At 65.6% G+C, this 56,400-nt stretch carries 55 protein-coding genes, 2 tRNA genes and 2 pseudogenes (2 of these 59 running past the window's edge); 31 read left to right on the top strand and 28 right to left on the bottom strand.

The features are described from left to right. Together ilvD and M2428_RS02465 are read right to left on the bottom strand one after the other, a co-directional pair. Nucleotides 1-573, bottom strand: the 5' portion of a protein-coding gene (ilvD, locus tag M2428_RS02470; protein ID WP_277523321.1) for a dihydroxy-acid dehydratase. The gene continues 1,149 nt to the left of window position 1, outside the view; the window shows 573 of its 1,722 coding nt (coding positions 1-573); the start codon lies at nt 571-573; its stop codon lies beyond the left edge, outside the window. Between the two features lie 104 nt (nt 574-677). Further along, nucleotides 678-1,640, bottom strand: coding sequence for a LysR family transcriptional regulator (locus tag M2428_RS02465; protein ID WP_277523320.1), 963 nt, complete (start codon nt 1,638-1,640; stop codon nt 678-680). A gap of 184 nt (nt 1,641-1,824) precedes the next feature. On the opposite strand from M2428_RS02465, the gene M2428_RS02460 reads away from it, so the two are divergent. The 12 genes from M2428_RS02460 to M2428_RS02405 all read left to right on the top strand — a co-directional run bounded on the left by M2428_RS02460 (nt 1,825) and on the right by M2428_RS02405 (nt 8,912). Continuing rightward, nucleotides 1,825-2,838, top strand: coding sequence for a hypothetical protein (locus tag M2428_RS02460; RefSeq protein WP_277523319.1), 1,014 nt, complete (start codon nt 1,825-1,827; stop codon nt 2,836-2,838). Between the two features lie 41 nt (nt 2,839-2,879). Continuing rightward, nucleotides 2,880-4,031, top strand: a complete 1,152-nt coding sequence (locus M2428_RS02455; RefSeq protein ID WP_277523318.1) for a PQQ-dependent sugar dehydrogenase — start codon at nt 2,880-2,882, stop codon at nt 4,029-4,031. A gap of 116 nt (nt 4,032-4,147) precedes the next feature. Then, nucleotides 4,148-4,223: transfer RNA gene (locus tag M2428_RS02450), tRNA-Lys, on the top strand. 565 nt (nt 4,224-4,788) lie between these two features. Beyond that, nucleotides 4,789-5,301 carry an HNH endonuclease signature motif containing protein gene (locus M2428_RS02445; RefSeq protein WP_277523317.1) on the top strand — a complete coding sequence of 171 codons (513 nt, stop codon included), beginning with the start codon at nt 4,789-4,791 and terminating at the stop codon, nt 5,299-5,301. 139 nt (nt 5,302-5,440) lie between these two features. Continuing rightward, nucleotides 5,441-5,611 (top strand): hypothetical protein, encoded by a 171-nt coding sequence (locus M2428_RS02440; protein WP_277523316.1) that lies wholly within the window; start codon nt 5,441-5,443, stop codon nt 5,609-5,611. Beyond that, on the top strand, nt 5,595-6,818 hold the full coding sequence (locus M2428_RS02435) for a hypothetical protein (RefSeq protein ID WP_277523315.1): 1,224 nt from the start codon (nt 5,595-5,597) through the stop codon (nt 6,816-6,818). The genes M2428_RS02440 and M2428_RS02435 overlap by 17 nt, the downstream gene beginning before the upstream one ends. 26 nt (nt 6,819-6,844) lie before the next feature. Then, on the top strand, nt 6,845-7,120 hold the full coding sequence (locus M2428_RS02430) for a hypothetical protein (protein ID WP_277523313.1): 276 nt from the start codon (nt 6,845-6,847) through the stop codon (nt 7,118-7,120). 39 nt (nt 7,121-7,159) lie between these two features. Beyond that, entirely contained in the window at nt 7,160-7,405 is a 246-nt protein-coding gene (locus tag M2428_RS02425; protein WP_277523311.1) for a hypothetical protein, read from the top strand. A gap of 27 nt (nt 7,406-7,432) precedes the next feature. After that, on the top strand, nt 7,433-7,672 hold the full coding sequence (locus M2428_RS02420; RefSeq protein WP_277523309.1) for a hypothetical protein: 240 nt from the start codon (nt 7,433-7,435) through the stop codon (nt 7,670-7,672). Beyond that, a complete protein-coding gene (locus M2428_RS02415; protein ID WP_277523307.1) occupies nt 7,669-8,232 on the top strand; it encodes a hypothetical protein in 564 nt (187 codons plus the stop codon). Before M2428_RS02420 ends, M2428_RS02415 begins: the two co-directional genes overlap by 4 nt. A gap of 14 nt (nt 8,233-8,246) precedes the next feature. Next, the gene (locus M2428_RS02410) at nt 8,247-8,498 is read left to right on the top strand and encodes a hypothetical protein (RefSeq protein WP_277523306.1); all 252 of its coding nucleotides are present in this window, start codon (nt 8,247-8,249) and stop codon (nt 8,496-8,498) included. A gap of 81 nt (nt 8,499-8,579) precedes the next feature. After that, nucleotides 8,580-8,912: a hypothetical protein gene (locus tag M2428_RS02405; protein WP_277523303.1), complete on the top strand. Its 333-nt coding sequence runs from the start codon at nt 8,580-8,582 to the stop codon at nt 8,910-8,912. A gap of 15 nt (nt 8,913-8,927) precedes the next feature. On the opposite strand, the gene M2428_RS02400 is transcribed toward M2428_RS02405, so the two are convergent. The 8 genes and pseudogenes from M2428_RS02400 to M2428_RS02365 all read right to left on the bottom strand — a co-directional run bounded on the left by M2428_RS02400 (nt 8,928) and on the right by M2428_RS02365 (nt 13,722). Further along, nucleotides 8,928-9,143 (bottom strand): hypothetical protein, encoded by a 216-nt coding sequence (locus M2428_RS02400; protein WP_277523301.1) that lies wholly within the window; start codon nt 9,141-9,143, stop codon nt 8,928-8,930. A gap of 331 nt (nt 9,144-9,474) precedes the next feature. Beyond that, nucleotides 9,475-10,195: pseudogene (locus M2428_RS02395) on the bottom strand (AAA family ATPase). 634 nt (nt 10,196-10,829) lie between these two features. Continuing rightward, on the bottom strand, nt 10,830-11,255 hold the full coding sequence (locus M2428_RS02390; protein ID WP_277523299.1) for a thioesterase family protein: 426 nt from the start codon (nt 11,253-11,255) through the stop codon (nt 10,830-10,832). A gap of 118 nt (nt 11,256-11,373) precedes the next feature. Continuing rightward, the gene (locus M2428_RS02385; RefSeq protein ID WP_277523297.1) at nt 11,374-11,739 is read right to left on the bottom strand and encodes a hypothetical protein; all 366 of its coding nucleotides are present in this window, start codon (nt 11,737-11,739) and stop codon (nt 11,374-11,376) included. Nucleotides 11,740-11,790: 51 nt separating this feature from the next. Beyond that, nucleotides 11,791-12,315, bottom strand: a complete 525-nt coding sequence (locus M2428_RS02380; protein WP_277523295.1) for a hypothetical protein — start codon at nt 12,313-12,315, stop codon at nt 11,791-11,793. Between the two features lie 75 nt (nt 12,316-12,390). Next, nucleotides 12,391-12,645, bottom strand: coding sequence for a hypothetical protein (locus M2428_RS02375; protein WP_277523293.1), 255 nt, complete (start codon nt 12,643-12,645; stop codon nt 12,391-12,393). A 391-nt stretch (nt 12,646-13,036) separates the two neighbouring features. Beyond that, nucleotides 13,037-13,594, bottom strand: coding sequence for a hypothetical protein (locus tag M2428_RS02370; RefSeq protein WP_277523291.1), 558 nt, complete (start codon nt 13,592-13,594; stop codon nt 13,037-13,039). After that, entirely contained in the window at nt 13,594-13,722 is a 129-nt protein-coding gene (locus M2428_RS02365) for an LPXTG cell wall anchor domain-containing protein (protein ID WP_277523290.1), read from the bottom strand. The genes M2428_RS02370 and M2428_RS02365 overlap by 1 nt, the downstream gene beginning before the upstream one ends. A gap of 766 nt (nt 13,723-14,488) precedes the next feature. On the opposite strand from M2428_RS02365, the gene M2428_RS02360 reads away from it, so the two are divergent. From M2428_RS02360 to M2428_RS02335, 6 genes are all read left to right on the top strand, one after another. After that, entirely contained in the window at nt 14,489-15,148 is a 660-nt protein-coding gene (locus tag M2428_RS02360; RefSeq protein ID WP_277523288.1) for a hypothetical protein, read from the top strand. A gap of 36 nt (nt 15,149-15,184) precedes the next feature. Beyond that, nucleotides 15,185-15,364: a hypothetical protein gene (locus tag M2428_RS02355; RefSeq protein WP_277523286.1), complete on the top strand. Its 180-nt coding sequence runs from the start codon at nt 15,185-15,187 to the stop codon at nt 15,362-15,364. 143 nt (nt 15,365-15,507) lie between these two features. Next, nucleotides 15,508-15,939: a hypothetical protein gene (locus M2428_RS02350; RefSeq protein WP_277523284.1), complete on the top strand. Its 432-nt coding sequence runs from the start codon at nt 15,508-15,510 to the stop codon at nt 15,937-15,939. Nucleotides 15,940-16,028: 89 nt separating this feature from the next. Then, nucleotides 16,029-16,205 (top strand): CsbD family protein, encoded by a 177-nt coding sequence (locus tag M2428_RS02345; RefSeq protein ID WP_277523282.1) that lies wholly within the window; start codon nt 16,029-16,031, stop codon nt 16,203-16,205. A gap of 299 nt (nt 16,206-16,504) precedes the next feature. Further along, the gene (locus tag M2428_RS02340; protein WP_277523280.1) at nt 16,505-17,050 is read left to right on the top strand and encodes a hypothetical protein; all 546 of its coding nucleotides are present in this window, start codon (nt 16,505-16,507) and stop codon (nt 17,048-17,050) included. Nucleotides 17,051-17,403: 353 nt separating this feature from the next. After that, nucleotides 17,404-17,685, top strand: a complete 282-nt coding sequence (locus M2428_RS02335) for a hypothetical protein (RefSeq protein ID WP_277523277.1) — start codon at nt 17,404-17,406, stop codon at nt 17,683-17,685. A gap of 292 nt (nt 17,686-17,977) precedes the next feature. On the opposite strand, the gene M2428_RS02330 is transcribed toward M2428_RS02335, so the two are convergent. Beyond that, nucleotides 17,978-18,820 (bottom strand): hypothetical protein, encoded by an 843-nt coding sequence (locus tag M2428_RS02330; RefSeq protein ID WP_277523275.1) that lies wholly within the window; start codon nt 18,818-18,820, stop codon nt 17,978-17,980. Between the two features lie 828 nt (nt 18,821-19,648). Continuing rightward, on the bottom strand, nt 19,649-19,837 hold the full coding sequence (locus M2428_RS02325; protein WP_277523593.1) for a hypothetical protein: 189 nt from the start codon (nt 19,835-19,837) through the stop codon (nt 19,649-19,651). Nucleotides 19,838-20,028: 191 nt separating this feature from the next. Here M2428_RS02325 and M2428_RS02320 point away from each other — a divergent pair, with 191 nt between their 5' ends. Next, nucleotides 20,029-20,658: a DUF2510 domain-containing protein gene (locus M2428_RS02320; protein WP_277523273.1), complete on the top strand. Its 630-nt coding sequence runs from the start codon at nt 20,029-20,031 to the stop codon at nt 20,656-20,658. Nucleotides 20,659-20,720: 62 nt separating this feature from the next. On the opposite strand, the gene M2428_RS02315 is transcribed toward M2428_RS02320, so the two are convergent. Continuing rightward, nucleotides 20,721-21,233, bottom strand: coding sequence for a MarR family transcriptional regulator (locus M2428_RS02315; RefSeq protein ID WP_277523591.1), 513 nt, complete (start codon nt 21,231-21,233; stop codon nt 20,721-20,723). Nucleotides 21,234-21,342: 109 nt separating this feature from the next. Between M2428_RS02315 and bcp the strand changes: the two genes are divergently transcribed. The 6 genes from bcp to M2428_RS02285 all read left to right on the top strand — a co-directional run bounded on the left by bcp (nt 21,343) and on the right by M2428_RS02285 (nt 29,681). Then, nucleotides 21,343-21,816, top strand: a complete 474-nt coding sequence (gene bcp, locus M2428_RS02310; protein WP_277523271.1) for a thioredoxin-dependent thiol peroxidase — start codon at nt 21,343-21,345, stop codon at nt 21,814-21,816. Nucleotides 21,817-21,879: 63 nt separating this feature from the next. Continuing rightward, a tRNA-Leu gene (locus tag M2428_RS02305) sits at nt 21,880-21,961 on the top strand. Between the two features lie 225 nt (nt 21,962-22,186). Beyond that, nucleotides 22,187-22,861, top strand: coding sequence for a fasciclin domain-containing protein (locus M2428_RS02300; protein WP_277523269.1), 675 nt, complete (start codon nt 22,187-22,189; stop codon nt 22,859-22,861). A gap of 235 nt (nt 22,862-23,096) precedes the next feature. Next, on the top strand, nt 23,097-24,767 hold the full coding sequence (locus M2428_RS02295; RefSeq protein WP_277523590.1) for an ABC transporter substrate-binding protein: 1,671 nt from the start codon (nt 23,097-23,099) through the stop codon (nt 24,765-24,767). A gap of 78 nt (nt 24,768-24,845) precedes the next feature. Continuing rightward, nucleotides 24,846-26,348, top strand: coding sequence for a malate:quinone oxidoreductase (locus M2428_RS02290; RefSeq protein ID WP_277523267.1), 1,503 nt, complete (start codon nt 24,846-24,848; stop codon nt 26,346-26,348). Between the two features lie 105 nt (nt 26,349-26,453). After that, nucleotides 26,454-29,681 (top strand): efflux RND transporter permease subunit, encoded by a 3,228-nt coding sequence (locus M2428_RS02285; RefSeq protein ID WP_277523265.1) that lies wholly within the window; start codon nt 26,454-26,456, stop codon nt 29,679-29,681. Here M2428_RS02285 and M2428_RS02280 read toward each other — a convergent pair. The 5 genes from M2428_RS02280 to M2428_RS02260 all read right to left on the bottom strand — a co-directional run bounded on the left by M2428_RS02280 (nt 29,678) and on the right by M2428_RS02260 (nt 39,769). After that, a complete protein-coding gene (locus tag M2428_RS02280) occupies nt 29,678-33,952 on the bottom strand; it encodes a Pls/PosA family non-ribosomal peptide synthetase (protein ID WP_277523263.1) in 4,275 nt (1,424 codons plus the stop codon). The genes M2428_RS02285 and M2428_RS02280 overlap by 4 nt on opposite strands. A 15-nt stretch (nt 33,953-33,967) precedes the next feature. After that, on the bottom strand, nt 33,968-35,419 hold the full coding sequence (locus M2428_RS02275) for an aspartate kinase (protein WP_277523261.1): 1,452 nt from the start codon (nt 35,417-35,419) through the stop codon (nt 33,968-33,970). Between the two features lie 78 nt (nt 35,420-35,497). Further along, nucleotides 35,498-36,769: a diaminobutyrate--2-oxoglutarate transaminase gene (gene ectB, locus M2428_RS02270; RefSeq protein ID WP_277523588.1), complete on the bottom strand. Its 1,272-nt coding sequence runs from the start codon at nt 36,767-36,769 to the stop codon at nt 35,498-35,500. Between the two features lie 476 nt (nt 36,770-37,245). After that, entirely contained in the window at nt 37,246-38,169 is a 924-nt protein-coding gene (locus tag M2428_RS02265) for a M20/M25/M40 family metallo-hydrolase (protein WP_277523259.1), read from the bottom strand. Nucleotides 38,170-38,317: 148 nt separating this feature from the next. Continuing rightward, nucleotides 38,318-39,769 carry an MFS transporter gene (locus M2428_RS02260; RefSeq protein ID WP_277523258.1) on the bottom strand — a complete coding sequence of 484 codons (1,452 nt, stop codon included), beginning with the start codon at nt 39,767-39,769 and terminating at the stop codon, nt 38,318-38,320. A gap of 209 nt (nt 39,770-39,978) precedes the next feature. On the opposite strand from M2428_RS02260, the gene M2428_RS02255 reads away from it, so the two are divergent. Beyond that, a complete protein-coding gene (locus tag M2428_RS02255) occupies nt 39,979-41,097 on the top strand; it encodes an LLM class flavin-dependent oxidoreductase (RefSeq protein ID WP_277523255.1) in 1,119 nt (372 codons plus the stop codon). After that, a complete protein-coding gene (locus M2428_RS02250) occupies nt 41,097-41,558 on the top strand; it encodes a MarR family transcriptional regulator (protein WP_277523253.1) in 462 nt (153 codons plus the stop codon). Before M2428_RS02255 ends, M2428_RS02250 begins: the two co-directional genes overlap by 1 nt. A gap of 6 nt (nt 41,559-41,564) precedes the next feature. Here M2428_RS02250 and M2428_RS02245 read toward each other — a convergent pair whose 3' ends face one another. The 3 genes from M2428_RS02245 to M2428_RS02235 form a co-directional block, all read right to left on the bottom strand. Continuing rightward, nucleotides 41,565-42,368 carry a transglutaminase family protein gene (locus tag M2428_RS02245; protein WP_277523251.1) on the bottom strand — a complete coding sequence of 268 codons (804 nt, stop codon included), beginning with the start codon at nt 42,366-42,368 and terminating at the stop codon, nt 41,565-41,567. A 71-nt stretch (nt 42,369-42,439) separates the two neighbouring features. Next, a complete protein-coding gene (locus tag M2428_RS02240; protein ID WP_346780700.1) occupies nt 42,440-43,249 on the bottom strand; it encodes a hypothetical protein in 810 nt (269 codons plus the stop codon). Nucleotides 43,250-43,279: 30 nt separating this feature from the next. Beyond that, nucleotides 43,280-44,764 (bottom strand): M20/M25/M40 family metallo-hydrolase, encoded by a 1,485-nt coding sequence (locus M2428_RS02235; RefSeq protein ID WP_277523249.1) that lies wholly within the window; start codon nt 44,762-44,764, stop codon nt 43,280-43,282. Nucleotides 44,765-44,890: 126 nt separating this feature from the next. Here M2428_RS02235 and M2428_RS02230 point away from each other — a divergent pair, with 126 nt between their 5' ends. Together M2428_RS02230 and M2428_RS02225 are read left to right on the top strand one after the other, a co-directional pair. Then, nucleotides 44,891-45,565, top strand: a complete 675-nt coding sequence (locus tag M2428_RS02230) for a DUF1684 domain-containing protein (protein WP_277523246.1) — start codon at nt 44,891-44,893, stop codon at nt 45,563-45,565. 4 nt (nt 45,566-45,569) lie between these two features. After that, nucleotides 45,570-46,055, top strand: coding sequence for a GtrA family protein (locus tag M2428_RS02225; RefSeq protein WP_277523245.1), 486 nt, complete (start codon nt 45,570-45,572; stop codon nt 46,053-46,055). Between the two features lie 98 nt (nt 46,056-46,153). Here the strand turns inward: M2428_RS02225 and M2428_RS02220 are convergent. The 6 genes and pseudogenes from M2428_RS02220 to M2428_RS02195 all read right to left on the bottom strand — a co-directional run bounded on the left by M2428_RS02220 (nt 46,154) and on the right by M2428_RS02195 (nt 53,488). Beyond that, a pseudogene (locus M2428_RS02220) lies at nt 46,154-47,347 on the bottom strand (IS481 family transposase). A 175-nt stretch (nt 47,348-47,522) separates the two neighbouring features. Further along, nucleotides 47,523-48,677 carry a cysteine desulfurase family protein gene (locus tag M2428_RS02215; protein ID WP_277523243.1) on the bottom strand — a complete coding sequence of 385 codons (1,155 nt, stop codon included), beginning with the start codon at nt 48,675-48,677 and terminating at the stop codon, nt 47,523-47,525. Between the two features lie 8 nt (nt 48,678-48,685). Then, entirely contained in the window at nt 48,686-49,660 is a 975-nt protein-coding gene (gene nadC, locus M2428_RS02210; protein ID WP_277523242.1) for a carboxylating nicotinate-nucleotide diphosphorylase, read from the bottom strand. Further along, nucleotides 49,657-51,528 carry an L-aspartate oxidase gene (gene nadB, locus M2428_RS02205; RefSeq protein ID WP_277523241.1) on the bottom strand — a complete coding sequence of 624 codons (1,872 nt, stop codon included), beginning with the start codon at nt 51,526-51,528 and terminating at the stop codon, nt 49,657-49,659. Before nadB ends, nadC begins: the two co-directional genes overlap by 4 nt. Beyond that, complete coding sequence (nadA, locus tag M2428_RS02200) at nt 51,525-52,832, bottom strand: quinolinate synthase NadA (RefSeq protein ID WP_277523239.1); 1,308 nt, start codon at nt 52,830-52,832, stop codon at nt 51,525-51,527. The genes nadB and nadA overlap by 4 nt, the downstream gene beginning before the upstream one ends. Continuing rightward, complete coding sequence (locus M2428_RS02195) at nt 52,829-53,488, bottom strand: NUDIX domain-containing protein (protein WP_277523237.1); 660 nt, start codon at nt 53,486-53,488, stop codon at nt 52,829-52,831. Before M2428_RS02195 ends, nadA begins: the two co-directional genes overlap by 4 nt. 297 nt (nt 53,489-53,785) lie before the next feature. Between M2428_RS02195 and M2428_RS02190 the strand changes: the two genes are divergently transcribed. After that, complete coding sequence (locus tag M2428_RS02190) at nt 53,786-54,445, top strand: maleylpyruvate isomerase N-terminal domain-containing protein (RefSeq protein WP_277523235.1); 660 nt, start codon at nt 53,786-53,788, stop codon at nt 54,443-54,445. 49 nt (nt 54,446-54,494) lie between these two features. Here M2428_RS02190 and M2428_RS02185 read toward each other — a convergent pair whose 3' ends face one another. Continuing rightward, nucleotides 54,495-54,968 (bottom strand): Lrp/AsnC family transcriptional regulator, encoded by a 474-nt coding sequence (locus M2428_RS02185; protein WP_277523234.1) that lies wholly within the window; start codon nt 54,966-54,968, stop codon nt 54,495-54,497. Nucleotides 54,969-55,151: 183 nt separating this feature from the next. Between M2428_RS02185 and M2428_RS02180 the strand changes: the two genes are divergently transcribed. Then, nucleotides 55,152-56,400 carry the 5' portion of an amino acid permease gene (locus M2428_RS02180; RefSeq protein ID WP_277523232.1) on the top strand. Its footprint extends 164 nt past the window's final position, so 1,249 of the gene's 1,413 nt are visible here — the first part of the coding sequence; it begins with the start codon at nt 55,152-55,154; its stop codon lies off the right edge, out of view.

Here is a 56,400-nt window from a genome sequence, read left to right as displayed (position 1 = left end):
GCCGGCGGCGCAGGCGCCGACTGCTTCGAAGGCGTCGATGAGGGTGACTTCCTTTTCGGAGCCGTCCTCAAGCTTGACCCAGCCGGGCATGATGGAGCCGGCGTAGAGGAACACGGAAGCCAGGTCCAGGCGGGCCGCGGCCATCAGCATGCCGGGCAGCGACTTGTCGCAGCCGGCCAAGAGCACCGAGCCGTCGATCCGTTCGGCCTGCATGACCGTCTCGACCGAGTCGGCAATGACTTCACGGGACACCAGGGAGAAGTGCATGCCCTCGTGGCCCATGGAGATGCCGTCGGAGACGGAGATGGTGCCGAACTGCATGGGGAACCCGCCGCCGGCGTGGACGCCTTCCTTGGCGCCCTGGGCCAGCCGGTTCAAGGAAAGGTTGCAGGGGGTGATCTCGTTCCACGAGCTCGCCACGCCGATCTGCGGCTTGGCGAAGTCGTCGTCGCCCATGCCGACCGCCCGGAACATGCCGCGCGCGGGGGCGGCGTGGATTCCATCGGTAACGACCCGGCTGCGGGGCTTGATGTCCGGCTTGGTGTCTGCTGCTGTTTGGGTGTCCTGACTCATGGCTCAAAGTCTAGGGCTCCGCCGCAGACGCCAACGACCCCACAACGGAGCGTTAAGCGGAAAACCGGGAATATTTCGATCAAATAGTGGACTCTCGTCTCACATCATGAACTGGGGGGCTGTTTTCCGCAGGCCCGGTGAGCCGGGTCACGTAGTTTCGGGGCTTCGGCGACCCCCTGGGCTTCGGCCTTGAGCATGGCCAGGACCTGCTGGATGGTTGTCCGGGCAGCGACGTCCGGACGGGCCAGCGCAACGATGCTCCGGCTAGCCTTCACCCCTTCGAGCGGGCGCAGGACGAACCCCCGGCCCTGGTTGCTGACTGCCGTGTACCGCGGCAGCAGGCTCAGCCCATGGCCGGCGCTGACCAGGGCTTCCAGCACCCGCAGATCCGGGAACTGCTGGGCGCGGACGGCCTGCGAGTCGGCCCGCACCTCGATCTGGCGCAGCACGGTGTCGAAGGGAAAGCCCTCGGGAACTCCCATCCACGGGAAGCCGACGACGTCCTCGGCGCACAGCGTGGCCTTGCCGGCCAAAGCGTGCCCTGCCGGCAGGGCCACATCCAGCGGTTCGTCCAGCAGCGGCACCACCGTCAGGCCCTGGCCGCCGAAGACTTCCGGACCGTCCACACTGTGCGCCAGGACGATGTCGTAGTCCGCGGTCAGTCCGGCGAACCCGGCGACGCCCGGGTCCTCGAAATGCGCTTCGAACCGCAGTCCTTCGACGGCCTTGACCCGGTGGAGCATGCCCGGCAGGAACATCTCCGCGGCGCTGGGAAAGAAGGCCGCCACCACCCGCGTCTGCCAGCCCCGCCGGTACGTGTCGATCGTTGCTTCTGCCCGCGCCATGGCCGTCGACACGTCCGCTGCGGCCCCGGCCATTGCCAGCCCTGCCTCGGTAAGCCGCACTCCCCTGCCGGACTTCTCCACCAGCACTACGCCCAGTTCCTCCTGCAGCGTCTTCAGCTGCTGCGACACAGCCGACGGTGTGACCTTCATGGCCTCGGCAGTGGCGCCAACAGTCCCCCGGCCGGCGAGTTCGCGCAGAATCTGCAGTCGCTTGAAATCCATGAGGCGAGGCTACACGCCGGGCCGGGTTTGATTTCGGTTCGGGCCGGATCACCGGGCCGTCTCTGGGTTCGAGGGATGCCCGGTCTTGGCCGCCATGAGGCTGGACAGCCGGCTTCGCCCGGACGTACGGTCAAGCATCGGCAACCATGCCTCATGGGCTGAATACGGACTGAAAGGCTCTGCTATGGACTGGATCGTCTGGCTCGTCGTCATCATCGTGGTGGTTGCTGTGGTCTGGTGGCTGCTGAACCGCAACAAGAGCCGCCCGGGCGCAGATTCCGCCGCAGGCACCAGCAAGGACACCTCTGCCGGCACTTCGGCCGGTCCGACGGCGGCGGCAGGTTCTGCGGCGGCCGCCGGTTCGGCAGCGGCCATGGCCGCGCCGGGCGCAGCGCAGACGTCTGAGCAGACCGCGCCTGAGCCGACCGCGCCTGCCCAGGAGTCGGCGGCCGCCCCCGAGTCGCCCGAGCCCGCGGCCGCCACAGCCCCGACCATCGAGCCGGCCGCCGCAGCCACCTCTACTTCGCCCGAACCCCAAGCCGCCGCGGCTGGTCCGGAAGCAGCAGGTACACCGGGCAGTGCTGAATGGGAGACCCAGTGGTCCGAGACCGCCCCGCCGGCGGATACGCATATTCCAGGGGCCCATCCTGATGCGGCCCACGGCGCACACGCTGCGACTGCGGAACCTGGTGCGGCAGCAGAACCGGCAGCCGCGGCGGGCCATCCGGTCCACCACCCCGAATACACCGAGCCCCACGCGCCGACCCTGCCCGGAGCGGAATCGGCAGCTGCCGAAGCCGTCGAAGACACAGGCACTGGCACGAAGACCGGCACCGGCATGGGCACTGGCACTGGCACGGGCACTGCGATGCCTGCCGCGGCCGGCCCCGGGTCGCTCGCTGACGCAGAAACGACGCAGACGGCAACCTCGTCCGCGTCGGCCGAGGCCTTCGCAAGCCACACGGCCGAGCCCAGCGGCCATCTCGCCACTGACCAGCCTTATGGCGAGGGGTCAGCGGCGCCGGAAGCCGACGGAAGCGGCCCTGCCGGTTTCACCGTCAAGGGCAACGCCTCGTCCATGATCTACCACGACGAGACCAGCCCGGCGTATGAAGAAACCCGGGCAGAGGTCTGGTTTGCCTCCGCAGCCCACGCCGAAGCAGCCGGGTTCCGCCCGCCGCGCCGGACGCGGCAGTAGCTGGCGGCCCAGGCCGGCGTCCCATCTCATCCGGTCCTTTGATGCTCCCCCGTTTGGTTGGCAGGCGCTTCTTTCGCAGGCGCCCTTTCAGCAGGGCGGTGGCCCGGGCCACTGCCCTGGCCGTTACGCTGTTGTTTTTGGTTGCCTGTACCGGCGGCGGACCAACCTCACCCGTGGTCCAGTCAGGAGAGGGCACCGCGACCGGCTCCGGCCCAGCAAGCCCAGCGGCCACACCGCGTGAGCCCACCGTTGCCAGCCGCATAGACGGGTTGCACCTGCCATGGTCCACCGTCTACTTGCCCGACGGCACCGCCATCATTTCCGAGCGCGACACCGCACTGCTCAGGACCATCAAGGGCGGGCAACTGGGTACGCTCGGCAAGGTGCCCGGCGTCGTACCCGGCGGAGAAGGTGGCCTCCTGGGTCTTGCCCTTTCCCCCAACTTTGCCGAAGACCGGTACCTCTATGCCTACTTCACCGCGGCGGCGGACAACAGAATCGCCCGCGTGCGGCTGGAGGAGCGCGGCGGCCGGCTGGAGCTCGGCGCCCTGCAGCCCGTTTTCACAGGGATACCAAAGGCCGGCACGCACAACGGCGGACGGATCCGCTTTGGGCCCGACGGATTCCTCTATGTGGGAACGGGCGACTCGCAGCGCCGCGACCAGCCGCAAAACAAAGCGGCACTGGGCGGAAAGATCCTCCGGCTCACCGCCGACGGCCGGCCGGCGCCGGGAAACCCGTTCGGCGAGAACCCGGTCTACAGCCTCGGCCACAGGAACGTCCAGGGGTTGGCCTGGGACAGCGCGGGCCGGCTGTGGGCCAGCGAATTCGGCCCCACCGTCGACGACGAGCTCAACCTGATCGTGCCCGGCGGCAACTACGGCTGGCCGGAAGTAACAGGCGCCCCGCACCGCTCCGGCTTTCTGGATGCCAAAGTGGTGTGGCCGTCCACAGCGGAATCGTCCCCCAGCGGACTGGAAATTGTCGGCAGTACCGCCTATCTGGGCGCCCTGCGCGGCCAGAGACTCTGGGTTGTTCCCCTCCAGGGCGAATTCGCCGAAGAACCTGTGAGCTATTTCACGGGAAAGTACGGCCGGGTGCGCAACGTTTCTCTGGCTCCTGACGGCCGGCTATGGCTCCTCAGCAACGGCCAAAACCCTGATTTCGCGCTGATTTTGGACCTTCATGGCTAGCCGCAACCGCCCCGCACCGCCCGATTTCACACGACAGCCAATCTCGTGTAGAGTTTCATGTCGTTGCGGAGAACAACGAGGGAAATAAAAAGCCCGCGGGGAACGAAACAACAGCTGCACCTCTAGCTCAACTGGCAGAGCAATTGACTCTTAATCAATGGGTTCCGGGTTCGAGTCCCGGGGGGTGCACCACAGAGAAACCTCGTCCTGCAGGCCTAGCGGCCAGCGGGACGGGGTTTCTTTTTGCCACAATTCCTCCGAGGGGATATTTATGGGCTATTTATTCTGGCCCGACCCCCGGCAGCGGAAGCCCAAGGCCGCCCATACAGCTTCGATCCCGTCCCAGAAAAGTCGGCAAATCACATCGGTGGCGCGAAGCACATCAGACGTGAATGCCCTGTCGGGTTTGGCTAAAATCGCCTGCGCCCGACGCATCATCGTCGCGTTGAGTCTCTGTAAGCGGCATCGATGAACTCGGCTTCCAACGCCTTGGCAGACCCCTTGCCCTTACTTCGGCCAGGACTGGCTGCGCTAAATGTTGACGGCACGAGAAGGCACTCAAGAACTCGTCTCGGATCAACAGTGGCAAGGACGGGAAGCGCCTCAAAGACGGGGTACACGGCGACATGCCTTTTCGCTGCAGATCCCGCGGCTCATGTCAGTGAAACATGGGCACCGTGAAGGCGCCTCGCGTCCGTGGATGTCGGAGGTCAATTCTACTATCCGGTGAGGAGGACATCGCCTCATATACTTCTGGGTGAGTTTCGGAGAAGCGATGACGACGGCTGACGATTTCTACGGGCATTACTCGCTGACGGGAAAGGCTGGCTGGTACGAGCGGCTGGGACCTCTGCGTCAAGCAATCATCCGGTGCGACGGTCCCGCCGTCATCCAGATACTGAAAGCGCGATGTTCGATTGATCCTGAGGACCCGGGCGCCTGCTGGCTCTGGAAGGGGGCCGTCCGCGCCGGCTATGGCTACATTGGCCGCAAGGAAACGAACCGTTTGGCGCATCGTGTGGTTTTGGAGGCCGCGCGTTCCTTTATCCAGGAAATCGGGGGGCTGAGTGTCCATCACAAGTGTGGCATCCGGCTCTGCGGAATCCCCGAGCACCTCGTACTGGCGACACACGCCGAGAACACAGCAGAAATGCTGGGGCGACGCGCCTACCTGCAACGCATTGCTGACTTGGAAGGCGCCCTGCGCGTGCTCGCACCTGGGCATCTGCTGCTTGCCAAGGCACCCAGACCTTTGCTCAATGACATGTAGGCCTTCCGAGATGACGGCGATCCCAAGAGCCGAATGCCTCCACATTGGCCGAAGATCCTGAAGTCAATGTGGCTGCTACGGTAATTGTGGTGGGTCCGGAATTGCTCTCCGGAAGCCGAGGGATGCAGGAACATTACCGATGCTGCGCTGGCATACCGCGCCGTCCGGGAACAGTGCACCCGGCGCTGACAGCACCAACGCCGCCCGCGAACGCCCCGGCCTGATCCCGAAGCCCTGGCCTAACGCGGTCCTGTGCGCCGTCAGCATCCCGGTCATCGACCTGAAGACCGGAGATGTGGTCAAGCCATGAGCAGCGAATCGTTCGGTTAGGATCAAGAAAGTTGGCCGCCGATCCGCGGCCCGTCATTGGGGGAACAGTGAACATTTCACGCACCGCTGCGGCGGTCCTGCTGGCCGCTGCCAGCCTGCTGGCACCCGTCCCGGCTCACGCCGCCCCGACGCTAGCGCCTTCGCCTGTTGTCACGCCGACGCCGTCTCCGATCCCAACCCCCTCGCCCATCGAGGTCAAGTGGACTTCCATCGGAGCTTCGCTGGGTCGACTCGGAAGCAAAGTCGGCACCGAAGTCAGTGGGCTCACCAATGGTGGCTCCATGCAGAGGTACGACCACGGTTCGATCTACTACACGAAGGCAACCGGCGCTCACGTGATTGAGGGCAGCATCGGTGCCAAGTGGATCGCCGCCGGAGCGCAGAAGAGCTTCCTCGGCTACCCAACTAATGACATCCGGTCCGGCCTGAAGAACGGCGGCTCGGCGCAGAGTTTTGTCACCGGCACGATCGCCGCTTCCCCCGCAACCGGCGTGCACACCGCCAGGGGAGGAATCGGCCAAAAGTGGATTGCGGCCGGGTCCCAGAATGGGGTGCTCGGGTACCCGATCACCGATGAAATCCCCGAAGTCAACGGCGGCGAGTTCCGCAGGGGCGATGTCTACCAGAAGTATCAGGGTGGTTCCATCTACTGGGACCCCGTACGTCAGGCCCGGATCATACGCGGCGCTATCGGCAGCTTGTGGGCATCACAAGGTGCAGGGCTCGGCAAGCTGGGTTACCCAATCGGCGATGAGATCGGCGGACAACCACGTGGCGGCGTTGTCCAGCAGTTTCAGAAGGGCAGCCAAACTCCAGAAATATACTGGTCCCCCGCAACCGGTGCCCACTACGTCCTGGGAGGCATCCAGCACGCGTGGGGAATACCCTACATCTTCGACAAGATCGGCTACCCGATCACCAATGAGATCGGCGGACTAAAAAACGGCGGCGTCTACCAGCTGTTCCAGTTCAAGAACGGTGCCATCTACTACTCCCCCGGAAGCGGTGGCTGGCCCGTTCTCGGAGCGATCCGGGGCGCATGGGCAGCGACCGGTGCAGAACGCGGTCGCCTCGGCTACCCGACGTCCGTCGAATTCCTCTCCTTCGGCGTTACTGTTCAGAACTTCCAAAACGGCTCCATCAGCTACACCCCGACGCATGGCACCTCCGTGAACATCTGGCTGTAGAGGTGTCGTACTTGCGGGACCCGGCCGTGGAAACCAGCACCGGGTTCGCCAACACCCCGGCAGGCAGGGAGGACCCGGACCACCAGGTCGAGCGTCACTTCCTCCTGGAAGTTACGGTCGGTGAATCCACGGCCCGGGTCGAGGAGTTCCATAGCCGCATGGAAGGAGAGGAGGGCGCCGGCCTCATTGAGAAAGTCGGGCCGTTCGTGAGCTTCTCCCCTGACGATCTGACCCCGGAGATGGCCCGCGACACCCTGACCGCATTGACGCAGCTGCTGGAAAAGTACCGCGCCACAGCCTGACCGGAGAGCTTTCCTGTCCCTGCCCCACACATGGGGTGCATGGAACCCTTCCGCACCATCACGACTCCCGAAGAACTCGCCGCCCTGCGCATCGACTCGATCGTCTGCCCGCCGCGCTTCCCTGGCTCCGCCTACCGGAAAGCCTGGGCCGGCCTGACCCCCAACGAGGGACGCAGCGACATCTTTGTCGGGTTCGGATCGCCCCGCGAATGGGACATCAACGAGGTGTGGACCATCCTGACCATGCACTGCCCTGTGGGCGCCCCTGAAGCGTGGGTCCTGTAGGATCCTGCAGCGGCCGCGCCGGCGCCGTTGAAACCGAGTGCGTGGACGTCCGTCATCAAGTACCGCCGTCCGGCGACGAAGGCACACACGTCCCTGGGCTACGCCAAAGCGGCGGTCACCCACCGGGTGCACGATTCCAGGGGCGTGGCCGAAGACATGTCGATCCAGGAGCTGAACCCTGCCTCCGGAAACTTCGAGCCCCTGTTCATTATCCCCAAGGGGACGCTCAAATCCCAGCTGCCCTGGTATCGGAAAGAAACGCCATGAACCCGTACCGTGTTGTCCGCTCAGAGGCGGAGCTCGAAGCCGTCGCCACCGATTCCCTCGTGTCCGATTCCCTCGTGTCCGGCGCCTTCTGCCTCCGGTCCATCCACGAGAAGGCCGGACCCAACGCGTGGGTCGAGCCTGGATCGGAAGAGACGATCCCGACCTCGGCCGTCTGGGAAATGCTCACCGGCGCCTACGAAACGATCATCTTGGATGAGGACCGGGAAGTCTGGGTCCTCATCGACGCCGCGGCGCCGCAGCCGGTCCGGCCGCCCCGCGGTGAAGACTCCCCTGACTTCGTCACGCGTGCCCGGCTCGGTGACCGCAACACCGAATGGGTCATCCACGCGAGCCTGGCTGAAGCCCGGGCTGAGATCGAATCCCTGATCGGCGCCGGGATCGCCGCCGACAACATGCTCATCTACGCCCGCACGGACAAGAACCGCATCGACTTCTACCCCGTCGAGCACATCAAGGCCGGCACCTCAGCCGGTGCCTTGCCTTGCCTTGGTAGACAGGATCGCTATCATGTAGCCACAGCATCTGCGCTGTGCCCGTGACCGGAGGTTCAGCGATGCCTCAGTACCCCGACGACGTTATCCGCCACACCCGCGAGGACCTGATCCAGGCGCTAGCCGACGAACTCGGCTCCACGCCTGATGACGCCAGGATCCATGACGCCTTCGAACAGATCATCGACGAGTTGGCCTTCGCCTCCTTTGACCCTGACGCGGTGTACGCACGGTACTTCCGCGACGGGCCGGTCGCCTCGGATCTGGACCTGCTCGCCGTGAGGGGCTGGGCCAAAGGCCGGCTACTGCTCTAGCTGGCTCCGGTTCCGCCGGGCGGTGAGGGCTGCGGGGTTCTCCGCACACATGAGGGGCTGAACAGCCCCGATTGGAGATCCATGACTGACATCAAGCTGAAGCCCGTGACCCCTGGCAAGCTGAACAGGCCCGCCTGGTTCCGCACCCGCACAGCCGAACTCGGCCCGGACCACAAGGTCGGCGAGGGTGCCGCGTCGCTGCTGACCGCCGACGTCTACCTGGACGGCGAACGCATCGGTTCCGTCACGGGCGCGCTCAAACCCAACAGCGCCGTCCGCGAATGGACCCCGGACCGGATCGGGGCCACCATCAAGCAGCACGGCACCACCCGGTTCCACGCCATCGACGCCCTCGTCCGGACCCAGCTGACCGACCTCCAGCAGCACCCGATCGCACACCTGGCTGCCGCCTGATGAGTCTCAGGGCAGCTAATTCGTCAGCCGCTCTCCCTGGGACATCCAAACACGCGCAGTAACGTCCATGTAGTCCGACTGGCATCGATGCGCCGCATCATCAATGAGCGCCCCGGCCTTCTCGTCCGGCGCGGTGATGGCGAACCCGAAACCAAGTTGGTGGTCGTCAATTTGCGTCACCGGATCGGGAACAGCCCCGCTCGCCTCCACACAGCGGTGTGCGTCGGACACTGCCGTGCGGTATTCCTACTCCGAGACCCGGAGGTCCGCAAGCAAGTCTTGCGGGTACGGGCTGGTTCCGGCCCTCAGCTGCACTTTCTGATCGTCAGAAAGGTGCTCGGCGCATCCGGCCAGTGCCAGCAGAAGAACAGAAACGGCGAGTAGTCCCCCAACTTTCCTCATAGTTCAGAATCCTACCTTGGCCCCTCGAGCGTGGCTTCCGCCTTGGCGATGAGCCGAAGCCCCGGCTCTGCACACATGGTCTGCAGATGATGGCCTTTGAGCGCGTGCTGCGGGCGGCGGATAACGCGCCCCTAGAGCGGCAATTCGTGAGGCGTCGGCATTAGAGGTGGCGAAGGTAGCGCTCGGGTGCTTCAAGAAACGATCGCATGTTCGTGACCATTTCCAAGTCTGACCATGCCCGAGGCCGTAGACCCCAAGGTCCGGCTTCCAGGATCTGCGCCCCAGGCAGGGCTGCCAGTACGGGCGAGTGCGTAGACATGATGACCTGCGAGTTGCCCGCGGCCAACAAGTCCTTCAAGACGGCGAGGAGGGTAAGGCATCCGTTGAAGGACAACGCGGATTCGGGTTCATCGAGCACCCACAATCCGTGCCCCCGAAAGCGGTCCACGGCCAGCTCCAAGAAAGACTCGCCATGTGACATGTCATGGAATGGGATGTCCCCGGTCCTGCTCGGATTTTTCTCGAGGTAGGTGAAAAAGCCGTGCATGGTTTCGGCGCGCAGGAAGTAGCCCCGTCTGGCGGTGCCGGCGTTCCGGAGCAGGTGGAGATGATTAGGAAAGCTCAGATTCCGTGGACCTGGTGGTGTGCCGCGCTCCAGTTGATCCCCCTTCCGGTGACAAGCCGTAGGCCAAGGCGATGGCCTCCACAAGCGTGGATTTACCTGACCCGTTTTCGCCGACCAGGATGGTGGCGGATGTCAGATCGAGTCCTTGGTCGAGGACCTGGGCGACGGGGGCCAGGGAGGCTGGCCAGATCCGGCGGTCCAGAACGTTGCTCGGATCCTCTGTTAGTCGTCGGATTGGATAGTCGTGCAGGGACATGCGCCTATTCTTGCAGGCCCCAAACATGGCCCCTGCGGCCAGCGTCCTCAGCCACCGTCGCGCTTCCCTCCTAAACTCAAGGCATGACGCGTGCTCCTGAGCTCGTCGTCGCTCTGAAGGCCGCCATTACCGAGGGCCTCAACGCTCACGACCTGCTCGGCGTCATGGACCACGGGGCGCCCGAGGACGAGCACGACTTCGGAGATGGCCGCCTTGCCTGCGGACCTGCAGGCAATCAGCCAGCACAGCCGTGCAGTCCTCGTGAGAGCAGGACGCCCAGACGGAACTGCCTACAGTTCGACAGGTGCTGAACGCCGCATCTCAGCGGCCTTGTTCGCCGGCTTGCGGCGCGGAAAGCCTCCCGCAACAGCGAAGATTACGACGCAGGCGACCGGGATGGCCAGAGCGTCGGGCGCCACCGGGCTGAAGTTTCTGACGACCCAGGTGACGGCCAAGCCCACCGGAATTGCCGCGGCAATTCTCGGCCAAAACTTCCAGCCATTCAGGGCCTGTCGGTGCCTTGCGGTCCCCATGCCCAGAGCATAGCTGCGCATGCGTGCCGCCAGGTAGAGGCATTGCTGCGACCCCGGCGTCGATCCGCCCGGCAGTCGGCTGAGTTCATGACCCGAAGCGCTCAGGGGGCTTCTTTTTCGAAGAACAGAGCCATGACGTCGGCCGGCCAGTCCGTCGCGCGACTCGTTTCCTTGTCGACGTGGGCAACGGTCATGACGCAGCGCGACACGTTCGTTCCGCCGGAATCGACCATGGCGCACTCGATAAGCGCATCGGGCCCGCGGAACTCGCGCACGAACGACGTGATGGTGATCTCCTGATCGCCCCGAGCAGGCCGCAGAAAGTCGATCTCCATCCTCCGGACCCAGACCATGAACGGCAATGTGCCCAGGGTCTCCAGATCCCAACCGACATAGTCCCGCAGGCCCTCCATCCGGTGATCTGCGTAATAGGTCGCGTATTCCCCTGTGCTCACGTGGTTGTAGGGGTCGAGCTCGGAGAACTTGACCCGGTGCGTGCTCTTGTAAACGATCGGTACCTTCGCCATTCAGCCCACCTTCGCTTGCCATAATATTGCTCGGCGAACCCGCAAGCGAGCCGATCCGACCCAGCGGTCAGGAGCCCGCATCCCCGTCTGAGGAGCCGCCCTGTGACCGGTCCTCGCCTCAGGCCAGCAGGAATTCGCACCAGAAGCGGTAGTGGTCCGAGATCCGCCAGGACACCTCGCTGCGGCTCAGGCCCCGGAACACTTGCGGGACGAAGTCAAAGGTGCCGGCCTGCTGCCCGTAGGTCCGACCCTGCAGCTGGGAGGTGCCGTCAGGTTTGGAGAACCAGGCCAGCTGGTCGTAGAAGTGCTTGGTCTTGTCGTCGTCGAAGATCGTCCGCGGGACCGCGTTCAGTTCGGTCGGCGGCCACAGGCCCGTGGAGATGAACGCTTCGTAGAGCGGGTCGCCGATCCGGTCCAGGTTGAAGTCACCGAGCACGATGAGGTTGGAGTTCTTGTCGTTGGGCCGGACCGCCCAGTCATGCATCCACTGGGCGAACTCGGTGATCTCCGGCAGGCGCTCCGTTGGGTTCTTGCCCTAGAGGATGTGGACGGACGCGAGGGTGAACTCCACCCCGGCCCTGGAGAAGCTGGCGGTGTACGGGGTGCGGGCGAACTGGCGCTGCGGGTCATCCCCGCGATCGGCGGCAGCACGATCTCCCCGACCAGGCCCGCGGGCTGGACCCGGGTGCTGTCGTACAGGAAGGCGAGGCGTTGGCCGTTGCCGGATGCCCCTTCGGTCGCATCCGAGATGATGACCTGCCAGTGGGGGCCAAGGCTGGCCAGGAGCCGTTTTGAGGGCCGCGGGGTTGCGGCGGGATTCCTGGACGGCGACGACGTCGAAGCGGGAGATCACCTCGGCCAGGCAGGCGATGGCGTGCCAGTCCCGCTTGGGCGAGTCCTTGGGCCCGGCCAGCCATTTGGCGGTCAGGTCACCCAGGGCCCGGATGTTCCAGGTCCCGACCAGAAGGTTGGACGCGGTCCTGGCGGGGATGGCGGCGGCCAGGGCTGCCCGCAGCCGGTCCAGGTCTTCGGTTACCGCTGCCGGCAGCTGCTCAGTCATGGCTCCATGCAAGCAGACAGGCGGAGGGAAGCAAGCAGGCGCACCGGGGCCTGTCCCCCGAAGCCGCGGCCGGGGCTACAGCTGCCGGCCCCGCCGATCCCAGTCGGACCGGCGGGCTTCGTCCTCATCCCAGAAGGGTGCGTCGTTCCTCCGGACCCGGAGCAGATGCGCGAATTGGATCACGCTGATTGTGAACCAGACCGTGTAGATCCAGAAAGACAGGACGTCCAATCCATCGTCCGGCCACAGCTTGTTGAGGGTGAGCAATGCACTGATCACAATCTGCCCACCGGCGGACCAGGCTCCGAACTTCCACGAGCCGCGAGTCATCCGCGGCTCCATTCGCTTGCCCTCAGTGGTCGGCATGAGTCAGACCTCCGGGTGTTTCGGGTCTTTGCCTCGTTCTCGCCAATAGTCATTCTGCTGCTCCCGTAGAAACCTCACGAAGTACACCATCGCGGTCACCAATACGATGACCTGAAAGGCTAAGAGCATCCACGTGAGCCACTCCCATTGTTCGGTGCGCAACGCCGGGATTAGCCCCCGTATCAGGGAAACGGCAGCCCCACGACCAAGACGACTAAAACCGGTGGAGGGAGCGGGGTTCGCTGTCGCTGCGGAGTGCTCATGGCTCACCCTCCGGGTTCCAAATGAGAAGTGAACCGCCGACGGCTAGCCGCAGCCTCGGGCTCCTGCGGCCCCTGATCCCAAAGTCCACGCCCTAGAGCCGATCTTCGATGAGCGTCAAGCCAGGCTCCCCGGTAGAAAACTGCAGCCGGCCCTTATCTGTCCCAAGGGCCACGATCTTCCAGTTCTTCTTCAGCTCGGGAGGCCGCTTCGGGGGCGGCTCGATCTGGCCTTGGCTCACGGCCTCGGAGAACACAGTGATCTTGCCTTCGGGCTCACCCTTGTCGATGTAGTCCGGCTGGAACTTGAAGGTGCCGGTGCCGATTTCGGCGAAGCCCGGCAACCAGCGGCCGCGAAGGGAATCGGGATGCGAGTCCGCGTACCGGAGTGCGCATTCGATGACGCCGCGCTCGGCGTCGCGAGCCAGCCGCTCCTTCCGTTCAGGGGCTGCCTTGCGGACCAGCACGACCGATCCAAGGCCCATGAGTACAACAACTAACGCCGTGGAGCCCCAGAAGCCCAAGTCATCGCGAAAGACGTTCGAGGCCAAGGTTGCTACGAAGAGCAACCAGAACTGCGAGGATACAGCCGCCTTTTCCCACCTGCCCCGGGGTGAGGGCTTTAGCATCTCGACGGCCATGTCCTTGGCCATTACCCTTTTCGGCGCCGCAGCCAGAGGACGATCCCGGCACCGGCAATGATCACGAAGAAAATACCTGTCACGACAAACACCCAGGTGGGGTCCCCTCCGCCCGGATTTGGCAAAGCTCCCTCAACCATGATGACTCCTCTACGTTGATCGTTGCCGCACCGCTCACACGAGCCGTGGGCGGTGCGGCAACGAATACATCTGTTCCGTACCTTGCATGCCCGCACTTCTATGGGCGCGTCGGCCGCTCATGGGCGGTAGGTTGTACGGCGATGCGGCCCCACTTGTACGCGCTGTAAACGGCTAGTATTGCTGCGCCGGCGCCGATCCACTGCGACTGACCGTCGAATAGGCATACGAGCACAGCCGCGAGAAGAATCACCGTGCCTGCCATAAATGCTTTCCGTCGACTCGAGGGTTCCATTTGATGCCCTACCTTCCGCCGTAGAACGAACTGGTGTCTCTCGTGTCAACCCCCGCCAGGCAGGCGTCATAGAAATTCATCGACGATGCTCCCCCCAACAAACATCGTGCCTCCAGACTTGGAAGTGAGTGATGACGCTCACTTTAGGCACGGGTTTTGTCCAATGACTAGAGAAGTATGCTTGTCATTTTCATGACAAATAATCAGGCTGCCACGGCCGTGTCTTATTCCGCATTGCCGCTAGCCGCTCCCTGAGCTGTATTAGTGGTTTCGCGAGGGCGGCTCGTCATGCGGGCCCGAAAGGGTCCCGGTGGAGCTTTTTGGTCCCGATTCATTATTCCCAAACACGTGAGTTGAAAGTAGTGTCCACCCTGGGGGAACAATCAGGCGGGGGAACTGTCTCAGCCGGCGCGTCAAGCCCGACATCACCGGTCCGAGGCAGCGCCAAGCGCTGCGGAAAAATGAGGTCTGCAGTGTTCAAGAAACGCCCGCTCACGCTCGCCATGGCCTTCCTGGCCCTCGCAGGCAGCGCCGTCGCCGTTTCCGCGCCCGTTGAAGCGGCCGGATACACCACCGGCGGGGCCATCGGCTCCCTTTACAACTCCCAGGGACGCACCCTCGGGGCACCGACTTCCAACGAGTACAGCGGCCACGCGGACCGGGTCCAGAACTTCCGGTATGGGCTCATCTACTGGTCGCGGGCAACCGGCGCCCATTCGGTCCGTGGCGGGATCCTCGGTGAATACAGGAGCCAGGGCTCCGACGCCGGCAAGCTCGGGCTGCCGATCACCGAGGAAAAGCGGACGGTCGGAGGTGGCGTCTATCAGCAGTTCAAGGGCGGGATCATCTACTGGACGCCGGCAACCGGCGCCCATGCCACGTTGGGGGCGATCCGCTCCGCGTATGCCCAGTACGGTGCAGAACGGTACGTCATGGGGTTCCCCACCTCAAGTGAGATCAGCGTCAAGAACGCGGGTGCAAGCTTCGTCTACCAAAACTTCGAGCACGGCATGATCTCCTGGAACGGCGTGCGGGTGCCTGTTTTCAACGAAGACCCGAGCCATGCCCACGCCGTGTTCGGCGACTTCTACAAGGAGTATCTCGCAGCGGGAGGGGTCAAGGTTGTCGGCTAGATCTCCGAGGACCAGGTCATCGGACAGCCCGACGGAATGTCCGGAGCCACAGTCGTTGCCGGCCAGTGGTTCCAGAACGGCGGCATCGTCTACAAGACCGGCGCAGGAGTCCACTACCTCCCCAACGCCTGGCTGGACGCAATCACCCCGAGGTGGAGGCGACCCTCGGATACCCCACGAGCGGTGTCCACGACGTGGTCGGCGGGACGGCGGTGACCTTCGAGAACGGGTTTATCGCGCTTAGCCCGGACGGAAAGTTCACGGTCTTCCCGAAGACTGCGCCGACAGCACAGAGCGGAACGCAGAAAGGCTCTCTGATTCCAGGCCTGACCGGGCGAGCCGGCCTTATCCCCTGATAGATGAGGGAAACCGCCGGTCCGGGCATCTCTCGGGCCGGCGGCCGCACATTCGTTTCACATCAACCACAAGAGGAAATGGTTCCAGTGTCAGCGTTACGCGACCCGCGTTTCTGGGGGCCCGATGGTCGTGTCGGCGTTATTACACAAGGGGAGTCGACCAATCGTCTGATTCTGGTTTATCCGGACGCGCTCGGGACTTGGACCTTCACAGCAAGCTCTTCTCCGGAAGAGGAGATGCTTGATTTCTACCCTGCATCGGACCAAGCAGCTGAAGAGATCATCGCCGAACTAGGCATCCTCCGGTTGGTCCGGAGGATGCAAGAGGAACGACTTGAAAGACTGACCTTTGATCAGCGGTCGCATCTGGGCGAGGACACATCCATCCGTGGGATGTTGGGCGAACGCATCCATAGACTCTTCGGGAAGAAATAGAAAAACGACTTGAAATCCTGATCGTAAGCATGCTTAGGATAGTGTTATGGCCGGATCGAACGGCTGCCAACACCAGAGGAGGAAACACCATGGGAATAGGCGACAAGATTGAGAACGCTGCCGAGAAGGCCGGCGGCAAGGCCAAGGAAGCTGCCGGCAACGCCACGGGCGACGACCGCCTGAAGGCCGAAGGCCAGACTGACCAGGCCAAAGGCGATTTGAAGCAGGCCGGCGAGAAGGTCAAGGACGCCTTCAAGAAGGACTGACCCTAACCCAAACGAAGGGCGCATCTCCGACAGAGAGGTGCGCCCTTCGTTGTGCCCGGACCATCACATGACGGCCGACATCACTACTTTTTGGCGCCGCAGACAGAGGACGAAACCGGTGACGACGATAATCACGAAGAAAATACCCGTCACGACAAATACCCAATGTCTCCGACGCCGGCGGCTTTCAACACGCTCTCGCCCCAAGACCCACGGCCGGAGTCAAGTGGCCGCATGACGGGAGCCAACCTCCAGGGCGGATCACTTGCCATTCTGCGACTGGACCGTAGACTCTGCCCATGTCAGGGTCTGGGGGAACACAAACAGTCCGCTGCGTTGCGGCACTCATTGTCGGAATGCTGCTCGGCGGCGGCATGACGGCTTGTGCCTATGAGGATGACGGCGATACGCAGCCGGCGGCGGCCGGGCCAAGCCACCCGCTTGCGCCTTCTCTGCCTGCCAAGGATCCGGGAGTTCTGGGCGTGGAGGCGAGCAACTACGCCGAGCTCCACCAACGCCTGGCAAGGACGCCAGGGTCTGTGCTCCTTGCCGACACCGGGCCGGCCGACGGGCCAGGGATAGGCTTCAGCAAAGCCGCCACCGTGGCGAGTGCTGGCCCATACACCGTCACCGCGGCGTGCGTAGGAACCCCTCGTGCCCAGATTTTCCTTTCCCAGGACACCAAAGGCGGAACCGAACACATGGTGTTCGAAGTCGACTGCTCAAGAGCGCAGTCCCAGATCGTCCAACTGCAGAAGGGGTACGTCAGCGCTCAACTGACCCGGCCCGACCCGACAGGCGCCTGGACCGGGGCAGTGGCCGGGATAAAGATCACGGCCCAGTGAGGCAAAAGCCCGCGGCTGGAGCCGCCACGACCCACGCTTCCCTCCAAGACGGGCGCACCGCGACCCCTTCCTGGCGCCGGGGCCGCGTCATATTTTGTCGGGATTCCCACTCGTTTGAGCAGGGACACGATCACGGCAATGACGACGGCCACCGTGAGGGCGCCGAAGATCACCAGCGCAGGGTTTACCCAAAAAGGGGACAGGGCCGTAGGCGGCGTTGCACTTGTCGTGCATCGGAAAGACAATCGCGCATACGGCGTCCAGGCGCCTCTGGGCACGGACCTTTCCGAACAACCCAGTAGGTAGTAGCCTCTCAATTGCGCCGACGATGGCCAAATAATTGGGGGATTTACATGAACGAGTCGAACGATCTGCACACTGGAACGCTGTACGGCCCGACGGAGTCGGAGGCAGCCGCCTTCCACTTGCAGCAGGGAATGAAGTACCGCCGCAATTCCATAATCATCGGCGTCATCGGCCTGTTCCTGTTCGGTATCGCCATGGGGCTCGTAGCGATCATGATGGCCCGGCGGGCCGAAGCAGCCGGGGTCAAGGCCACCGCCGGAAAGATCCTGGGCGTGCTGGACCTCATCGGTGGCATTATCGTAATCACGATATTCGCCATCAACAGATAACCGGCGGTCCGGGCTTTGGCGTTACGCACCGGACGGGAAGGGGAACCAATGAGCTTTAAGGGCTGGAACCCGCTGGCGCTCCTGCCAGTCGCATTCATAGCCGCCTTCATCGTGCTGGCCGTGCGCCGGTTCCGGAAACGCAAGGGCTGATTGCCTGACACATCGGTTTTGCGGATGGGTAGTCTCATACCCGAGAGCTGGTACCGGCCGCCTCGGGGGTGGCTGCCTTGGCGGCTGACCTACAGACCCTTCAACGCGGATTCACCCGGAGGCAACCGCCACCGAGCGCTTTCTAGGTTTCCAGGGGCGCGGGAGGCGTCAGTCCGACGAAGGGCTCAAGCCGCTTCTTGAACTCCTCCCGGTCCTCGTCTGCCAGGAGCCCGCTGGCGCCATAGCTGAGGCTCAACGTATCCAACTGCCAGCCAGACTCGGGAGGAGCGGCGAGGCGTTCCTGGAATCGCCCGGTTGTGTCCTTCGAGAGGTCTTGGAAGTTGAAGGAGATCCACTGGCCAGCGGGTCCCTGCGCCATCCCGGACACGATCACCTGTGTCTCAGGCGTCAGTCCGCCAAGGTCACTCATGCGCTGCTCATCAGTCCATTGGTCGAAGGTGTCGATGACAGGCGCCGAGTATCCGTGCCTGGCGATGACCGTCCCAATGATTTCCACCGCGCGCCGTTTGTCCGCCCATGCCCGGGGCACGCTGGTGCTCTGCGATGGAGGCGCATTCACAGCAGTCAGAAGCGATTCACCTCCGAAGTAATTCTGAATCCGGTGGACAAAAGGGTCGAAATTGTCCCGGCCACCCGGCGGGGGCGCCCACTGCAGCTGAAGCTCAGCCGTGAGGGCAGCCCGGACCTCCGCGATCATGTCATTCCCGGCGGCATGGCCCTCCTGGGGCGTGGGTCCTTGCAGAATTTTCTGGGGATCAACTCCTGCGATGCCAGGATAGTCGCGCCAGTACACGGTGCGCTCTTTTCCATCGGCGTCCGTGACCACAGTGACCCGGCCAACTGCCTGGCTGATCATGAAGTGCCCGATTGCGGCGGCGGGTATGGCGATCAAGGCGCCCACGACGACGAAGATCGCAATGGTCCACCGCCTCCGGCTGGACCGGCTTCTGGAGTTCTTGGTCATCTGCTCCCCCAAGCTGTTCTTACCGCGAGGCTACAATGCCTGTCAGGGATTGGACAGCGACTTTGACGGCACTCACTGCCGCCAAATATGCCTCCCGGCGGTTCTATTCTGGCAGTGAAAAGCAGCATCACCGGGCCTGGGTTCCCTGCCGGCCGGCGGCGTAGCCCTACGATGGTGAGGATGAACTCAATGCGGAAGGCCTGTTACGCATCCGCCGCGGCCCTTCTGCTCGGGGCATCACCGCTGGTCCTGGCGTTGCCCGCAGCGGCCGATCCCTGCGGACCAGCCGGCCTCCTCCCGGCGAAATTCTGCCCGACCCCGCCGACGCCAGGCCCGCCGTCGGCCTCCCTGTCGCCCAGCACGACTGTCCCCGGCAGCTCCGCCCCGCCACCGTCGGGGTCTGCGCCTCCCCAAGCGCCTCCCCGAAAGCCGTCGGCAACGCCGTCCCAGGGGCAGCCCACTAAGCCCGCGCAGCTCCCGGCGCCGCCGACGTCGGACCCTGTTCCAACAGCGGACCAAGACAACACGCCTTCACCGGCCACGGCGTCTGTTTCAGCAATCACGACGGCGACCTCCGCGCCTCCCGCGACGGACGGGGGCCGGGACCCGGGCCGCTCAGCTGAGCAGCTGCCTGGTGCCGCGGCCGGGCGAGGTGATTCGGGACCGGACGGGCAGCTCAGCGTCGCCGGATCCCTGCTGGCGCTAAGTGGCCTCCTCATAGGGCTCTCCGCAGCAATTGGCCTCCGCCGGCCGACCCAACCGTGAAACGGCCGCCGAACCGTCACATGTCAATGTGGGGTTCAGCGGCCGCCGAGTCACATCGTGGCCTCAGACCTTCTCGCGGGGCCGGTCAACTACCTTCTCCGGCTCTTCGACTGTGAACTCCTTGCTGCGGCGCGGGAAGCCCCAGAACCTGCCTTCCTTTGCCTCCACCCGGGGCTCCGGGCGTCCCTCAGGTTCCCGCGCGGCATCCTTCCTGGCATCCCGCCGGAAATCCTTGTTGTACTGGTAGCACATCACTGACCTCCTTCATGGTGACTGCCCTTTAATCGTCCCTCCGAAGCGGTGGCGCGTCGATACTCCGAGGCTACCCATTTCCGCCTGAACGGCGGGCCAGCCCTTGGGGTTCGCTGGGGTACTCTCTGTCTTAGAACCGGAGAGTGAATCGAACAAGCGCACGCGCCACGCCCCGCAAAGGATGTACAGCCATGACCGTCCCGCCGAAAGCGTCAGCCCCCGGCCCTGGCTGGTATCCCGACCCTGCCGGCTCAGGCCGGCTTCAGTGGTGGAACGGTTCGGCGTGGACCGGACAGTTCAGCGCACCCCAGTTCCCGGCGGCACCGGCCCAACACCTGGTGGCGCCGCGTAGGCGCATCAGTGACAGGGCGCCGGTCTACAACCCGTACATCTGGACGATTGTGGCCCTGCCGCTGGTGTCCCTCATCCTGCTCATGTTCTGGAACCCGGTGTTCCGGCTGCGCACCGTGGGCACGCGTCAGGTCCAGATCATTGATCCTGCGTCGATCTTCACGGCGCCTTACTTCCTTTTGGTGGCCACCGGCTTCGTGGCCTACGGCGTGTCCGCGCTCCTGGCGTATCTGGACTGGGACCGGCTGCGTAAGGACGGCGTGGTCCGGCCGTTCCATTGGGCGTGGGTGTTCCTCAGCCGGGAGCTCTATGTGATTGGCCGCTCGGTGATTGTCCACGAGGTGGCCCCGCGGCGCGGACTCGCCCCGGTGTGCGCCACGATCGGCGTCATCCTGCTCACCGTGGTGCTCACCGGGCTCAAGATGTCCGCCATCGCGGCCACCCTGGCGAACCAGGCCGCGACGATCTAAGTCGCTGCAAGGGGCGGGTTGGCCTGAGGGAAGAAGTGCAGCCCCTCGGGCCGCTGGCTAGTTCAGAGGGCGGTCCCGGCGGCGACGCCGGACCCGGTAGCGACGCCCGGGGCCGCAGCGGCACCCGGCTCGGCGCCCGTGACCATGGCCTTGACCTCCGGGGACGTGGACTTGGTTGCCAGCACCCTGACTACGGCCTGGAGTTCCTGGCGCAGCAGGTCCGGGTCAATGGGCGTCGCGGCGAGCACGGAGCGTTCCATGTCGGCGGCCGCCGTGACGGCCTGGCGCCCTTGGTCAGTCAGGGACACCACGTGGCTGCGCCGGTCCGAGGTGCTGCGCTGCCGCGAAATGTGGCCGTGCGCTTCCAGCCGGCTCAGTGTCTTGCCCATGGTCTGGGCCTGGACCCGGACGAGTTGGGCCAGTTGGGCTTGTGTCATAGGCCCATTCGCCGAGAGCACTTCCATGGCGATCACCCCGGCATGGGTCAGGCCAATGGCCCCCAATTTTTCGTTCCAGGAGTGTTCTACAAGACGTGCTGCCGTGGACAATAGGCGGCCCGTGGGCCAGCGATCCATATCAGGCATACCCAAGAGTATAACGAGCAGCGGATTCGTCCGGCGTCCACCGGCTCACTACGCTGGATAGTCACCCCACTTCACGACCCACCTCATCAAGGAGACACCCGTGCCTGAGCGACTCATTGCCGGTGCTATAGCACCGGATTTCACCCTCAAGAACGCCGAAGGACAGGACGTCAGCCTGCGCGATTTCCGGGGCCGGAAGACCGTGATCTATTTCTACCCGGCGGCCTCCACACCCGGATGCACCAAGCAGGCCTGCGATTTCCGGGATTCCCTTGGCGCGCTTCAGGCCGCAGGTTATGAGGTGGTGGGCATCTCCCCTGACCCTGTCGGGAAGCTTGCGGCGTTCGCGGCCGCCGAAGGGCTGACCTTCCCGCTGCTCTCCGACGAGGACCACTCCGTCGCCGAGGCATATGCGACCTGGGGCGAAAAGAAAAACTATGGCAAGACCTACCAAGGCCTCATCCGCTCCACCATCGTTGTCGACGCCGAGGGCCAGGTTGCCGTCGCGCAGTACAACGTCCGGGCCACCGGGCATGTCGCCAAACTTCGCCGGGACCTGAAACTCGACGCCTGATAGGTACAATGGACCCTGGCGACCGCCGCCGGGGTTCTTATCCCGGCACGACGACGGCGCCGCGCGCGAGTGGTGGAATTGGCAGACACGCAGGATTTAGGTTCCTGTGCCTTCGGGCGTGGGGGTTCAAGTCCCCCCTTGCGCACACAGGGAACCCCGGTCTTCGGACCGGGGTTCTCATCGTTTTCAGCAGTTTTCAGCGGTTTTGTAGAGGTCAAAAAAGAATTTCACATCTGCACCCATCCGTTTCCTCCGAGCAGCCGAATACCCATTGAGACACCAACCAAGGGTCGGTGCCCAACAGTCGGGAAAGGCCGCAGCGGCAACATTCGCCGCAGGCAACCATCGGCACAACAAAGGAGAAACCGAAATGCAGAACATCAAGCGCACCACGTTCGCCGTTGCAGGTATCGCAGCTGCCGCCATGCTCAGCCTCACTGCCTGCGGCGGATCCAGCACCACCGCCTCGTCGGCCCCCGCCTCCGCGGCGCCGTCGGAATCCAGCATGGCGCCGTCACCGTCCATGAGCGCCTCCGCCGCCGCCATGGATCCGGCTGCCAACCTTGTCGGCTCCGGCTGCGCAGCCTACGCCGCCAAGGTTCCGAGCGGTGCCGGCTCTGTCTCGGGCATGGCACTTGACCCGGTAGCCACCGCGGCTTCCAACAACCCGATTCTCACCACCCTGACCGCCGCTGTGTCCGGCAAGCTCAACCCCAAGGTCAACCTGGTGGACACGCTCAACGGCAGCGAATTCACCGTCTTCGCACCGACCGATGACGCCTTCAAGAAGATCGACCCGGCCACGATCGAGGCCCTGAAGACGGACGACGCCACGCTGAGCAAGATCCTGACCTACCACGTGGTCCCCGGCAAGATCACCCCGGACCAGATTGTCGGCACCCACAAGACGGTTCAGGGCGGTTCGGTCACGGTGACCGGCACCAAGGATGCCCTCAAGGTCGACGGCGCCAACGTTGTCTGCGGCGGCGTCCAGACCGCCAACGCCACTGTCTACATGGTCGACTCCGTCCTGATGCCCAAGTAGGCAATCCAAGCCCTCCTGCCCGGCTCCAGCCTGACTCCCTGGACCATTAGGAGAAGCGAAGGCCCGCACCACCAGGTGCGGGCCTTCGCTTTTTGTGCTGCGGGAACCGTGGCTGGTGGCCGGCGACGGTGTGCCACAAAAGCTGTCGGCCCCGGCCGTCAACTAGACTGGGGCTGTTCCGCAGCCGGCGGACCTTCCAGTTCCCAGAGGTGATTCTCGAGTGCCCAGCAGTACAGTGCCCAGCAGGACAGTGCGGCGGATTGCCGCCAGCATCGGGGCCGCTCTTCTTGTGCTGCCGCTCGCGTCCTGCACGGGCAGCCTCGGCCCGGCACCCAGCTCCGCAACCGCCTCACCAACCTCCAGCGCTGCACCCACAGCCGTCTTCACCTTCGGCACCGGCTCGGAGCCGCTGGGGCTCGATCCTGCCTTGGTCTCCGACGTCGAGTCCTACCGCGTCACCCGCCAGGTCCTGGAAGGCCTTGTGGGCGTGGACCAAACCACCGGCGAGCCCACGCCGCTGCTGGCCACCGAATGGTCCCAGACCGATGAGGGCCGGACCTACGAGTTCAAGCTGCGCGAGAACGTCAAGTTCCAGGACGGGACGGCGTTTGATGCCGCCGCGGTCTGCACCAACTTCAACCGCTGGTTCAACTTCTCGCCGGCCCTCCGCAAACAGGCCTCGGGCACCACATTCAAGGGTGTGTTCAAGGCCCACGCGGACCAGGCCCCGCTGTCCATCTACAAGGGCTGCACAGCCGTGGCGCCGGACAACGTGCGGATCGGCCTCACCCAGCCCTTCACGGGATTTCTCCAGGCCCTCACCCTCCCGGCCTTCGCGATCTCTTCGCCGAAGGCCCTCGCCGCCGAGCACGCGGATGTCCTGAACCAGAGCCGGGGCGGGCAGCCGATGTCCGCCTACGGCCTCCACCCGGTGGGCACCGGACCGTACGTTTTCGGCTCCTGGGACTCGGGCAGCGTCACCCTGGCCAGCAACAAGGACTATTGGGGCGACAAGGGTCAGATCGGGACCATCAAGTTCGTGACCTACGATCAGCCCCAGACCCGGATGCAGGCACTCCTCGAAGGCAAGATTGACGCCTACGACGCGGTCACGGTCGGAAACTTCGATCAACTGGTCAAGAGCGGAAAGCAGATCATCCAGCGGGACCCCTTCTCCGTGATGTACCTGGGCATGAACCAGGACGTTCCCATCCTGCAAAACCTCAAGGTGCGCCAGGCGATCGAGATGGGCCTGGACAAGGACACGCTGATCCGCCGGTTCTTCATCGACAACACAGCCCAGGCGTCCCAGTTCGTTCCGCCCAAGCTCAGCGGATTCAACAACAACGCCGCTGCGCTCGGCTACAACCCGGGCAAGGCCAAGGAACTCCTCGCCGAGGCCGGCTACAAGGGTGAGGTGCTGAAGTTCTACTACCCGCTCAACGTCACCCGGCCCTACCTGCCGACGCCGGAAAAGGTGTACGCCGAGATCAGCCGGCAACTGACCGCCATCGGGCTCAACATCAAGCCCATGCCCGTGGACTGGGCAGACGGCTATCTGCAGAAGGTCACCTCCCCGGGCGACCACGCCCTGCACCTGCTGGGCTGGAACGGCTCGTACTCGGATCCCGACAATTTCGTGGGCCCGCTCTTTGGCGCGAACTCCGGCGAATTCGGCTACCAGGATCCCCAGGTCTTTTCCAAGATCGCCCGGGCACGGGGCCTGCCGGACGGCACGGACCGCACGTCGCAGTACCAGACCATCAATGCGCAGATCGCGGCCACGGTGCCCGCGGTTCCCATTGCCTTCCCGATCTCGGCACTGGCGCTCTCGGACCGGGTCCTGAAGTACCCGGCGTCGCCGGTGCTTAATGAAGTTTTCACAAAGGTCGAGCTAAAGCCTTGACGCACGGGGCCAATTTCAGTTAGTGGGCGGTGCGGGATATTCTGTGACAGCCAGAGCCGCTGCTATCGGAGACTGATTGTGACTTTCATTTCCAAGACCCAACATGCCGACGTCGTCCTGATTGGCGGCGGCATCATGAGCGCCACTCTCGGTGCTTTCATCAAGCAGCTTGAGCCGACCTGGACCATTTCACTGTTCGAGAAGCTCGACGAACCGGGACTGGAAAGCTCCGGCCCGTGGAACAACGCCGGCACCGGACACGCGGCCCTGTGTGAGCTTAATTACTCCCCCGCAGCCAAAGACGGCTCGGTGGACCCCGGCAAGGCCCTGAACATCAACGAGCAGTTCCAGCTGTCCCGCCAGTTCTGGTCCCACCTAGTCTCGAATTCCCTGATCGGCTCCCCCAAGGGCTTCATCAACACCGTTCCGCACATGAGCTTCGTGATCGGCGAGGACCACGCCAAGTTCCTCCGCACCCGCTACGAGGCCCTCAAGCCGAACCCGCTGTTCCGGTCGATGGAGTACTCCGAGGACCACGCCCAGATCGCCAAGTGGGCCCCGCTGATCGTCAAGGGCCGCGACCCCAAGCAGAGCGTCGCGGCAACCCGCGCAGCCGAGGGCACCGACGTCGACTTCGGCGCCCTGACCCGCGAGCTGACCACGTACCTGGGCAACAACGGCGTGGAGATCAACTACGGCCACAACGTCAGTGACATCAAGCGCGCGTCCGGCGGCGGCTGGGACCTGTCGCTCAAGCACCCCCAGTCCGGTGAGCACGGCTCCATCCACGCGAAATTCGTATTCGTCGGCGCCGGCGGCGGCGCCCTGCACCTGCTGCAGGCTTCCGGCATCCCGGAAAGCAAGGGGTTTGGCGGCTTCCCTGTCTCCGGCCAGTTCTTCCGCTGCACCGACGAGGCCCTCGCGGCCCAGCACAGCGCGAAGGTCTACGGCCAGGCATCCGTCGGCGCCCCGCCCATGTCCGTGCCGCACCTGGATACGCGCTACGTCAACGGCAAGCGCTCCCTGCTGTTCGGCCCCTATGCCGGCTTCTCCACGAACTTCCTCAAGAACGGCTCCTACCTGGACCTGCCGCTGTCCATCCGCCCCTCCAACATCATCCCGATGCTTGCCGTGGCCAAGGACAACATGGATCTCACCGCCTACCTGATCAAGGAGGTCGCCAAGCGCCACGGCGACAAGGTGGGGGCCCTGCGGGAGTACTACCCGGAGGCCCAGGACGGTGACTGGGAGCTCATCACCGCCGGCCAGCGGGTCCAGATCATCAAAAAGGACCCGAAGAAGGGCGGCGTGCTGCAGTTCGGCACCGAGGTCATTGCCGGCCGTGACGGCACCATCGGCGCCCTGCTCGGCGCCTCCCCGGGCGCGTCCACGGCCGTGCCGATCATGATCGAGCTGCTCCAGAAGTCCTTCCCCAAGAACTTCAAGGGCTGGCAGTCCAAGCTCAAGGACATGATGCCCGGCTACGGCGTCAAGCTCAACGACAACCCTGAGCTCGCCGCGCAGCTGGAGGCCGAGACGGCTAAGACGCTGCAACTCGAAGAGGTCTCCGCCCGCAACTAAGCCGGGTGTCGGGCTAGGGCTGGTCTACACTGCTGGTTTGGGACCGCTGCAACTCATTGACGTCCCCGTTGGCAGTACGTTCTCGACCCACCAGGAGACCATGAGATGTTCCGGCTCGCAAAGCTCTCGCTCGCCAACCGGGCCCTGATCGCCCTGATCACTGTGTTCGCGTCTGTGTTCGGTGTGATCACGATGTCCTCGCTGAAGCAGGAGCTCATCCCGTCCATCGAGTTCCCGCAGATCACCGTCATCTCCTCGATGCCCGGTGCGTCGCCGGAAGTGGTCGACAAACAGATCAGCGCCCCGCTGGAAACGGCGCTCAACGGCGTCGAGGGCCTGGAGTCGACGTCGTCAACTTCGCGCAACGGCGTCTCCCAAATCACTCTGGCGTTCACATACGGCACCAACCTGGACCGGGCGCGGAACCAGATCGACCGCGCCATCTCCAACGCCAAGCAGGCCCTGCCGAAGGACGTCCAGCCGCAGGCGATCGCCGGGAGCATCAGCGACTTCCCGATCGTGTTCCTGGCCGTGTCCTCGGATAAACCCCTCAGCGAACTGAACGCCGACCTCGCCCGGCTCAGCGTCCCCCGGCTGCAAAAGCTCGACGGCGTCAGGGGCGCCGACGTCACCGGCGGCGCCACCGAGCACATCCAGATCCTGCCGCGGCCCCAGGACCTGGCGGCGTCGGGTGCGAGCATACAGTCCATCAGTGAGGCGCTGAAGAACAACGGCGCGCTGGTTCCGGCCGGCACCATCGAAGAGCAGGGCAAGACCCTCTCGCTGCAGATCGGCAGCCCGGTGGATTCCCTCGACGCCATCAAGGCCCTCCCCCTGGGCGCGGCCCGCGATGCGGCGACGATCGGCAGCGTGGCGGACGTCAGCCTCGTCGAGGACGCCCGCACCTCCATCACGCGGACGAACGGCAAGGAAACCCTCGCCCTGTCCGTGACCAAGAAGCCCGAGGGCGACACCGTCGCGATCTCCCACGCGGTCAAAGACGCCATCCCGCAGCTCGAGGCAGAGCTTGGCTCCAACGCCAAGTTCACCCCGGTTTTCGACCAGGCCCCGTTTATCGAGAAGTCGATCAAGGACCTCACCACTGAGGGCCTGCTGGGCCTTGGCTTCGCCGTCGCCGTGATCCTGGTGTTCCTCATGTCCGTGCGCTCCACCCTGGTCACTGCCGTGTCCATCCCGCTGTCCCTGTTGATCACGTTCATCGGGCTCTCGGCCACCGGCTACTCGCTCAATATCCTGACTCTGGGCGCGCTCACCATCGCGATCGGCCGCGTGGTGGACGACTCGATCGTGGTCATCGAGAACATCAAGCGGCACCTGAGCTACGGCGAAACCAAGATCACGGCGATCCTGACCTCGATCCGCGAAGTGGCCGGCGCCATCACGGCCTCCACCCTGACCACCGTGGCCGTCTTCCTGCCGATCGCCTTCGTCGGCGATCTGGCCGGCGAGCTGTTCCGGCCGTTCGCCCTGACTGTGACCATTGCCCTGCTCTCATCGCTGCTGGTTTCGCTGACCATCGTGCCGGTGCTGGCGTACTGGTTCCTGCGCACGCCCGCCGACTCCGCTGCCGGTGCCCGTGCCGCTGGTTCTGCCGCAGATCCTGCGGCTGGTTCTGCCGCAGGTTCTGCCGCTGGCATTGCCGCCAAGGCGCATCAAGCCGAGCAGCGCACGCTCCTACAGCGCGGCTACCTGCCCGTCCTCGCCGGTACCCAGCGGCACCCGGTCCTCACGCTGATCGCCGCGGCGCTGGTACTCGGCGGAACCGTGGCGATGTCCCCGCTGCTCGCCACCGATCTGCTCGGCCGCTCCGGCGAGAACAGCATGACCGTCCGGCAGGCCATGCCGGCCGGCACCAGCCTGGCCGAGGCCAGCGCATCGGCGATCCGGGTCGAGAGTGTCCTGCGGGGCATCGACGGAGTCAAGGACGTCCAGTCCACCACCGGCAACGCCCAGACCGGTTTCTCGGCCCTGCTCTCCAGCGGCGCATCGAATTCGACGTTTACGGTGGTGACGAACGAAAAGGCCAACCAGGCAAAGCTCCAGGACACCGTCCGCAGCGAGCTCGCCCAACTCGGCGACGCCGGCAAGATCACCGTCGGTTCCCAGCAGGGCGGCTTCGGCACGTCATCGACCGTGGACATCACCCTCAAAGCGGCCTCGACCGCCGACCTCCGGACCGCCAGTGACGCGATGGTCAAGGCCATGGACGGGGTCCCGGGCAGCAGCGAGGTGGCCACCAACCTGGCCGCCAGCCAACCGGTGGTCCAGGTCAAGGTGGACCGGGCCAAGGCCGTCGCCGCCGGCCTGAACGAGGAGCGCGTGGCCGGGGTCCTGGCCGCCACGATCAGCCCGATTCCGGCGGGAACAGTCCGAATCGACACCATCGACTTCCCGGTCCGGATCGGCGAGGGCACCCGCTTCACGAGTATCGCCGCGGTAAGGGCGATCCCGCTCCCGACGGCGGCCGGCGCCGTCCCGCTGGGCAGCATCGCCTCCGTGGAACAGGTCGACGTGCCTGTCTCGATCACCGCCAGCAACGGCCAGCGCACCGCCCGGGTCTCGGTGACGCCGTCGGGCGCCAACCTCGGCGCGGTCAGCACCGAAGTGCAGAACCGCCTCAAATCAGTCCAGCTGCCGCCGGGGGTCACCGCCACAATCGGAGGCGCCACGACCCAGCAGGCCGACTCGTTCCGGCAGTTGGGCCTCGCGCTGTTGGCCGCCGTCGCGATCGTCTACGTGATCATGGTGGCTGCGTTCAAATCCCTCATACAGCCGCTGATCCTGCTGGTCTCCATCCCATTTGCGGCGACAGGAGCCATCGCCCTGCTCGTGGTGACCGGCGTGCCGTTGGGGCTCCCGTCGCTGATCGGTATGCTGATGCTCGTGGGCATCGTGGTGACCAACGCGATTGTTCTGATCGACCTCATTAACCAGTACCGCCAGCCCCGCAACGGGGAGCCCGGGATGGGCGTGGCGGACGCGATCACGCACGGCGCCCGCCAGCGCCTCCGTCCAATCCTCATGACGGCCCTCGCCACGGTGTTCGCCCTGACACCAATGGCGCTGGGCCTGACCGGCGGCGGCGGCTTCATCTCCCAACCCCTGGCAATCGTGGTGATCGGCGGCCTGATCTCCTCAACCGCCCTCACGCTCATCCTGGTCCCCGTGCTGTACCGGCTCGTGGAAGGACGGCGTGAACGCAAGGCCCTGCAAAAGTCCCTGCCCCGCGGGCGTCATTCCGCGCCGGCCGTGGCCGAGGACTTCCCGGATGACTTCCCCGAAGACGCTGCCCTACCAACGGGTTCGCACTAGGAACCAGAACTCGGTGTCCCCGCCTTGTCCCGCGAAGCCCGGTGCGTCCCGTGCGTTCCGTGGGCGCCGTGGGCTCCCTTTGGCAGCTTCTGGCGGCCCCTAGCCGCCGCGACAGCGTCCCTGTGCCGCGGTCCGCTAGAGGCCAGGGCCGGAAGGGTTGCGGGCGCGGCGGGGTTCATCACTTCGCGGGCCGGGTTCCCGGAATATGCAGCATTCTCCGGGACGTCTTCGCCCTTCATCAGCAGGGCATCGGGACCGAGTGACGAACCATCCTGCATCGTCACTCCGTAGTTGACCCAACTGTCCACGCCAAGGGAACACCGGTTGCCAATCACGATGTAGTCGGACTTGAACGTGCCGTCCTCCATCGAGTGGCCCTGGACGTGTGTTCCCTCGTTGACCGTGCAGTCATCGCCGATCGTGACGAGGGTTTTTTCCGGCATGTTCAGGCCGGCGTCGTAGAGCCGTTTACCCACCTTGACGCCCAACAGCCTCCAGATCATGGGTTTGAATGGGGTCCCGTTGTAGGCTCCCACGGCCAGCAGTTTCCAGAGACGTTCGTGCCGCCAGAAGTAGCTGTCGTAGATGGAGCAGTATTGCGGCTTCAGGCGGCGGAATCCCATGACCGAACGCTCCACCAGGGAGCCAAACAGTACTCGGAATACGATCAAGCCGAACATTGAGCCGGCGACGGCCAGCACACCCAGGAAACTATGTGCCGTTACGGCGATGGCGCCGGCAAGTGTGGCAACGAACAACAGGAACCAGCGTTCGGCCAGGAACAGCACCATGCTCAAAATGTTGTGCCGGTTCTTTGCCGGAAGACGCCGTTCCATTTCCTCCGCGATCTTCAGTTCGTCAAACTGTGCGTCACGCTGAACGGACCGGGGAATCTCAAAGGCCGGCGACCCCAGCAGCCCCACATCCCTGCGGACCGGGCCGTCAATCGGAATCATTACCTTCGTAGCCAGCAGGCAGTTCTCCCCCACCCGGGCTCCCATGGGAAACGTAATGCCATTTCCCAGGAAGTTGCGGCCGGCGATCTGGACCCGCGAGAGCCGGAAGGAGGTGTTGGTGTAGTCGGCGTTCATCATGTTGAGGCCGTCTGAAACCATGGTCCCGGTTCCTACCGAGCTGAGGAATGGCGACTCGTGGCCCAGTGTGGGGCCGAAGTTAGATCCTGTTTGCTGGACCTTGCCCAAGTTCCAGCCCAGCGCCTTGAGGTAGTGCACGATGTAGGAGCTGTCGCCGAAGATGTCTTTGTACGTCCGGACGTTCGAGATACGCATAATCATCCGATGGATCGAAAAGTGCCAGCCGTAGAGCGGATACACCACATCAGGCTTAAGGAAGACGTTCAGGAGACGCGGAACGCAAACGACGATCACCAGGCCGGTGAACAGCCCTGCAATGAACACAATGAGTGATACGGCCGCTACTTCGACAAAGAATGTGAAAACGCCCAGCTGCAGGTGCCCGGTGTTCAGGTACGCCGGCAGGAATAGGGCCAGGCCCAGAACCGCCGTCGGAACCACCAGGACCAGACGGTTGAACAGCTGGAGCAGGGTGAAGAGGACTCTCCGGCGCGTGCTGCAGGTGGCAGGGGGGACTCTCCGGTAATTCGTGCTGGTGCGTGCGGCAGGGGAACCGTGCCAGACCTGTCCGTCCGGTACGGCCTGTGAAGCCTGTAGCGACGAGGCATGCCCGAGCTGGGTGTCATTGCCCATCGATGTTCCGATGTCGAGAGTGGTTCGCTCAGAGACAAGCACGTTTCGTCCCAGCGTCACCGGACCCTTCTCGATAATGCCGGCATGTGCCCGGTAGCAGAGGAACGAGGAGTCTTTGTGGATGACGGTATTGTCACCAACCGTGAACAGGTCCGGGCACGCGGGCACCTGCCGGGAGAAGATCACTACACCTTTGCCGATCTTTGCACCCAGGAGCCGCAGGTACACCACGTAGAGCGGAGACCCGGCAAACAAAACGAGTGGATTTGCCCGAGTCAGTGTCTTCACCGTCCAGAAACGGAGATAGGCCGCGCTCCAAATCCGGATGGTGCCCGGCTTCCACCGCCCAACGAGGACCCATTTGGCGATAATTGGCGTCACGGACAGGACCACGAACATGGCAGCACCGAAACCGACGGAGCGGAGCCACATGTCAGCGGGGCTGGTTCCCGCAGACGTCCATTCGTAGCCAAATACCACCAACCAGGCCGCGTACATCAGGTAACCGAAGAATGCCAGCAATTGGATTGCACCACACATGGCGTAGCGGAAGGAGCTGACCGGGCGCATCGGTGCCGGGAGCACAGCGTCGGTTTCCGGTACGGCGGCGCGGAGGACTGATTCACTGTGCCGGGCTTCCAGACACGCGGCGAGCTGCCGAACCGTCGGGTTCTCATAAATATCCTGCATGGCGGCTGCCGGCAGGGCGGTTTCTTTCCTGATGCGGGCGCAATAGCGCGCCATCAACAACGAGTCGGCACCGAGGTCATTGAAGAAATGGGCATCGGTAGAGACCTTGTCAAGACTCAGCACGGCGCCAAGCTGCACCGCCAGAGTCTCTTCGGCGGCGGTTGTTGGGGGCGTGAAGGACCCGGCGGTCGCCTGACTGATCCTGTGTTCTGGCCGCGGCAGCCGCTTCCTGTCAACCTTGTCACTGGCCATCATGGGAATGGCGTCCAGCTGTTCAAAATAGGCAGGAACCATGTACCCGGGAAGCCTGGTGCGCAGCATCCGGTGGAGGTCGTGGGCGTCAATATCCGCGATGTCCTGGCGTGGCGTGTAGTAGGCGGCGAGTTCCACAGTTCCGGGTTCCCGTTCATAGGTCTGAACCACGGCCTGCGCTATTCCGGGGAGCTGCAGGAGGACGGATTCGATTTCGCTCAGCTCGATGCGGTAGCCGCGTATTTTGACCTGGGTATCGATCCGGCCGAAGTATTCGAGTTGCCCGTCGTCGTTCACCCGTCCGAGATCCCCGGTGCGATAGATCCGGCCGGAGGGATTGTTCTCGATTCCCAGGAAATCCGGGACAAAGGCGCGGTCCGTCAGATCCTGACGGTTTACGTACCCCCGTGCCAGGCCAACCCCTGCCAGGCCGATTTCCCCTGTTTCGCCGCGCGGCAGGACCCGGAGCTCAGCGGGATCCACAATAACCGCCGTGTAGGTGGGCAACGGCACACCTAGGGAGACAGGCAGGTCCGGGTCGAGGACCGACCACGTGGCAGTCACTGTAGCTTCGGTCGGGCCATAGACATTAAGGAATCGACGGCCGGGGCGATGCCAGCGCATGACGAGGTCCTTGGGGCAAGCCTCTCCGGAGACCAGCAGGAACCGCAAATCGGGCAGATCCTCGTCAAGCGTCGCGAGCAGTGTGGGTACACAGCAAAGAGCGGTGATCCGTTTTTCCTGCAGGTACTCCGCGAGCTCGGCACCGAGCATGCTGGAACGTCCCGGCTTAGGCACCAGGGTGGCTCCGACCATCCAGGCAACCCAGATTTCCTCCACCGAAAAGTCAAAAGCGATAGTCATGCCTTGGTACACGCGGTCGGTGGACTGAATGCCGTAGATGTCAGAGGCCACCCGGACAAAATTGCAGATGCTTGACTGGTCCACTGCCACGCCCTTCGGCCGGCCCGTCGACCCAGAGGTGTAGATGATGTAGGCCAGCTCATCCTTCGTCCCGCCAAGTTCCGCATCGTTGAGCCGATCGGTGTCCTTGGCGTCAATCTGCGCCTGCACCTCATCAACACTCACCGTCACGGCGGCCACTTCAGGGACAAGATCCCTCAAATGTGACAGTGAGAGGATCATGGCCGCATTGGCGTCTTCCACAATGTATTGGAGACGGTCGGGCGGGAACCCCGGGTCAAGGGGAACATAGGCAGCGTGGATCTTCAGCACGGCAAGCATCGCCACGTAGGCGCGCCAGGGCTGGTCAAACAGCAACGCGATGCGGTCACCGGGCCGGGCACCGCACACCAGGAGATGGCGCGCCAGCTGGTTGGCCCGTTCGTCCAGTTCCGTGTAGGTCAGGACGATGTCCCCGGCATCCACGGCAACCTGGGCGGCCAGCCCCTGTTCCCGCAACCGGTCACAGCTGTCCTCAAAAAGTTGGTCCAACCGCTCGCCACGACGCCAGCGCGCCGCCTGATCCGGCGCAGCCGATGTCAGGATGGTTCCCCCCTCCGAACCACCGATCATCGACATTTTTCCGCGCAACTCAGGGGGACTGATGAGGCTGTTGCCGATCCTCGCGGTCTTGCCCATCCTTTAGCTCCTTCGCTAGAAGTGACGTGCCACAGTTCTGTCGTCCTGCGGGACAGGGGTCATATCCTGGCCAGAAATCGCCACCCACGTCTCGACCGGCGGGCCAACGGTGGACATCAGGGGGTCCTCATGACCCACCATCGCGTCCTCGCCCGCCGGGGCCATGCCGAATGCCCGTCGAACAGCCTTCTCGGCGTCAGCGAGCCGGTGGGCGGGCGTGACGGCCCCGACGGAGGTCTCGGATATGTCGAAGAGATCGAGGTCCACGTTGGCGTCCGACAGGGCCTTGAGAAAGGTGCAGAAAATTTCGGGGGAAGAGCGCATACCCAGCCCGGTGATGGACACCCTGCCCACCTCGCTGTCGTGCTGCAAACCCTGAAAACCAATTGTTCCTTTTTCAGCATCCAGCACCGCCATGGCGGTGCCCGCATGGGCTGCCGGGACGATCAGGGCGACGTCGGCACGCTTCGAGCCCGGGCCGGCCGTATTCTGGACAATTGCCTGGACGTGCGCTCCCGAACGCGAGAGGACGTGCAGGATGCGCGCCATGCTGTCCGGCTGGTCAGGAATTCCAACAACTGTGATTTTCGAAGCCGAGTTGACCCCGGCCACGCCGGTCACTTCCGGTTGCTCCCTTGCGGGCTGGAGGACTGGATGACGGTCAAGGCCAGGCAGGATCAACGTCCCAGGCTCCGGCACGAATGAAGACCTCACGTGGATCGGAATACCGAACCGGCGGGCATATTCGACACACCGCAGATGCAGCACTTTGCACCCGGAGGCCGCGAACTCAAGCATTTCCTCGCTCGAGAGAACATCGATCTTTCGCGCTGTCGGGACCACCCGCGGGTCCGCGGTGTAGACGCCGTCGACGTCTGTGTAGATTTCGCAAATATCGGCCCCGAGTGCTGCGGCCAGCGCCACCGCGGTGAGATCCGAGCCGCCGCGACCGAGGGTGGTGACCCTGTTCCGCTTCTGCGTCCTGCCCTGGAATCCTGCCACGATGGGCACTTCACCACGGTTCAAACTATTGCGGACTCGGTCCGGCCTGACATCAGTAATGTGTGCCTTGCCGTGGATGCTGTCGGTAATGAGGCCGGCTGCACTACCGGTAAAGGTGCGGGGCAACTGGCCAAGATCAGCCAGTGCGATCGCCAACAGTGCCGAGGACACAAGTTCGCCGATGCTCAGGAGGGCGTCAAGGTCCACAGCCAGCGGCCGAGCGGAAACTTCCGCTGCAAGGTCGCATAGTTCATCTGTGGTGTCCCCCATGGCGGACACCACCGCTACGACCCGGTAGCCGTTGGTCCGCGTTTTTGCTATCCGCTCGGCTGCCCGGAGAATACCCGCGGCGTCCGCCAGGGATGAACCACCAAATTTTTGTACGATGACACTTCCCGGGCGAATCGCCCGGTCGGTTTCCGCTAGATCACTGTCGTTAAGATCTGTTTCCTTGCGGGTACCCATTTCTCTCCCCGAAATCTACTTCGATTCTTGCAAGCGGTACTGGCCCCTGTGAGCCGTCTCTGCCCTCTGTACGGATCCTCAAATGGTTGATCCCAAGGCCACCGGCTCTCCGGTCACTGTCACTGCGGCTGCAGCGAGAATATCGAGTCCCTTCTGCAGATCTGCGGGGCTGATAGTCAGCGCGGGCATCGTCTTGAGTACCTCACCTTCCGGGCCGGAAGTTTCCACCAGCAGGCCCCGGGCAAACGACTCAGCCGCAATTTTCCCCGCCGTCTGGGAGTCGGGGTAGTAGACACCCGCGAGCAATCCCCTGCCACGGACCGTGGCGCCTTCGACGCCCGCTGCGATCTGAGTAAGCCCCTCGTGCAACTGCGAAACGAGCCCTGCGACCTTCAACTGGAAGCCGCCGTCCTGCCAGTAGTGCTCCAGGGCAGCCGCGCCGGTGACGAACGCCGGGTTGTGCCCCCGGAATGTTCCGTTGTGCTCGCCAGGCTTCCAGATGTCCAACTCGGGTTTGAACAGGGTCAGTGACAAAGGCAGTCCAAAGCCCGAGATGGATTTCGACAGGCAGACGATATCAGGAGTGATGCCTGCCTCCTCAAAACTGAAAAATGTCCCGGTGCGTCCGCATCCGGCCTGAACGTCATCAACGATGAGCAGGATGTCGTGCTGGCGGCAGAGCTCCGCAAGGCCGCGTAGCCAGTCCGCCCGGGCGGCCCTGAGTCCACCCTCGCCCTGGACAGTTTCCACGATCACCGCAGCGGGCTTGTCGAGTCCTGAGCCTCGGTCCTCCAAGGCCTGCCGGAACCACAGAAAGTCCGGTACCTGACCGTTGAAAAAGCCGTCATAGGGCATGCTGGAGGTGTTCGTCAGGGGAACGCCGGCTCCCTGCCGTTTCATTGAATTGCCCGTAACGGACAGTGAGCCCAGGGTCATCCCGTGAAATGCATTGGTGAAGCTCACCACATGCTGCCTGCCGGTGACCTTGCGTGCGAGCTTCAGGGCCGCCTCCACGGAGTTCGTTCCCGTCGGACCGGGGAACATGACTTTGTAGTCCAAATTCCGCGGTTTGAGGATCAACTCCCGGAACGTTTCCAGGAAGCGCCGCTTGGCGGGCGTCTTCATGTCGAGCGAATGGACGATTGAGCCCGAGAGGAGGTAGTCCACCAGCGGCCGCAACAGTACCGGGTTGTTGTGCCCGTAGTTCAGCGCCCCGGCACCGGAAAAGAAATCCAGATATTCTCTGCCGTCTTCGCTGTAGAGGCAGCTGCCGGCCGCGCGATCAAACACGGTGTCCCAGCTGCGGCAGTAGCTGCGAACCTCAGACTCCAAACTTTCGAAGATATCCATCTGTCGATGCCCCGTACTTCCGACTAGCGAAGTTTCCTGAGCGTAAACACAGCCCAGGCTTTCTAGATGACGGGCACGGAAAGGAGACAGCGCAGCATCTCTGGCGCACTGACCGTTGGTATAACGGGCCCGTATTTTATTCACGTATGGAGGTTTCCTGTACGTGAACTGGGCAGATCACTTGCGCTGCCCGACTGCTTATTCGTTTCTTATCGTAATCTCAGCAATCTCACAGCACCTGAGTAGCGGGTACCTGTTTTTTCCTCTGAAATGGCTGATTAACTACCCGAATCAGAGAAGGTCCAACGCCTCTGGCGGCGCCTGCTACTTGGAAAAAAGCGCCGGCGCCGGGGCACCCGTTGAACGTGGACGCCGACGGCCTGAACGCCCGACTCGCAGAGGCCCTGGCCGCCCGGCTTGGGGCCGACTTGGGGCCGAATGGGACGGCCAGGGACGGGGCGGATGGGAGCAGTCCTTTAGCCGGCCTTGCCCATCGCGTAGGCCACGGTGGCGTACGCCAGGGCGCCCGACATTTCCTGGAGCAGTTCCGGGTTGGTGTTGGCGATTGTGTCGCAGGCCTCGTGGTAACAGGGATCGAGGACCTTGCCGGCCGCCCCGCCAAAGGACTGCGCCTGGGCCTGGGACTTCTTCTCCACATCGCCGGTGAACAGCCCGCCGCCGGGAATGCCGGCAGAGAGGAAGGCGTCGTAGTCGGAGCCGCCGTCAAAGGGCGTGGGCTCGGCGGGCAGGGCGTTCTCCTGGAAGTAGCGGAACAGGATGTCCTCGATCGCCTTGGACCCGGCCGGGCCGGCGTGGCCGAAATCCGATCCGTCCCCGTCATGGACGGACCGCACGCCGTTGGGCGAGGCCGCCATGTCCACGTTCAGATTCGCCGCGGTCTGGCCGATCTCGGCCTGGCTCAGTTCATCGACGTAGTGCTGGGACCCGTACAGCCCGTCCTCTTCGCCGCCCCAGAACGCGAACCGGACCCGGTTGGCCGGGGTGATCCCGGACTCCTTCATCCACCGCGCGGTCTCCAGGACCGCGGCCACGCCGCTGGCGTTGTCGTTGATGCCCGGGCCCTCCTCCACGGAGTCCAGGTGCGCGCCCACCACCACGGTGTGCCCGGCCCCGCCGCCGGTGTCGGCGAGGATGTTGAAGGACTCCACCCGCGCCTTGCCCCGGCCATCACGCCGAAAGGAGAACGTCTGCCGCACCGGTTCATACCCTGCCGCGCGCAGCTGCTCCTCGACGTACCGGGCCGATTCCTCATATCCGGAGGTCCCGGCGGCCCGGTTTCCGCCATTGGCGTCGGCCACGCGCTGCAGCGCCTGCATGTGCCCCACCATGTCCCGGGACTTGAAATCCTCCAGCACGGTACGCGCGTCAACAGTGCTCACAGGATCCAACCGCGACGCAGTACATCCCGAAAGCAGGAGACTGATCGCCACCACGACGGCCGCGGCCGCCGCTCTTCCCCGTCTGTGCAATCGCTTACCCGTCACGGTATGAACATACTTTGTCAGTAGTCGAGGAGGAAGGGTCCGGCTAGTGCGACCCGGCCGGGAGGCGTGGGACGGCGGCGGGGTCGGAGAAGGCCAGCCGGGGCACCAGCACCAGGGCGGCAGCCGCGGCCAGTCCGGTAACCCCGCAAATGGTCCATACGGTGAGGTAGCCAGCGAGCGGCGCCGCGGTCTGCCCGGAGTCCCCCACGCTGGCCCCGGCGTCGGCCAGGACGTGGCTCAGCAGGGCGATGGCGAACACCGCGGACGCGAAGGCCCCGCCGATGGTCTTGGTGGTGTTGGTCAGGCCCATGGCCATCGCGGTGCGGTTGAGGGGCGCCGCCGCAGCGGCCGCCGAAGGCAGCGCCGCGACGAGGGCTCCGGAGCCGACGCCGGCGATCGCCATGTTGGCCAGGGCCTCGGCGAGGCTGTCATGGAAGGGCAGGAACAGCAGGTAGCCCAGGCCCACGAGTGCGGCGGCGCCCACGAGCGTCCAGCGCGGCGTGAGCCGGCCGGTCACCAACGGGTACAGCAGGGCGCCGACGAGCAGCGCCAGCACGTAGACGCCGATGATGATGGACACCTGCCCGGCGCGCAGGCCCAGGCCGTAGCCGTGCAGCGCGGGGTCGGTCCGGGCGAAGGTGGACAGCGGAGCCTGGGCGCCCAGAACCGAGACGCCAAAGAGTCCGGCGGTCAGCTGGACCGGCCACATGGACTTGCCGCGCAGCATCCTGATGTCCACGAGCGGATCTGCCACGCGCAGCTCGAACCGCGCGAACGGGATGAAGACCAGGATCCCGGCTCCCACCAGCGCCCACGGCCACCACGCGCCGGCTCCGTTGAGGCGCATGAAGGTCAGCCCCGAGGTGATGAGCAGCAGTCCGACGGCGAGCAGCGTGAAGCCGCGGGTGTCCACGCGTCCGCCGCTGCGCTCAAGGGACTCCGGCACGCCGAACCGGATGGCGAACCAGCACGCGGACACGGCCACCGCCGGAACCAGGAGCACCAGCTGCAGCTGCCCGGGGAACATTTCCACGAGCGCGCCGGCCGCGAGCGCTCCGGCGATGACACCGGCCTCCAGAGCCCCGACCAGAACACCGGCGGCCCGGCGAGTGCGGGCGGCGCCGTCGGGCATTTGATGGACGCGGCTGAAGATCAGGGCGATTTCCAGCGGCAGCCAGACCACGTAGAAGCCCTGGAACGACCACGCGGCCAGGAAGGTCCAGAAGTCCGGGGCGAGCGCGACGCCCCAGGATGCCGCGGCGGTGACCAGCGTGGAAGCCAGCAGGATTTTCCGGTGGCCGTATATGTCCCCAAGCTTGGCCAGCACCGGCACGGCGAGGGCACTGACCATGAGCTGCGCGGCCTCAAACCAGTTGACGTCGGCGTCGTGGATCCCCAGGTGACGGGCGATATCGGTGAGGATGGGCGTGTAGTAGCCCTGCAGGATTCCGCTGGTGAGCTCTACCAGACACAGAAAAGCTACGACACGTCGCAAAGGAGGCCTTCCGGGCGGGCAGGCATCTCATGACCGGCCGATTGATTGCATCCTAGGCCCGCGCTCCCCCGCACGCGGGAAACCCGGCCGGAACGGTGCGGGAATATTCATCCGCCCCGGACGTTATACCCGTCGATAGATGCAAATGCATGTAAATCGGTTATAGTAGAAGCAGTTCCCGGATCACCCCGGCCACGGAAAGGCACATCATGCAGATCGGCGTATTCAGCGTCAGCGACATCACCACCGACCCCACCACGGGACGCACCCCGACGGAGCACGAGCGCATCAAGGCGTCCGTGGCGATCGCCAAGAAGGTCGAAGAGATCGGCATGGACGTCTATGCCCTGGGCGAGCACCATAACCGGCCGTTCTTCTCCTCCTCCCCCACCACCACGCTCGCGTACATCGCGGCCCAGACCGAGCGCATCATCCTTTCCACGGCCACCACGCTGATCACCACCAATGATCCGGTGAAGATCGCCGAGGACTTCGCGATGCTCCAGCACCTCGCAGACGGACGCGTCGACCTGGTCCTGGGCCGGGGCAACACCGCCCCCGTCTACCCCTGGTTCGGCAAGAACATCCAGGACGGGATCGAACTCGCGATCGAGAACTACTCCCTGCTGCGCCGCCTTTGGGACGAGGACACCGTCAACTGGTCCGGCAAGCACCGCACCCCGCTGCAGAACTTCACCTCCACCCCCCGCCCGCTCGACGGCGTCGCCCCCTTCGTGTGGCATGGTTCGATCCGCACGCCGCAGATCGCCGAAGTGGCGGCATACTACGGTGACGGTTTCTTCGCCAACAACATCTTCTGGCCCAAGGAGCACTACCAGCAGCTGATCGGCCTCTACCGCGAACGCTATGAGCACTACGGCCACGGCAAGGCGGACCAGGCCATTGTGGGCCTCGGCGGCCAGTTCTTCATGCGAAAGAATTCCCAGGACGCCGTCAAGGAGTTCCGCCCCTACTTCGACAACGCCCCGGTGTATGGCCACGGCCCCTCGCTGGAGGACTTCACGTCCCAGACCCCGCTGACGGTGGGCAGCCCGCAGGAAGTGATCGAAAAGACCCTGACGTTCCGGGAGTACTTCGGCGACTACCAGCGCCAGCTCTTCTTGATTGACCACGCCGGCCTGCCGCTGAAGACCGTCCTGGAACAGCTGGATCTGTTCGGCGAAGAAGTGCTGCCGGTGCTGCGCAAGGAATATGCCGCGCTCAAGCCCGCACATGTCCCCGAACCGCCGACGCACGCCGGCCGGGTGGCCGCCGCACTGGCAGCGGGCACCGTGGACGCCGCGGCAGAGTCCAACCAGGACGCGTAATGTCCGCCAAGACCACAGAATCGCCGGTACGCCTGGCCGCGGAAACCTGGGAATCCCTGTTCCGGGCCCAGGTGGCGGTGATGCGCAAGCTGCAGGCGGCGCCGGCGTTCAAAGCCCTGGCGCTCAATGAGTACGACGTCCTGTTCACGCTCTCGCGCTGCCCCTCCGGGTGGCTGCGCCTGAACGAGCTCAACGACAACGTCCTGCTGAGCCAGTCCAGCCTCAGCCGGCTGGTGGAGCGGCTCGAGAAGCGCGGACTGGTCGAACGGACACCGGCACCCGATGACGGCCGCGGGATCCTCATCCGGCTCACCGATGACGGACGGGACCTGCAGAAGCAGATCGGCCGGGAACACGTGCGCGACATTGCCGCCCTCGTGGGCCCGGCCCTCTCCGCCGCCGAACAGCAGGAGCTGCTGCGGCTGACCGAGAAGCTCCGCGCCTCGGTCGCCGTGCGCTAGGCCTGCCTACTGGATGGCGACGAGCTTCGCCGGGTCTTCCAGCGGCAGCTCATCGACGACGGCGGTGACGCTGAGTTCCTTCAGGGACAGGCTGCCGCCCACGGTGGACAGGAAGGCGGTGTCCGAGGAATCCCGCCCGGCCGTGATCCGCAGCATGCTCTCCCGCGGCGCCAGCCCCGTCGGATCGATGACATGCCACGCGCCGTTGATGTGCGCTTCGGCCACGGCGTGGAAGTCCATCGGGGTCAGGCCCGGGGCGTAGACGGCGGCCAGCCGGGCCGGCACATTCTTGGAACGCAGCAGGGCAATGGCGAGGTGGGCAAAGTCGCGGCAAACGCCGCGGCGGTGCAGCAGGGTTTCGACGGCGCCGTCGGTCCCCCGGGAGGATCCGCTGACATAGCGCAGTTCGCTGAAGACCCAGTTGCGGATGGCGTTTAGCAGCTCTTCGCCCTGAAGCCCGCCGAATTCGGCATAGGCAGTCGGCAGCAGCCGGTCCGACTCCGCGTAGCGGCTGGGCCGGACATAGCGGATCAGTTCCATGAGCCCCGGTTCCTCGGGCCGGGCAAAGCCTGTGACGGTGGCCGAATACTCAACCAGCACTTCGGTGGGTTCGGCGAATTCCATGTAGTGGAAGCGCCCGCCGTGATGGTCCGAGAGTTCGGTCAGCGGCACGTCCTCGCCTCCCGCGGTCACCGTGAGCGATTCTTGGACCGAGCCGTACCCGGCGTTCCGGGCCACGGCCACGGCGAGAGCCACCTTGGTTTCGGCAACGGTCTTGAAGGCCAGGCGGGCGGCTACGGCGCGTTCCATGTATCTCCGGGATGTGAGGTAGGTGCGGGGAAGTCGCCGTCAACGGCCCGGGGATGTGCGGGTGGGCGGGACTAGTTTTTGATCTTCAGAGACATTAGCATCCGCTGGACGTCGGCGAATTCGGACCCCTCGTTGACGTACTTGGCAGCCTGGTCGAGAGTGTCAAACGCCTTTGCGGGGGCGACCTTCCGGTCCGGCGCCAAGGTCTTCAGCACCGTCAGGTCCCCAAACGAAAAGTCCCCCTTGCCGGCCGGGCCACGGACCACATTCTGCAACGCGCAACTCTTGCCGCCGGCGCCGCCCACCACGTTGGTGATGCCGTAGGAGCCGAAGTACTTGTAGCCCTGGATGACCCGGAACACCACGTGCGGGTCAATGGTTCCCTCGCCGCCGGCGTGGGGCAGGTCAACAGGCACGCTGCTGACCACGACGTAGTCCCGTGCGGCGCCGCCCGGGCAGGCCGGCGCAGGCTGCGGGGGCAGGCCGGTCTGCAAGGTGGCCAGATAAGCGCCTTTGGCGTCTTTGACGATGATCTTCAGCGCCCCCGGCAGCGTACCCGGGTCGGGAGCAACGGACTGGACAATCCAGTCCCGCGGCACTTCAAAGCTGACCGTCTTCGTCGGATCGGTAAAGACTTTCCAGGCCGCCGTGCTCGAGCCCGGGGCGGCGGAAGCGCTGGCCGACGACGCCGGAGCGGTGGTGGCCGTCGACGTCATACTCTCCGTCGCGCTACTGCCGGCTGTCCACACCGGACTCCCCTTGCCGCCGCTGCTGCAGCCCGTAAGGGCTGCCGCCGCGACCGCGAACGCCGCGCCGGTGCGCAGCACAGCGCTCCGGATTCCGGCGGTGCCTGGTCCTCGGGGTGGGGCCGTCCCAGTCATGATGCCAGCGTAGCCGGGGCGCCGCATGACTCAGAGTTTCCGCATCAGTGTTTCGTAGAAGCGGACCCCTTGGTCCAGCGTCTCAAGGGAAATTTTCTCGTCCACGGCGTGGATGGAGCCGCGGGCCCGGACGTCCATGAAGAACGGCGCGAACCGGTACACGGCGCCGCAGATCCCGGTGAAGCGGCGCGAGTCCGTGCCGCCCATCATGATGTACGGCGTGATGATTGCTTCGGGGAAGACCTGCCCGATGCAGTCCGCCAGCAGTTCCCACTGGGTCCCGGAGGACGGCGAGACCGGGGACGGGTCGTTGCCCTCCACGATGCGCAGTTCGATTTTCGGGTCGCGGATGATTTTCCGCAGGTGTGCCACGGTGCCCTCGACGGTCTCCCCCACCGCCACCCTGATGTTGGCGTTCGCCTTGGCCGTGGCGGCGAGGACGTTCGCCCCGGAGCTGCCTTCGAGGGTGGTGATGGCCACGGTGGTTCGGGTCATCGCGTTGGTCTCGTTGCCGAGCCGGCCAAAGAGCCAGGTGATCGGTGCCCGGAGCAGTGCCACGTTGGCGAACACCGCCCGCAGCGGCGGGGGCGTGTGCGGGCCGAAGCGGCGCAGCATCTCCGCGGTCACCTCCGGCAGCGACTGCGGGAACGGGTTGCGCTCGATCCGGGTGATGGCGCGGGCCAGCCGCGCCGTCGCCCCCATCCGCGGCGGCGTGGAGGCGTGTCCCCCCGGGTCCCGGGTCAGCAGCTCCACGTCCAGGATTCCCTTTTCGGCCACGCCGACGACGGCGGCCGGCCGGCTCACCCCCGGAAAGGCACCGCCCGCCACGGCACCGCCCTCGTCCAGCACGAGCCAGGGCTGCACGCCGCGGTCGGCCAGCAGATCTGCGGCAGCGGCCGCGCTGTTGCCGGCTGTCTCCTCGTTGTTGCCGAACGAGAAGTAGAGGTCATGCGCGGGGGCATACCCGGCCCGGAGCAGGCTCTCGGCCGCCTCCAGGATCGCCACGAGCTGGCCCTTGTCATCGAGTGTCCCGCGACCCCACAGGAATGTGCCGTCGTTGTGGCCGGAGAACGGTGCCTGCGACCACTGCCCCGGGTCGGTCGCCGGAACGACGTCGTAGTGCGCCATCAGCACCGACGCGCGCTGCGCAGCCGCTGGGTCCTCCGCCAAGGCGCTGCCGGGCCAGCGGTACAGGAGGGCATGGCCGTTGACCCGCTCCAGTTCCAGCGCGGCATGGACCGCCGGGTACAGCCGGGGCAGTGCGGCGATGAAGGCCTCGAACTGGTCTGTCTCCACGCTGGCCTCCGCCGGGGAGGAACCCCCGGCTCGGCGTGAGTCCCCGGCTCGACGGGACACAGTCCGGTACGTCACGAGCTCCGCCAGCGACGCCGCCGCGCGCCCTGCGCTGCCCGGCGCGCGCCCTGCGCTGCCCGGCGCGTTCCCGGGGCTGCCGGGCGCGTCCCCGACGCTCTTGAGGTTGGTGCTGGCGGCCGCGTTCTCCAGGGGGTTGCGCATGGGCGAAAGTCTATGGCCGGACGGCCCGCCGGAACGGGTCATCCGGCGCGCGGGTCCGGCCCGGAACCTGGGGCACAAATTCCGGCGCACAAATTTTGGCCTCGCGAAAGCGGATACGCTGGGGGCATGGCCGAACATGACTTTGACGGAACGCACTTTGGGGACCAGGGCGACGTGGCAGGCATGTCGGCGCTCGATATCGCGGACTGGCGGCTGCGGACCTTTGCCCTCTATGCCACCACGCGGAAAATTGCCGCGGACAGCCCGGCAGAGGCCCATTCCTACTGGCGCCAGGAGCGGGACCGCATGTTCGGCACGCACCCGGCCTCGGCGCTGACGGCCGAGGCCAAGGCCAGCTTCGGCGGCCTGAAGACGGCGGACTACGATCCGATCTACCGTTTCCACGTCCCCCTGACCCTCGAGGGCGCCGGGCGGGAGATGAATGTGGAGACCGGGACTGACGGACTGGTCCATTTTGTGCGGCTGGGCACCTTTGACCTTCCCGAGATGGGACAGCTCGCGGTCTGGAAACTCAGGGGCTACGGCGGCGGCATCTTCGTGCCGTTCCGCGACGCCACCGCCGGCCAGCCCGGCGGCAGCTACGGCGCCGGACGCTACCTCCTGGACACCATCAAGGGCGCTTTCCACGGCGTGCGGGGGTCCGGGCCCCAGGCCGAATTCATCCTGGACTTCAATTTCGCCTACAACCCCTCCTGCGCCTACAACGAAGCCTGGGCATGTCCCCTTGCCGGCCCGGCGAACCGACTGGCCGTGGAAATCCCCGTGGGCGAGCTGTACTGAGCGGATGGAGTCCCAGCTCGAACGGCAGGCTCCTGCCGCCGCCGTCGTCCGCGGGCAGACCTCCCGCCGCCACCGCGGAATCCTCCGCTACCCCGTGGTCAGGCAGCTCATCCGGTTCACCGGCGTCGGGATTGTCTGCACCCTGACATCCTTGGCCTTGTACGCCCTTTCCCGGCCCTGGCTCGGGGCCCAGCCGGCCAACGCGGCGGCCCTGATCCTGACATCGTTCATGAACACCGCCCTCAACCGGCGCCTGACGTTCAAGATCACCGAAACTCGCCGGATGAAGCGGGACCATCTCAACGGCCTGATCGTGATCCTCGTCGCGCTGCTGATCACCGGCGGCAGCCTGGCCGTCTTGCACTGGGTCAACCCCGATGCCACCGTGGCCGAGGAGTTGTGGACCACCACCCTCTCCGGCTTCGCCGCCACTGCCGTGCGGTTCACGATGCTGCGGCACTGGATCTTCCGCCGCGCCCGCCACCGCTAGCCGCAACCCCGCCCGGAGCCCCAACCCCGGGTTGCGCTATCAGTTGATGCTGCTACCGGTGCTTGTGATGTCTCACGTCATCGTTGACACTTCATATCTCAACTGATCGTGGACGGTTTATGTCTCAGGACTTCGTGGACGGTTGGTTGGTGGGGCCGTTGCGGCCGATGTAGACGGTTCCTTTGGGCGGGCGTGGGTGGCGGGTGATTTCGGTTCCGCGGGCGTCGAAGAACATGATGGTTTCGTCGTCGTAGAGGACGTGGATCTGTTCTCCTGCGTGGTTCGTTCCGATGTAGAAGTGCATGCCGATGACGGTGACTTCGCCGCCGCCCCACTTTTCGTTGCACGCTCTGGCGTGGTGTTGGTTTGCGGGTTTCGGGGGTCGGGGGATCGGGCGGCAGGGCTGTCGCGGTGGCGTTCCAGGCCTCGGCCGGGGTCGTGCCGGGCGGCAGCGCCTGGTGTTCACGCTCGGTGTTGTAGTACGTGTCGAAGACATCGACGTGGGCCTGTAGTTCGGCGATGGTTCCGGCTTGGGGATGGCGGTTCAGGTAGGTGTGCAGGGTCCGGTGGAAGCGTTCGTTCTTGCCCTGGGTGGTGGGTTTGTAGGGTTTGCCGGTGATCGGCACGACGCCGAGGGTTTTGAGGTATTCCACCAGGGCTCCGGTGCGGCCCCTCCGGGTGGGATTGAACGCTGCCCCGTTGTCCGAGAGGAATTTTTGGGGCACTCCGTGGCGATCGATGGCCATTCGCACTACCCGGATGGCCGCCTCGGATTTCTCTGCGTCCGCGACCAGAGATGCCAGTGCCAGACGGGAATGATCATCGATGAGCTGGAAAATGGCCACCCTGGCTCCGCCGGCCAGCAGCCACTGCGTGGAGTCGATCTGCCAGCAGCCGTTGGGTTCCGGATAGACGAATCTTTGGTAGGCGCTGCGGGGTTTCTTCCTCGGTTCCGGGACCACGACTCCCGCCCGGGTAAAGATCCGGGCCAAGGTGGCACGTGATGGCGGTTGGACCCCCTGGCGTCGCAGTTTGGCGGCGACGCTCAGGGGTCCGTGGTCATAGCCGAGGCTCCTGAGGGACTCCCGGGTCGCGAGAGCCAGCTCCGCCAATGAGGTATCGACCTTAGCAGGGCTGGTCGTCGGCCTGGTCGAGGCCGTTTCCATGGCTTTGACCGGCCCAACGGCGGCAGCCGTGGCCCGGATCTTGTAAAACCAGGCCCGGGACACTTTATGACGTTGGCAGAACTGTGTAACCGCACCCCTCTCGGCGTCGTCAGGCCATGTCGCCACCAAATGCCGGATCTTGATATCGGGGTGCATTTTGCTCATGCCCCGAGCAAAACCGGTCCGAGTGTCCACGATGTCCTGAGACACACTGTCCACGATGTCTTGCGACAGAAATGTCCATTAAGTCATGAGACTCAACAGCTGCTACCGGTGCTCGTTAAGGACATTTAGTGATAGCTCAACCGGTGGTTGGGGTGCCCAGGGAGCGGACGCTGCCGACGGCGGTGCGGACCGCGGCCGCCGCCTCCTGCAACTGCGCTGCCGTGACGGTCGAGTCGAAGCTGAACCGCACCGCCGTCTGGGCGGCCTCGGGCTCGATGCCCATGGCCAGCAGCACGGGCGAGGGCGCATCCGAGCCGGCCGCACACGCGGAACCGCTGGAGCAGATGATGCCCTGGCGTTCGAGTTCCAGCAGCACGGACTCGCCGCTGGTGCCCGGGAAGCAGAAGGAGGCCACCGAGGGCAGCCGCTCGGTGGGGTGCCCGGTGAGCAACGCGCCCGGAACACCGGCCAGCACAGCGTCAATGAACCCGTCGCGGAGGGCAGCGACGCGCCCGGCCGGTTCCCGGGGCAGTGTGAGGGCCGTCGCCAGCGCCACGGCCCCGGCGACGTTTTCCGTTCCCGAGCGGCGGCCGCGCTCCTGCCCGCCGCCGTGGACCAGCGGTTCAACCCGGAGCCGTCCGCGCACAAACAGCGCGCCGCTGCCCTTGGGGGCGCCCAGCTTGTGGCCGGAAATGCTCAGCGCGTCCACGCCCAGTGCGCCGGTGTCCAGCGGCAGCCAGCCGGCGGCCTGGACGGCGTCGGTGTGGAACGGGACTGCGTGGGCGCGGGCCAGCTCCGCGAGCCGGGCGATGGGCTGGACCGTGCCGACCTCGTTGTTGGCGTACATGATGCTGACCAGGGCCGTCCGGGGCTGCAGCGCCGCAGCTAGGGCCTCTTCCGTCACCTGCCCGAAGCGGTCCACGGGAATCACGTCAACCGCGAAGCCGTGGACCCGTTCCAGGTACCTGGCGGATTCTTCCACGGCAGGATGTTCGACGGCGCTGATCGCCACCCGGTCCAGGCTCGGATCGGCGGCGCGGCGGGCCAGGGCGATGCCCTTGACGGCGAGGTTGTCCGCTTCCGTGCCGCCGGAGGTGAAGACGACTTCCCCGGGGCGGCAGCCCAGGGCCTTGGCGGTTGCGGCACGGGCCCCGGCGAGCGCCGTGGCGGCCGCCTCCCCCAGGGAGTGATGGCTTGACGGGTTGCCGAACTCGCCCGTGAGGTAGGGCCACATGGCCTCCAGCACCTCGCGGCGCACCGGGGTGGTGGCAGCGGCGTCGAGGAAGATCACGGTGCGCCTCAGCCGGCCGTCTGTTCCGGGGCAAAAACGGGCCCGGCACCGGGCTCGACATCAAGCTCAATGTCCAGGCCGAGGTCCAGGGCCGTGACGCTGTGCGTCAGGGCCCCGATCGAGATGACGTCCACTCCCGTGGCCGCGACGTCCGTCACGGTGGCGAGATTGACGTTGCCGCTGGCCTCGACCCGGGCCCGGCCCCCCACCAGCTCGACGCCGGCCGCCAGCTCGGCGAAGGAGAAGTTGTCCAGCATGATGGTGTCAACCCCGGCGGCAAGAACCGGCTCAATCTGCTCCATGGTGTCAACTTCCACCTCGAAGTGTGTTGTGTGGCCAAGCTGGGCCTTGGCGCCGCGCAGCACCTCGGTCAGCTTGGCCGGATCACCGCCGGTGAGAACGGCCAGGTGGTTGTCCTTGGCCAGGACTGCGTCGGACAGGCTGAAACGGTGGTTGGCGCCGCCGCCGCAGCGTACGGCATAGCGTTCCAGCACCCGCAGCCCCGGCGTCGTCTTCCGGGTATCGGTGATCCGCGCCCCGGTGCCGTCCACGAGCGCCACGAACTCGGCGGTCTTGGTGGCGATGGCGCTCATCCGCTGAACCAGGTTCAGGCCGACGCGTTCGGCCAGCAGGACGGCGCGGGCGTTCCCGGTGACCCGGGCCAGGGCGGTTCCGGCAGTGAAGGCCGCACCGTCGTTGACCAGCAGTTCGACGACGGCGCCCGGGTCGGTCAGCTTCATCGCCGCGGCGAAGACCTCCCCGCCGCTCAGCACGCCGGGAACGCGCGCATTGAGCACCGCCGTCGCCCGCGCCTGCGCGGGGATGAGCACCTGCGAGGTGATGTCCCCGTACGGGGCGTCCTCCTGCAGCGCCGTGCGGAGGACGGCCAGGACGGCGGCCTCCGGCAGGCTCCCGGCGAGCGCCGGCTGTGCGGTGGGGCGTGCAGCGGTTCCGGTGGCTGCAGTGGCAGCGGGTGCTGTCATGACGAGATCCTTTGCTTGGGACGGGATGCGGAGGCATGCCGGGGGCCGGACTTACCGGCCATCGATGTGGAGCGTGCAGGGGCAACCAGCACCGCGGGGTGCGCGACTCCAGCCGTGCTGTCTGCCCGGTAGTGGGCGCCGACGGAGTGCGTGCGCTGCCTTGCCGCCGCCACGAGGAGTTCCGCAGCCAGCAGCAGGTTCCGGTCCTCGTGGGAGGCCTGGTCCAGCCCGGCGCGGACCCCTGCTTCAAAGTCGCTGGCTTCAAGGTCAGCCGCTTCACAGTTAGCGGCTTCAATGTCAGCCGCTTCAAGGTCGGCGGCCCACTGCGCCAGCTGGAACGCGGCGGCGTCGAGGTCGGTGCCCGTGCGCGTGACTCCGGCAGCCGCGGTCATGAGCCTTCCCAGGGCCGCGCGGCTAAAAGGAACCTCCGTGGCCCAGGGGGCGGCTGTCCTTGGGGAAACGGCTGCTGCGGCCGGGACGCGGCTGCCGGGATGGACGTCCTCGCGTGCCGGCGAGAGCCAGGCCGTGTCCGGCACGGGCGCGCGCAGGAAGTCCTCGACCGCGCGGCGGCCGAACACGAGGCCCTCCAGCAGCGAGTTGCTCGCCAGCCGGTTTGCCCCCTGCGCGCCCGTGCGGGCGACCTCGCCGGCGGCGTACAGGCCGGGAACGGACGTGCGGCCCCGCAGGTCGGTGCACACGCCGCCCATCCAATAGTGCGCGGCCGGGGACACAGGTACCGTCTCTGCGGTCCAGTCGTAGCCGGCGGCGAGGGTGGCCGCCGTGATGGTCGGGAACCGCCGGGCCAGGAAGCCCGCGCCCCGGTCTGCCTCGATGCCACGGGCGTCCAGATAGACCGGGCTGTCCGGCGCGGCCCCGGTGGCGGCCAGGTGCAGCGCGATGCTGCGGGAGACGACGTCGCGGGGGGCCAGCTCGGCATCGGGGTGGTAGTCCGGCATGAAGCGGTACCCCGCGGAATCCAGCAGCACCGCCCCCTCGCCGCGGACCGCTTCGGAGATGAGCAGGGCTGGCGGCCCGCCCGGGACCTCCTCGGCGGCAAGGGTGGTGGGGTGGAACTGGAAGAACTCGAGGTCCCGCACCGCGGCGCCGGCACGCCAGGCCAGGGCCAGCCCGTCGGCCGTCGCGACGGAGGGATTGCTGGTGCGGGCAAAGAGTCGGCCGGCACCGCCGGTGGCGAGTAGGACGGCGTCGGCCGCCAGCTGCTGGGGCCGGCCGCCGGCCAGGTAGGCCACGCCGGTGACCCGGGCCGGCGTCGGGGGCTCGCTGCCTGGCTGTGACAGTGCATTCGACAGAGATTCCGGCAGGACTTCCGATTCGGTCAGGAGGTTGGTGACGAAGGCGCTGGTCTCCACCCGGAGCCGGCCGTGGACAGCACGGTCCAGGACCGCGCGTTCCAGGACGGCGGCGACGAGCCCGCGGGCGATGCAGGCGCCCGTCGCGTCGCCGCCGGCGTGCAGGATGCGCGGCGCCGAATGCGCCGCTTCCAGGCCCAGGGCCGGTCCGCCGTCGGGACCGGCGTCGAAATGCACGCCGTAGCGGCCCAGGCCGGTGATGTCCCGGACGGCCTCGGTGCACAGGACGCGGACTGCCTCGACGTCGTTCAGCCCGGCACCGGCGGCGAGCGTGTCCGCGATGTGCGCTGCCACGGAGTCCCCGGGGGCGGCATCCTCCGGTGCCAGCACGGCGGAGACGCCGCCCTGGGCGTAGAAGGTGTTGCTCTGCTCCAGCGTCCCCTTGCTCACGAGGACCACCTCGATGTCACGGCCGCCGGCGGTGGCGGCCTCGGTGGCGAGCAGCGCGGCGTAGAGCCCCGCAACCCCGCTGCCGACAATCACGAGCCGCCTGGTCACGGCCGCGCCGCCAGCATGCGTTCCAGCGCCACTTTTGCCGGGGCGGCAACGTCCTCGTCCACGGTGATGCGGTTGAGCACCTCGCCGCGGACGAGCGCTTCCAGGACCCAGGCAAGGTAGCCGGGGTGGATGCGGTACATGGTGGAACAGGGGCAGATGACCGGGTCCAGGCAGAAGATGGTGTGCTGCGGGTATTCCGCGGCGAGGCGGTTCACCATGTTGATCTCGGTGCCGATCGCAAACGTGGTGGGTTCCGTGGCCGCGGCGATGGCCTTCTTGATGAAGTCGGTGGACCCGGCGGAATCGGCGGCATCCACCACCTCCATGGGGCATTCCGGGTGCACGATCACCTGCACGCCGGGGAACTCGGCGCGGGCCTTCTCGATCTGGCCCACGTTGAAGCGCTTGTGGACCGAGCAGAAGCCGTGCCAGAGGATCACCCGGGAATCGAGCAGCGTCTGTTCGTCGTTGCCGCCGAGGTCCTTGCGCGGGTTCCACATCGGCATATGCTCCAGCGGCACTCCCATGGCCTTGGCCGTGTTGCGGCCCAGGTGCTGGTCCGGGAAGAACAGCACCCGCTGGCCGCGCTCAAACGCCCACTCCAGCACCGTCGCGGCGTTCGAGGAGGTGCAGACGATCCCGCCGCGCTCGCCGCAGAAGCCCTTCAGGGCTGCGGAGGAGTTCATGTAGGTGACCGGGATGACCGGGACCCGGCCGTCGGCGTCGGGCTCCGTGCCGAAGACTTCCTCGAGCTGTTCCCAGCACTCGGTGACGGAGTCGATGTCCGCCATGTCCGCCATGGAGCAACCCGCGGCGAGGTTGGGCAGGATCACGGCCTGGTCCGGCCGGGACAGGATGTCCGCGGTCTCGGCCATGAAGTGCACGCCGCAGAAGATGATGGCTTCGGCGTCCGGCCGGGTCAGGGCCGCATTGGCGAGCTGGAAGGAATCGCCCACGAAGTCGGCGTATTCGATCACTTCGTCGCGCTGGTAGAAGTGTCCCAGCACGACGGCGCGGTCCCCCAGTGCCGCTTTGGCGGCGCGGATCCGGGCGTCGAGTTCGGCGTCGCTGGCGAGCTTGTACTCCTCCGGCAGCCGGCCCTGCCGGGGAGTCGAGACCGGTGCGACGTCGGCGGAGGAGGCGCCCGGTCCGTAGGCGGGCACTCCGGCGAGGGCCTCGGCGAGGTCGTAGTCCCAGGGCCCGCGGGCCAGCGCAGGGCTGCAGGTGGAGGCGGCCGCGGCCCCCGTCATGGTGGTGGCCTGCTCGCGCGTGATCAGCTGGATTGCCGCGTTGACGCTGCTCATGGTGTGCTCCTGTTGTCTGGGTCAAGGCCTGGGCGGCCGGTAAAGCGGTAAAGGCGTGGCGGGCGGTGCTTGCCGCCCTGCAGGTACTGATCGGTTTCTTCGATTTCCGGCGTGGCCTTGACCTGCCGGCGGAAGTTGGCGGGATCGAGTTCGCGGTCCAGGACGGCCTCGTAGACTTCCCGGACCTGGGCGAGGGTGAAGTACTCACCCAGCAGGTGGTAGGCGATGGATCCGTAGGCCATCTTGTTGCGCAGCCGCCACAGGGCGTAGTCGACGATCGCGTTGTGGTCGAAGGCCAGCTCGCCGAGCCGGTCGGCGCGGAACCAGCGGACGTTTTCGGATTCGTCGGCGAGCGCGGCCTCCGTGGGCTGGACGAGCGCCCAGTACACAATCGAGACGACGCGCTGGGTGGGCGAGCGGTGCAGCCCGCCAAAGGCGTAGAGCTGTTCGAGGTAGTTCGGGGCCAGCCCCGTCGTGTCGCGCAGGTTCCGCGAGGCGGCGTCCTGGAGGGATTCGGAGTGGGTGAGCGGGCCGCCGGGCAGGGCCCAGAGGCCCTTGAACGGCTCGCGGATCCGCCGCACCAGCGGGATCCACAGCGTGGGCCGTCCGGACTTCTCGCTGGGGCGCAGCGCAAAGATCACGGTGGAGATGGCCAACGACGGCGGCGCGGTCTGGCGCTCCGAGACGTTGGCTGCTGTGGTGTAAACGGTGGTTCACCCGCCCTCTGAGGTCCCGGGCGGGTCCAGCGGTGGACTGCCCGGACAGATCCGGCGCGACCGCCGGATTAGTTATAGTCAAATTGACTAGAACTAATGATACGGCCGCGACGGCAGGGCGCAAAATGTTTCAGGTCACATGGGCGGGCACATTTGCGGACACGGCCGAGGCGCCGGCGCTGCCGGGGTTCGGTCCGGGCTTGTCCGCGGGAGCCGGCAACGGTAACAATCGGGGCTATGGACGGAGAAGACATGGCCCCGGAGGGTGGGGACTCAAAGGGTAGGGACTCAGCAGCAGTCAGGGCCCGTTACGCGGGGGCGGCCCAGGCATTCCTGGAGCTCGCCGGACAGGTACCGGACCAGGCGTGGCCGCGGCCGGCGCTGGGTGAATGGGACGTCCGGGCCCTGACCGGCCACACGAGCCGCGCCCTGACCACCGTGGAGACCTACCTCGCCACCCCGGCCACCGGGGAGCGGGTGGCGGGTCCGGTGGAATACTTCCTGGCCGTCCGGGACGCCGCCTCGCCGGACGCGATCGCGCAGCGAGGCAGGGAAACCGGGGAAGCCCTGGGCGAGGACCCGGCCGCAGCCGTGCGGGAGCTGGTCCAACGCGTCACCGTCCTCGTCAGGAACACTCCGGACGATGCCCTGGTGGCCACACCCGCCGGGGCAATGGCGCTCATCGACTACCTGCCGACCCGGACCTTCGAACTGGCCGTGCACACCCTGGACCTGGCGCGCGCCCTGGGGCTCCCGCCGCCCGCCTCCCTGGCCCCGGCGGTCGCGGCCTCCCTGGAGCTCGCCGGAGCCATCGGCTCCCGGTTGCCGGCCGCCGGTGAGTTGCTGCTCTTGCTTACCGGCCGGACCGGCCTGCCCGAGGGCCTGAGCGTCCTCTAGCCGGTTCCCCGGGCCGCGGCATGCCCGCCCTGCTCACCGGCCTGGCCTGTCACTTGCTTGCGGCCGCGGCTTCCAGCAGCGGCAGGGTGCGCCCCTGGAAGTGCGTGTTGAGCACGATCACGGACGAGGACCGCAGGACCGTCCTGGTGGCGATCATGGCATCGAGAACGCGCTGGAGGTCCGAATTGGAGCGTGCGGCGATGCGGGCCATGAGGTCGGAACTGCCGGAGACGGTGTGGATCTCGATCAGTTCGGGGATCCGCGCCAGGGCCTCCACGACGGCGTCGTGCCCGAGGTCCTGGTTGATCGTGAGGGAACAGAACGCCACCACCGGGTAGCCGAAGTGCGCCGGATCCGGGTGCGGCACCCATGAGCCGATCACGCCGGCGTCCTGCATCCGGTCCAGCCGCGACTGCACCGTGGCGCGGGCTACCTTCAGCACCCTGGAGGCTTCCAGGACCGAGGCCCTGGGAGAATCCGTGAAAAATCGGACAAGCTTTGCATCCAGCGGATCAACGTCCATGGATTTTTCCTTTCCGAGCGGCCCGGGTGTGACAAACCGCCGCCAATGCCCCGATTCAGTGAGCAAACTGCCACCATGCTCTCACGGCGGGGGCGCCCCGGCGATCCGTAGCGCCGGCCCAAAGACGGTAAATTCAATAGGTCCCATAAGGACGCACAGATCCAAACCACACGAAGGTTCGCCATGACAACGAAGTCCACCGCGACGCTACCCACCGCGGTTCCCGCCCCGAGCCTGGGGCACAGCATGAAGCCGCGCCAGTTGACCATGATGGGGCTGGGCAGCGCGATCGGCGCCGGCCTGTTCCTCGGGTCGGGGGCAGGAATCCAGGCGGCGGGACCGGCCGTGCTGATTTCCTACCTTGTTGCCGGAACCCTGATCATCCTGGTGATGTGGGCGCTCGGCGAGATGGCCGCGGCCAACCCCAACAGCGGCGCCTTCTCCGTCTACACGCAAAAAGCCATGGGCAAGACCGCAGGGGCGACCGTCGGCTGGCTCTGGTGGCTGCAGCTCGTGGTGGTCATCGCCGCCGAGGCCCTCGGTGCGGCCGGGCTCCTGTTCACGGTGTGGCCGGTGATCCCCGTCTGGGCACTGTCCCTGGTCTTCATGGCCCTGTTCACCGCCATTAACCTGGCGGGCGTGAAGAGCTTCGGCGAGTTCGAATTCTGGTTCGCCATCCTCAAGGTGGCCGCGATCGTGATCTTCCTCGCCATCGGCGCGGCCCTGCTGCTGGGCTGGCTGCCGGACGTCCCGTCCCCAGGCCTTAGCAACTTCACTTCCGGCTTCGCCCCGGCAGGCCTCGGCGGCATCGCCACCGCACTCTTCGTCGTGATCTTCGCCTTCGGCGGCACTGAGATTGTGAGCGTGGCCGCTGCCGAGACCGAGAACCCGGAGCGCAGCGTCGCCCAGGCGATCCGCACCGTGGTCTGGCGGATCCTCGTGTTCTACATCGGCTCGGTTTTCGTCATCGCGGCCGTCCTTCCCTCAACCTCTGCGGCCCTGAAGTCCCCCTTCGCCGGCGTCCTCGACGTCGCGCGGATCCCGGGTGCGGGTGCCGCGATCACCCTGGTGGCCGTCATCGCGCTGCTGTCCGCGCTGAACGCCAACCTCTACGGTGCGTCTCGCATGGTGTACTCGCTCTCTGAGCGCGGTGAAGCCCCGAGGTTCCTTTCGAAGCTCAACTCGGCCCGGGTCCCGGTGGTGGCGGTGAGCGTCTCCGTGGCTTTCGGCTTCCTGGCCGCCGTCCTGGAACTGCTCTTCCCGGACCAGATTCTGCCGGCGCTGTTCCAGCTTGTCGGCTCCACGTGCCTCGTGGTGTGGGGCTCGGCCCTGGTCTCCCAGCTGATCCTGCGCCGCCGGGCGGACCGCGACGGCACCCCGCTGCCGCTGCGGATGAAGGGCTTCCCTGCCCTGACGATCTTCGGGCTGGTGC

The organism is Arthrobacter sp. ES3-54, from assembly GCF_029504395.1.
GTDB lineage: Bacteria > Actinomycetota > Actinomycetes > Actinomycetales > Micrococcaceae > Arthrobacter.
This window is presented reverse-complemented; position numbering and strand designations above follow the sequence as displayed.

Excerpts from the sequence above, each read along its gene's own strand:
- M2428_RS02330 (WP_277523275.1), bottom strand. The coding sequence starts at position 18,820 with ATGACCAAGAACTCCAGAAGCCGGTCCAGCCGGAGGCGGTGGACCATT.
- M2428_RS02425 (WP_277523311.1), top strand. The coding sequence starts at position 7,160 with ATGGAACCCTTCCGCACCATCACGACTCCCGAAGAACTCGCCGCCCTG.
- M2428_RS02345 (WP_277523282.1), top strand. The coding sequence starts at position 16,029 with ATGGGAATAGGCGACAAGATTGAGAACGCTGCCGAGAAGGCCGGCGGC.
- M2428_RS02340 (WP_277523280.1), top strand. The coding sequence starts at position 16,505 with ATGTCAGGGTCTGGGGGAACACAAACAGTCCGCTGCGTTGCGGCACTC.
- M2428_RS02240 (WP_346780700.1), bottom strand. The coding sequence starts at position 43,249 with ATGACTGGGACGGCCCCACCCCGAGGACCAGGCACCGCCGGAATCCGG.
- M2428_RS02245 (WP_277523251.1), bottom strand. The coding sequence starts at position 42,368 with ATGGAACGCGCCGTAGCCGCCCGCCTGGCCTTCAAGACCGTTGCCGAA.
- M2428_RS02390 (WP_277523299.1), bottom strand. The coding sequence starts at position 11,255 with ATGGCGAAGGTACCGATCGTTTACAAGAGCACGCACCGGGTCAAGTTC.
- M2428_RS02385 (WP_277523297.1), bottom strand. The coding sequence starts at position 11,739 with ATGCATGACTGGGCGGTCCGGCCCAACGACAAGAACTCCAACCTCATC.
- M2428_RS02225 (WP_277523245.1), top strand. The coding sequence starts at position 45,570 with ATGGAGTCCCAGCTCGAACGGCAGGCTCCTGCCGCCGCCGTCGTCCGC.
- M2428_RS02370 (WP_277523291.1), bottom strand. The coding sequence starts at position 13,594 with ATGGCCAAGGACATGGCCGTCGAGATGCTAAAGCCCTCACCCCGGGGC.
- M2428_RS02375 (WP_277523293.1), bottom strand. The coding sequence starts at position 12,645 with ATGACTCGCGGCTCGTGGAAGTTCGGAGCCTGGTCCGCCGGTGGGCAG.
- M2428_RS02350 (WP_277523284.1), top strand. The coding sequence starts at position 15,508 with ATGAGGGAAACCGCCGGTCCGGGCATCTCTCGGGCCGGCGGCCGCACA.
- M2428_RS02315 (WP_277523591.1), bottom strand. The coding sequence starts at position 21,233 with ATGGATCGCTGGCCCACGGGCCGCCTATTGTCCACGGCAGCACGTCTT.
- ectB (WP_277523588.1), bottom strand. The coding sequence starts at position 36,769 with ATGGATATCTTCGAAAGTTTGGAGTCTGAGGTTCGCAGCTACTGCCGC.
- M2428_RS02440 (WP_277523316.1), top strand. The coding sequence starts at position 5,441 with ATGCTGCGCTGGCATACCGCGCCGTCCGGGAACAGTGCACCCGGCGCT.
- M2428_RS02190 (WP_277523235.1), top strand. The coding sequence starts at position 53,786 with ATGGACGGAGAAGACATGGCCCCGGAGGGTGGGGACTCAAAGGGTAGG.
- nadC (WP_277523242.1), bottom strand. The coding sequence starts at position 49,660 with ATGACAGCACCCGCTGCCACTGCAGCCACCGGAACCGCTGCACGCCCC.
- M2428_RS02325 (WP_277523593.1), bottom strand. The coding sequence starts at position 19,837 with ATGTGCTACCAGTACAACAAGGATTTCCGGCGGGATGCCAGGAAGGAT.
- M2428_RS02435 (WP_277523315.1), top strand. The coding sequence starts at position 5,595 with ATGTGGTCAAGCCATGAGCAGCGAATCGTTCGGTTAGGATCAAGAAAG.
- M2428_RS02280 (WP_277523263.1), bottom strand. The coding sequence starts at position 33,952 with ATGGGCAAGACCGCGAGGATCGGCAACAGCCTCATCAGTCCCCCTGAG.
- M2428_RS02250 (WP_277523253.1), top strand. The coding sequence starts at position 41,097 with ATGTCCGCCAAGACCACAGAATCGCCGGTACGCCTGGCCGCGGAAACC.
- M2428_RS02410 (WP_277523306.1), top strand. The coding sequence starts at position 8,247 with ATGCCTCAGTACCCCGACGACGTTATCCGCCACACCCGCGAGGACCTG.
- M2428_RS02365 (WP_277523290.1), bottom strand. The coding sequence starts at position 13,722 with ATGGTTGAGGGAGCTTTGCCAAATCCGGGCGGAGGGGACCCCACCTGG.
- M2428_RS02355 (WP_277523286.1), top strand. The coding sequence starts at position 15,185 with ATGTCCGGAGCCACAGTCGTTGCCGGCCAGTGGTTCCAGAACGGCGGC.
- M2428_RS02455 (WP_277523318.1), top strand. The coding sequence starts at position 2,880 with ATGCTCCCCCGTTTGGTTGGCAGGCGCTTCTTTCGCAGGCGCCCTTTC.
- M2428_RS02275 (WP_277523261.1), bottom strand. The coding sequence starts at position 35,419 with ATGGGTACCCGCAAGGAAACAGATCTTAACGACAGTGATCTAGCGGAA.
- M2428_RS02185 (WP_277523234.1), bottom strand. The coding sequence starts at position 54,968 with ATGGACGTTGATCCGCTGGATGCAAAGCTTGTCCGATTTTTCACGGAT.
- M2428_RS02405 (WP_277523303.1), top strand. The coding sequence starts at position 8,580 with ATGACTGACATCAAGCTGAAGCCCGTGACCCCTGGCAAGCTGAACAGG.
- M2428_RS02235 (WP_277523249.1), bottom strand. The coding sequence starts at position 44,764 with ATGCGCAACCCCCTGGAGAACGCGGCCGCCAGCACCAACCTCAAGAGC.
- M2428_RS02255 (WP_277523255.1), top strand. The coding sequence starts at position 39,979 with ATGCAGATCGGCGTATTCAGCGTCAGCGACATCACCACCGACCCCACC.
- M2428_RS02460 (WP_277523319.1), top strand. The coding sequence starts at position 1,825 with ATGGACTGGATCGTCTGGCTCGTCGTCATCATCGTGGTGGTTGCTGTG.
- M2428_RS02300 (WP_277523269.1), top strand. The coding sequence starts at position 22,187 with ATGCAGAACATCAAGCGCACCACGTTCGCCGTTGCAGGTATCGCAGCT.
- M2428_RS02465 (WP_277523320.1), bottom strand. The coding sequence starts at position 1,640 with ATGGATTTCAAGCGACTGCAGATTCTGCGCGAACTCGCCGGCCGGGGG.
- M2428_RS02415 (WP_277523307.1), top strand. The coding sequence starts at position 7,669 with ATGAACCCGTACCGTGTTGTCCGCTCAGAGGCGGAGCTCGAAGCCGTC.
- M2428_RS02320 (WP_277523273.1), top strand. The coding sequence starts at position 20,029 with ATGACCGTCCCGCCGAAAGCGTCAGCCCCCGGCCCTGGCTGGTATCCC.
- M2428_RS02335 (WP_277523277.1), top strand. The coding sequence starts at position 17,404 with ATGAACGAGTCGAACGATCTGCACACTGGAACGCTGTACGGCCCGACG.
- M2428_RS02380 (WP_277523295.1), bottom strand. The coding sequence starts at position 12,315 with ATGACTGAGCAGCTGCCGGCAGCGGTAACCGAAGACCTGGACCGGCTG.
- M2428_RS02285 (WP_277523265.1), top strand. The coding sequence starts at position 26,454 with ATGTTCCGGCTCGCAAAGCTCTCGCTCGCCAACCGGGCCCTGATCGCC.
- M2428_RS02230 (WP_277523246.1), top strand. The coding sequence starts at position 44,891 with ATGGCCGAACATGACTTTGACGGAACGCACTTTGGGGACCAGGGCGAC.
- nadA (WP_277523239.1), bottom strand. The coding sequence starts at position 52,832 with ATGAGCAGCGTCAACGCGGCAATCCAGCTGATCACGCGCGAGCAGGCC.